Source organism: Microbacterium sp. ZW T6_19, from assembly GCF_044987465.1.
In the GTDB taxonomy this organism is placed as follows: domain Bacteria; phylum Actinomycetota; class Actinomycetes; order Actinomycetales; family Microbacteriaceae; genus Microbacterium; species Microbacterium natoriense_A.
In genome coordinates, this window is sequence record NZ_JBJDRH010000011.1 from 57,449 (window position 1) to 113,211 (window position 55,763).

The window sequence follows — 55,763 nt, forward strand, 5'->3', positions numbered from 1 at the left end:
AACTCGCCGATATCGAGGCGCTCACGGCGGAGGCCATCGCCGGTGTGCGGTCCACGGTCGCGGGCGCGCGGGCCACGACGCTCGTCGAGCAGCTCGCGTCGAGCCGCGACGCCCTGCAGGCGGGGGAGGTCGCGCTCACGATCGAAGGGACGCCAGGCGCGCTGTCTGCGGCGCAGGCGCTCACCGCGGCCTGGATCCTGCGCGAAGCCACGACGAACACGCTGCGGCACGCCAGCGCAAGCCGTGTCGAGGTGCAGATCGCGCCGGGACGATTCGCGATGATCGACGACGGCCCAGGGCCGGGGACGCGCGAAGGCAACGGAATCCGTGGCATGCGGGAACGGGCGTCGGCGTCGGGGGCGTCGTTCGTCGTCGCCCCCGGAGAGTCCGGCGGCACCCGGGTGGAGGTGACATGGTGAGCGGCAGCATCCGCCTCGTCATCGCCGACGACCAGGCCCTCGTGCGCGGAGCGCTCGGCGCACTGCTCGATCTCGAGGCCGATCTCGAGGTGGTCGGCCTCGCCGCCGACGGCGCGCAGGCGCTGCGCCTCGTGGATGAGCTCGCCCCCGATGTCTGCCTGATGGACATCCAGATGCCCGGCCTCGAGGGCGTGGAGGCGACGCGCGCTCTCCGTGCGACGAATCCGGGCACGCGGGTGCTGATCGTCACGACGTTCGCGCGGCCGGGCTATCTGCGCTCTGCGCTCGACGCGGGCGCCAGCGGGTTCATCGTCAAGGACAGCCCGGCCGAGAAGCTGGCGGATGCCGTGCGCCGCGTGCACGCGGGCATGCGCGTGCTCGACCCGGCGCTCGCCGAGGAGAGCCTGTTCGACGGGGCGAACCCGCTCAGCGAACGCGAACGGCAGGTGCTGAGGCTGGCGGCGGACGGCCGATCGGCGGCGGCGATCGCGGCCGACGTGTTCCTCTCCGCAGGCACCGTGCGAAACCATCTGTCGGCCGCGATCGGCAAGACCGGTGCAGGCAACAGGGCTCAGGCGGTACGGATCGCCCTCGACAAGGGGTGGATCTGAGCGGTTCGCACGCTCGCGGCGGATCCGATGCGATGTCGGTGACACGGCGTACCCTGTCACCCAGGCGGGAGGCTCCCGCGATGGAGGTGCGCGAGATATGACGTGGAAGATCGAACTCATCTTCGTCCCGGTGACCGATGTCGACCGGGCGAAGGATTTCTACACGAAGATCGGGTTCAACCCCGATCACGACCAGACGCCGCAGGAGGGTCTGCGGTTCGTGCAGATGACCCCTCCCGGCTCGGCGTGCTCGATCGCGTTCGGAACGGGGCTCGACATCCCGCTCGAGCCGGGGCAGCAGAAGACGATCCAGGTGGTGGTGCCGAACGCCGATGAGGCGAAGGCGCAGCTCGAGGCGGTCGGCGTGGCGACGAAGGGCGTCGAAGATCTCGGCTGGGGCCGGTTCGTGTGGTTCGACGACCCCGACGGCAACACCTGGACTCTGCAAGAGCTGCCCGATTACGCGGCGGCGAACCAGCAGTCCTGAAGCGGTCAGGGCGGGGCGCCCGTGTCAGACGATGCGCGTGGCCCCGCCCGACACCTCGATGCCGCCCGTTTTCGGAATGTCGACGACGAGTTCGCTCGGGCGTCCGACGTGGGCGCCCTGGCGGATGCGGATCGTCTGTCCTGCGAGGCCGCGCTCGCGCAGATAGGCGCCTGTCGAGGCCGCCGCCGAGCCTGTCGCAGGGTCTTCGGTGATGCGCCCGACCGGGAACAGGTTGCGGGCTTCGTACTCCGAGGGGCTCGTCGCGTGCAGCACCGTCACCGTGCCCAGCCAGCCCTGTTCGCGCATCAATGCCGCCACTTCGGCGGGTGAGAATCGGAACTGGTGGAACAGCTCGCGATCGGCGAGGAAGACGATCGGATGCCAGTTGCCCGCGAACGCCTCCTGCACGGGAAAGCGCGAGTCGACGTCGGAGTGGGCGAGGCCCAGCAGTGCGAGCAGCCGGTCGCGCACCGCGGGGTCCAGATCGCGCACCTCGGGTTCGACGCTGGTGAACGACACAGTGAAGCCCCCGGCCGCATCGGCGGAGGATCGGAGGGCGACGGCGCCGGTGTTCGTGTCGAAGACCACGGTACCCGCGCCGTCGCGCTCGGCCAGAGCGATCGCCGTGGCGACCGTGGCATGACCGCAGAATGGCACCTCTGCGGCGGGCGACCAGTACCTCACTCGAAAGTGCTGCTCGCCGTCGGCCTCGCTGCGGCCGACGACGAACGCCGTCTCCGAGTAGCCGACCTCCGCCGCGATGCGCTGCATATCCGCGTCGTCGAGGCCAGAGGCCTCCAGCACCACTCCCGCTGGATTACCGCCGTACGGCGTCGCCGCGAACGCGCTGTAGCGCAGGACTTGTGGAGCATCCGACATGACCAGGAGCCTAACGGACGGCTTCAGGAGTTCACGCGGATGATCTCCTGCTGGTACGGGGCGATGACGTCGCCCGAGATGCGCAGGTCGAGCAGCAGGAACCGACGGGTCGCGGCATTCTCCTGCGCCCACTCACCGAGCCTGTCGAGATCAGCCAGAGTGCGCACGACGACGCCTTCGGCGCCCACGGCTGCACCGAACGCGGCGAAGTCGACCTCGGGGATGCGCATCGGGCCTTCGGCGAGACCCTTCAAGCCGTACAGGTTGACCTCGGCGCCGTAGGCGGCGTCGTTCCAGATCACCGCGATGCCGCGCCCCCCGGCCGCACGCACCGCGGACTCGAGGTCGGCGATCGCCATGAGGCCGCCGCCGTCGCCGCTGGTGAGGACGATGGTCGAGTCGCGCCGCGCGAGGGCGGCACCCACGACGCTAGGCCAGCCCTGACCGATCGACTGGAATGCGGTGCCGACCATCATCATGCGGTCGGGCGCAGCGACCGGCCAGTACATGTTCGCCCACCCGATGAAGTGCCCGCCGTCCGAGACGACGACCCGATCCTCCGGCAGCAGCTCGGCGATCCTTCGAGCGGCGGAGCGCGGGTCGAGGCGCCCGTCGGCGGCGAGGTCGTCACCGGTCTCGTAGGCGCGTGACCCGGCGACGTCGACCGTCTCCCGCCACGGCGACAGATGAGGGTTTCGGGCCCCGCGCGCGTCGGCAGCCTCAGCGAGCGAGGCACTGGTCCGGGCTTCTGAGTTTGCCGAAGGGCGGCCGAGCCGTTCGACGAGCGCTTCGGCCGCGACGCGCGCGTCGGCCCGCACGTATCCGCCCACGTGCGGATGCGTCGCCGTCGGCGCGGTGTCGATCTGGAACACGCGAGAGCCGGGCGCGAACAGCTCTCCGAAGCGCATCGTGAACTGGTTGAGCGAGGCGCCGAAGACGACGGCGACGTCAGCCTCGCGGATCAGCTCCATCGCGCCGTCGGCGCCGAAGCCGCCCGTCACGCCGAGGTCGTACCGGCTGTCGGGGAAGACTCCACGACCGAGCGCCGACGAGGCGGTCAGCGCGCCGGTGAGGGCCGCGAGTTCGCCCAGCGCCGAGCCGGCATCCGCGAGCCAGGCTCCGCGGCCGGCCAGGAGGAACGGGCGGGAGGCCCCGCGCAGCGCGGCGGCGATCTCGTCGAGCATTCCCTCGGCATACTCGCCGCGAGGTGCGAGCGGAGCGGGGATCCGCGGCGAAGGAGCCGAGGGCACGACGCCCGCCTCAAGGGCGGCGACGTCGTAGGGGATCGCCAGGACGACGGGAACCCGATAGGTGAGAGCGTGCTCGATCGCGATGACGGTCGTGGCGGCGGCGTCCGTTCGCCCGACCGTGTAGGTGCGGGCGCCGACGGCCGACGCCAGCGCGATCTGGTCGACGTCCCACGGGCGGGGGCCCGATGTCGGCTCGTCACCGACCACGAGCACGAGCGGCACGTGCGCCTGCACGGCCTCGGCGAGCGCGGTGATGGTGTTCGTGAAGCCCGCGCCGTAGGTCGAGGTGCCTGCGGCGATGCGCCCGGAGGCGCGGAAGTGCGCGTCAGCGGCGACGACGGCGCCCTGTTCATGGCGGACGGCGGTGAAGACCGCATCCGTCTGCTTCTCGATCGCGTCGAGGAAGTAGGCGTTCCCGTTGCCCATCACGCCGAAGACGGCGTCGATGTGCTGGGCGAGCGTGAGGGCGACGTGTGCGGAGACGGTGGGCATGCAGAAGCCTTTCGAGACAGGGACGGAGACGGTGCGGATTCCGTATGTGTCTCGCCCGCGCGACCGTGCGAGGGGCTTCGTGCCTCTTTTTCAGGCACCGGCCTGTGTGAAGACCGGACCTCAGCATCTTACCGCGGCGGGGCTTGTCGCGGGGCTGTCGCGGGGTCGTAACACCCGCGAAACCGCGACAGGGAAGCATGCGGACATGGAGCCGCTGTTCAACGGATACACCTCACGTCGAGTCACGGGGCGATCCGGGGCGCAGCCCTGGGACGAGATGTTCCGCACGCCGACGCCGGACCAAGCGGACGTGCGCACCCCGTATCGCGACCTGTTCCCGGCGCTCGCCGGCATGGACGGCGCCGAGCTTCGGGCACGGACGGATGCTCTGGCCAGTTCGTATCTCGCCCAGGGCGTCACTTTCGACTTCGCCGGCGAGGAGCGGCCGTTCCCGCTCGACGTGGTGCCACGGGTGATCGCCGCGGATGACTGGCGGTACGTCGAGTCAGGGGTGAAGCAGCGCGTCAGGGCGCTGGAGGCGTTCCTCGCCGATGTCTACGGCCCGCAGCTCGCGGTCCTCGACGGGATCATCCCGGCATCCCTGATCAGCTCGTCCTCGCACTTCCACCGTCAGGCCGCCGGGATCGTGGGAGCGAACGGAGTGCGCATCCACGTCGCCGGGATCGACGTCATCCGCGACGAGCGCGGCGACTGGCGCGTGCTCGAGGACAACGTCCGGGTGCCGAGCGGCGTGAGCTACGTGCTCGCGAACCGCCGGGTCATGGCGCAGACGCTCCCCGAACTGTTCACGAGCCTGCGCGTGCGGCCCGTGGTCGACTACCCGGGCCGCCTGCTGCAGGCGCTGCGCGCCGCAGCCCCCGACGGCGTGGGTGATCCGAACGTCGTCGTGCTCACCCCGGGGGTGCACAACTCGGCGTACTACGAGCACACTCTGCTCGCCCGCATGATGGGGGTCGAGCTGGTCGAAGGGCGAGACCTGTTCTGCTCGGGAGGGCGGGTCTGGATGCACACGACCGCGGGCCCCACCAAGGTCGACGTGATCTACCGGCGCGTCGACGACGAATTCCTCGATCCGCAGCACTTCCGCCCCGACTCCGTCCTCGGCGCTCCGGGGCTCATGCTCGCGTCGCGCCTCGGGAACGTCACGATCGCGAACGCCGTGGGCAACGGCGTGGCCGACGACAAGCTCGTCTACACCTACGTGCCCGAACTCATCCGCTACTACCTGGGCGAGGAGCCGATCCTCCCGAACGTCGACACCTGGCGATTGGAGGAGCCGGCTGCGCTGGAGGAGGTGCTCGACCGGCTCGACGAGCTCGTGATCAAGCCCGTGGACGGCTCCGGCGGCAAGGGCCTCGTGGTCGGGCCGGACGCCTCTCGCGAGACGCTCGAGTCTCTGCGCCGTGCGCTGCTGGCCGACCCTCGCGGCTGGATCGCACAGCCGGTCGTGCAGCTGTCGACCATCCCCACGCTCGTCGAAGACGGATTCCGGCCGCGGCACGTCGACCTCCGCCCGTTCGCTGTCAACGACGGCCAGGACATCTGGGTGCTCCCCGGCGGGCTGACGAGGGTCGCGCTTCCGGAAGGTCAGCTCGTGGTGAACTCCAGCCAGGGCGGCGGCTCCAAGGACACCTGGGTACTCGACCCGTCGTTGTTCACAGGCCCGGCGAGCACGATCGCCGCGGAGGAGGCCGCGGCCGACGAGGTCTCGCTCGCCACAGGGGCGATCGCGGTCGTCGCGCCGCCTCGGGAGGACCCGCACCCGCCGTTCCTCTCGTCGCCGCAAGACGAGGATCTCGAGGCCCGTCACCACCAGCAGCAACAACAGCAGCAGCAACAGCAGCAGGGTGGTGCATCATGCTGAGCCGCATCGCCGAGGCGCTGTTCTGGATCGGTCGCTACGTCGAGCGGGCCGACGGCACAGCGCGCATCCTCGATGTGCACCTGCAGCTCCTGCTCGAAGATCCGTGGGTCGACGAGGACACCGCCTGCCGCGCGCTGCTGTCGGTGATGGGCACGACGGCGGAGTCGGACGCGGCGCTCGGACGCGACGACGTCGTGCGGCTGCTCGCGCTCGACCGTGAGCACTCCGCCTCGATCGCGCATTCGATCGCCGCCGCGCGCGAGAACGCCCGGCGCGCCAGGGAGATCATCTCGACCGATCTGTGGGAGACGCTCAACGAGTCGAACGCGCGGATGCCACGACGCATCCCCTTCGACAAGACGCACCCGTTCTTCCGATGGGTGCGCGACCGTTCGGCGCTCGCTTTCGGCGTCGTCGACTCCTCGATGAGCCGCGACGAGGCGTGGCAGTTCTTCGTGCTCGGGCGCTCGATCGAGCGGGTGGACATGACGGCACGTCTGCTCGCGACTCGTTCGCTGACCGACGCCGCCGGTCCCAGCTGGACGACCCTGCTGCGCAGTTGCGGCGCGTACGAGGCGCATCTGCGCAGCCACCGCGCCATGCCGTCTGCGGCATCCGCTGTGGAGTTCCTGCTTGTCGACCGGCTGTTCCCGCGGTCGGTGCTCTCCAGCATCCTCCAGGCCGAGGAATGCCTCCGCGGCATCGATCCCGCGAGCGCCTTCGGTGCGCCGGACCGCGCGCATCGCGTGCTGGGACGGATGCGCTCAGAGCTGGAGTACCGGCCGATCGGAGACATCGTGCACGGCCTGTCGGAGAGCATGGAAGAGGTGCAGGTGGGCATGTCGATGGCGAGCGATGCGATCAGAGAGCGGTACTTCCCGTCGATCGCGATGCCGGTGTGGATCGGAGAGGCGCTGTGAGCCGGCTGCGGGTCGTGCACCGAACGGGATTCCGGTACGAGCGGCCGGCGACGGCCTCGTACAACGAGGCGCGGATGCTGCCGCACTCCCGGGAGGGGCAGTTCGTGCTGCAGGCGGCACTCGAGATCTCACCGCCGGCGACCCAGCACTCCTATGCCGACTTCTGGGACACCAGGGTGTCGACGTTCGAGGTGCTCACACCTCACGAGCTGCTCTCGGTGACGGCGACGAGCATCGTGGACGTGCGCCCGGTGCCGCAGACCACGACCGCGATCGACTGGGACGAGCTCGCCGCGCGGATCCCGCTCTCGCTGTCACTGGCCGAATGCGTCACGCAGACACCCGCGACCGCTCCGGACGAGGAGATGCGCGAACTCGCACTGCGCATCGAGGCGGAGGGCGGCGACGTCGACGACACCGCCTTCGAGATCTGCCGCGTCGTCGGCGAGGCGATGGAGTACCGAAGCGGTGTGACGGGGGTGAATTCGACGGCCCGGGATGCCTGGCCCGCGCGATCCGGCGTCTGCCAGGACATCGCTCATGTCGCGCTCGGAGTGCTCCGGGCTGCCGGCATCCCGGCCCGCTACGTCTCGGGTTACCTGCATCCCGACCCGACGGCGGCGATCGGTCAGCCGGTCATCGGGGAGTCGCACGCGTGGGTCGAGTGGTACTCGGGGGAGTGGCGCGGATACGACCCGACGAACCTCGTCGAGATCGGTGAATCGCACGTGTACGTCGGACACGGCCGCGACTACGGAGACGTCGCGCCGCTGCGCGGCGTGTACGCCGGGCCCAGCGCGTCGGAGCTGTTCGTCGAGGTCGAGGTCACCCGCCTCGACTGATCGGCGGACCCGGGCGTTTCCGCACTCGTCGATGCAGGAGAATAGGACGATGACGGATGCATCGAACGAGCGCGAGACGCTCACGTGGGACGGCTTCGGAACGGCGACGAGAGATCTCGCGCGCAGCATCCTGAGCAGTGGCTTCGAGCCCGAGGTCGTCGTGGCGATCGCCCGGGGCGGTCTGCTGCCTGCCGGCGCGATCGCCTACGGACTCGGCGCCAAGAACTGCGGCGCGATCAATGTCGAGTTCTATACGGGCATCGGCACCGTGCTCGATGCGCCCGAGGTGCTGCCTCCTGAGCTCGACATGGCATACCTCGACGGTCGCCGGGTGCTGCTCGTCGACGATGTCGCCGACTCGGGCAAGACGCTCGCGCTGGCCGTGCAGCTGCTGAAGGACAAGGGCGCCGATGTGCGCTCGGTCACGATCTACACGAAGCCCACGACGATCATCCAGCCCGACTACGCCTGGAAGGACACGGACCTCTGGATCAACTTCCCGTGGTCGTTCCAGGGCACTGTGCGCGAAGAAGACCTGGGGCTGCCGCCGACTGCGTGACCACTGTCGCCGCATCCTGATGCGCGTGAAAAGTCGGACTTCCACCCCGACACGGCGCCTCTGCGCGCTCGCGTGCGGCGTGTCGGCAGCGAACTCCGACTTTTCGCACAGGCGCGACGGTGGGTCCGGGGCGAGTGTCAGCCGCGCAGCAGCGCGCGCAGCGACTGGATCGTGTCGGCATCGGCCGGTGTCTTGTCGGGCCGGTAGCCCTTGACACGGGCGAAGCGCAGGGCGATGCCGCCGGGGTAGCGCGGCGAGCGCTGCACGCCGTCGATCGCGATCTCGACGACCAGGGCAGGCCGCAGGAAGACAGCGGATGCGGTGCGCCGCTCCTCGTGCTCGGGGAACGTCTCGGTCTGCCAGCGCAGCAACTCGTCGGTCAGGCCCTTGAACGTCTTGCCGACCATCACGAATCCGCCCGGCTCGACGAACTCTCCGTCGGCGTCGCGCGCGCCGAGGTGGAGGTTGGAGAGCCAGCCGCGGCGGCGGCCCGATCCCCACTCGGCGCCGAGCACGACCAGGTCGAACGTGAGCACGGGCTTGACCTTCACCCAGGACTTGCCCCGGCGGCCTGCAGCGTAGGGTGAGTCGACGCCCTTGACCACGACCCCCTCGTGTCCTGCGGCGAGGGCGTCGCGGGCGAGCCGCTCTGCGGCTGTCGCGTCGTCTGTCACGATGCCGGGCATGCGCCACTCTGAGGCGAACCGATCGAGTTCGGCGAGGCGCGTGGCCAGCGGCTCGTCGAGAAGATCGCGGCCGTCGACGTGCAGCACGTCGAAGAACCACGGACGCAGCACGAGCTCGCGCGATACATCGGCGCCGAACCGCGACATCGTCTCCTGGAACGGACGCGGGCCGCCGTCTTCATCGAGCGACAGCGTCTCGCCGTCGAGGATCACATCGTGCACCGGGAGCCCGCGCACGATCTCGACGATCTCCGGCACGCGATGGGTGACGTCGGCGAGGCTGCGCGTGAAGACGTGCACGTCGTCGCCGTGGCGGTGCACCTGGATGCGGGCGCCGTCGAGCTTGTACTCGACTGATGCAGGGCCCGTGATCTCGAGCGCGGCGCTCGCCGTGGCGGCGGTCGACGCCAGCATCGGCAGCACCGGACGGCCGACGACGAGCCCTACCGCCTCGAGCTCGTCCGCGCTTCCGGTGAGGGCGATCGCCGCCGTGACGCCGAGGTCGCCGGAGAGCATGGCGGCGCGGCGCACGGAAGCGATCGGGCGGTCGGCTGCGCGTGCGATCGCGTCGAGCAGCACTCCCGCGAGAGCGCCGGTGCGCAGCTCTCCGAGCATCGCCCGCATCACGAAGTCCCACTCGGCGGCGGTCGCCCTGCCCGCGAATCCGGTCAGGATCTCTGTGCGAGCGGCCGTCGAGCCCGTTCCGGATGCCGTGGCCAGCGCCTCGAAGAACTCGTCGACGTCGGCGACTGCGAGCGTGTCGTCGTCGGCCGGCGCGACCTCGAGAGCGCTGAGTCCGCGCCAGCCCACGCCGAGGCGGCCCTGGCGCGGAGCCGCGAGCAGGATGCCGACGAGCGGCAGGATCTCGTCGCCATCCGCTCTTTTCAGCAGCTGCGCGAGAGCGTCGATCTTCGCGAGTCGTGACGGCGTGGCCGCGACCTCGTCGGCCGTGGCGACCACCTCGGAGAGCCTCATGCACGCATTGTCCCACCGGCATCCGACATCCACCCGGGCAAGAGAAGGCCGAGCAGTCCGGCCGTCAGCGCCCGCGGAACTCGGGCCGTCGCTTCTCCTGGAACGCGGCGAAGCCCTCGCGGTAGTCGGAGGTGTCGCACAGAGCGGCTTGCGCAGCGTTCTCGATCGCGACGGAGTCCCAGAGGGAGAGCCGCTCGTCGCGGATCCGCGAGATCAGCTGCTTGCTCGCCAGGAAGGCGGCGGTGGCTCCGCGAGAGGCAGCGGATGCCGCATCCACCGTCGCCGGCACGACCTCGTCGTCGGGGAGCACCCGCGAGAACAGCCCCGCCTCCACCGCCTCCGTGCCGCTCATGAGCCGGCCGGTGTAGATGAGATCGAGGGTCTTGTGGGCGCCGAGCCGGTCGAGGAAGAACGCGTGCCCGCCCGAATCGAGCGTCGCGCCCAGTGCAGCGAAGGGCGATCCGATCTTGGCCGACTCCGCGACATAGACGACGTCTGTCGCGATCAGCAGCCCCAAACCGACACCGAGGCAGGCGCCGTGCGCGACCGCGAACGTCGGGGCGGGGAACCGCGACATCCTCTGCAGCAACGGGGTCACGAGCCCGCTGAGGAAGCCGATCACATCGTCATCGCGCGGATCCACTCCCGAGATGTCGCGGCCGGCGCAGAACGCGCGCCCTTCGCCGCGCAGCACGAGGGCGCGCACGCCCGATGCCTCCGCGTCGTCGTACGCGGCTGCGAGTTCGAGCAGAGCCTGCTCATCGAGCGCGTTGAGCTTCGCGGGGGCGTTCAGGACGACGGTGGCGACATCGTCCGCGATGGCGAGATCGATCAACGGTGCTCCTCAGACGTCGTAGTCGACCACGACGCGGTCGCTGGTGGGGTGGGACTGGCAGGTGAGCACGAAGCCGCGCGCGATCTCGTCGGGTTCGAGGGCGTAGTTCTCGGTCATCGTCACGCTGCCCTCGATCACCCGCGCACGGCAGGTGCCGCAGACTCCGCCCGCGCACGCGAACGGGGCGTCGGGGCGCACCCGCAGCGCGGCGTTCAGAACCGACTCGTGGGCGCCGACGGGGCTCTGCACCGTGGATGAGACACCGTCGAGCGTGATCTCGATCCTGACGGTCTTCTCGCCCTCTCGAACCTGCACGGGGCGAGCGGTTCTGAGCGGTTCTTCGCCGGTCGTGAAGAGCTCGAAGCGGATGTGCTCTCGGGCGACGCCGAGGTCGGCGAGCACGTCTCTGCAGACATCGACGAGCGCCAGCGGCCCGCACAGGAACCACTCGTCGACGTCGTCCGGGGGGATCAGCGTGCCGAAGATCAGCCGCAGTCTGTCCTCGTCCAGCCGACCCGACAGCACCGGCGCCGCGCGCTGCTCGCGGGAGAGGACGTGGTGCAGGGTGAGGCGCGTGGGGTAGCGGTCCTTCAGGTCGGCGAGCTCTTCGAGGAACATCACGTCGAGCGTCGACCGGTTCGTGTACAGCAGCGTGAACCGCGAGGTGTCGGACCGTCGCAGCACGGTCTGGGCCAGAGCCATCAGCGGCGTGATGCCGGATCCGGCGGCGACGCCGACGATGTGACGGTGGTCGAGGTCGTCGAGCACCGACGTGAACGTGCCCTGAGGGCTCATCACGTCAATCTCGAAACCCGGGTGCAGGCCCGTCTGCGCCCAGGTCGAGAACGCGCCGCCTTCGTCGCGCTTGACCGCGACGCTGAAGCTCGTGGCTTCGCCGTCTGCGCGATGCGCGGGTGGACTGCACAGCGAGTACGAGCGCCGTACCTCGACGCCCTCGAGATCGATGCGCAGCGCGACGTGCTGCCCGGGCAGATGGTCGTACTCGTCGGCGAGCTCGGGAGGCACCGTGAACGTCACCTCGATCGAGTCCTCCGTGAGCGGGCGCACCGCGGCGACCGTGAGCGTGTGGAAGCGAGCGCGGGAACGCGGCGCGCTCCTGGTCGGTTCGGGGAGCGGAGCGGATGCCGTGACCGAGGTGAACAGAGACATCTCAGTGCACCTTGAAATGGTCGAAGGGCTCGAGGCAGGCGCGGCACTCGAACAGAGCCTTGCAGGAGGTGGAGCCGAAGCGTGAGACCTCGCGGGTGTCGAGTGAGCCGCACCGAGGACACCGAACGCTGATCGCGAGACGGATGGGGCCGTTCGAAGAGCCGAGCGCTGCGCGCCCGGAAGGAGGCGCGATCCCGTACTCCTCGAGCTTGCGCTTGCCGGCATCCGACATCCAGTCCGTAGTCCACGCGGGGGAGAGCACCAACCGCACGTCGACATCGGCCCAACCCGCGGCGGTGAGCGCCAGCACGAGGTCGTCGCGGATGGTGTCCATCGCCGGACACCCGCTGTACGTCGGCGTGATCTCGACGCGGACGCGGTCCCCGCTCACCTCGAGGGCGCGCAGCACGCCGAGATCCTCGATCGTGAGCACGGGCACCTCAGGGTCGGCGACGGATGCGGCGATCCGCCAGGCATCCTCCTGTGTGAGTCCCTGAGCCCGGCGAAGGGTCACCATGTCGCCCCCGGATGCCGTCGGGCGAGCACCTGCATCTCCGCGAGGAGATGTCCGAAGGGCGTGGCGTGCGCGCCGCGCCGGCCGCCGGCCGATGAGGCCGCGACTGCGGGGATGTCGAGCTGCGCTTCGACGAACACGGTGTTCACGACGGCGTCGAACCCGGGTCGCAGTGTCGACGGCCGCGCCGCCGCATCGCCAAGACGCTCGATCAGTTCGTCGTCGCGGAACAGCTCGTCGACGTAAGGCCAGACGTCGGTCGTCGCCCGAATGATCCGGGCACGCGATTCCTCCGTACCTCCCGCGAGGCGCAGCATCCACTGCACCGCATGGTCGCGGTGGTAGTCGACCTCTTTGAGCGCCTTCTCCGCGACGGCGGAGAAGGTTCGATCGGTGCTCATCCGCAGCGCGGAGTACAGCTCGAACATGTAGGTCGAGACGACGAACTGCCGCGCGATGGTCTGCGCGAAGTCCCCGTTGGGCTGCTCCACGATCCAGGCGCTGCGGAACTCCGGCTCGTCGCGGAAGTAGGCGAGATCATCCTCCGTGCGTCCGTCGAAGGCACCCGCGTAGCGCAGCAGCGAACGGGCATGCCCCAGCAGATCGAGTGCGATGTTGGCCAGGGCGACGTCCTCTTCCAGCTCGGGCGCACGTGATATCCAGGCGCCGAGCTGCTGCGAGAGGATGAGCGCGTCATCGCCCAGCCGGAGGGCGTACTCGGCGACGTCGGCGGATGCCGGGATCTCGCCGGTTCCGGTCAGCTCGTCGCTGAGCTGCAGCTCGTCGACGGAGACGTCTCCGTGCACGTCACTGTTCACAGGTGCGGCACCCCCTCGGACGCGGTGTAGTACACCGCGTGACGGTAGTTCTTGCCCGCGGAGCTCTCGAAGTAGGCGCCCTTGGCGTCGGGATCGCTCGTGGTGATCGCGTCGGCGGGAGCGACCCAGATCGACACGCCTTCGCCGCGGCGCGTGTACAGATCGCGTGCGTTGCGGATCGCCATCTCGGCATCCGGCGCGTGCAGCGACCCCACGTGCACATGGCTGAGTCCACGGTTCGCGCGCACGAACACCTCCCACAGCGGCCACACTTCTTTCCGGGTCCCTGAGCCTGCCGAAGGGGCCGCACCCGGTGTCGCCATCACGCCACCGCCTTGGCAGCCTGCTTGTCGGCGTACGCGGCCGCGGCCTCGCGCACCCAGGCGCCGTCTTCATGCGCGGTGCGGCGCCGCTCGAGGCGCTCGGCGTTGCAGGGGCCGTTGCCGCGGAGCACCTCGAAGAATTCGTCCCAGTCGATCTCGCCCATGTCGTACCGTCCCGTCTCCTCGTTCCACCGCAGCTCGGGATCGGGAAGGGTCACGCCGAGGATCTCGGCCTGCGGCACGAGCATGCCGACGAAGCGCTGGCGCAGCTCATCGTTCGAGAATCGCTTGATCTTCCACTTCATCGACTGGGCGGAGTTCGGGGACTGGTCGTCGGGAGGGCCGAACATCGCGAGGCTCGGCCAGTACCAGCGGTTCACGGCATCCTGAGCCATCTGGCGCTGTTCGTCGGTGCCTTGCATGAGAGTGAGCAGGATCTCGAAACCCTGCCGCTGGTGGAACGACTCCTCCTTGCAGACGCGCACCATCGCCCGGCCGTAGGGGCCGTAGGAGGCGCGGCACAGCGGCACCTGGTTGCAGATCGCTGCGCCATCGACGAGCCAGCCGATCGCGCCCATGTCGGCCCATGTCGGGGTCGGATAGTTGAAGATCGAGGAGTACTTGGCACGACCGGTGATGAGCTGCTCCATCATCTCGTCGCGAGTGATGCCCAGAGTCTGCGCGGCGGAGTAGAGGTACAAGCCGTGACCGGCTTCGTCCTGCACCTTCGCCATCAGGATCGCTTTGCGCTTGAGGCTCGGAGCTCGGGTGATCCAGTTGCCCTCCGGCTGCATGCCGATGATCTCCGAGTGCGCGTGCTGGCTGATCTGGCGGATGAGCGTCTTGCGGTACGCGTCGGGCATCCAGTCACGCGGCTCGATCCGCTGCTCGTTCGCGACGAGCTCGTCGAACAGGCGCTCCTCTTCGCTGAGCTCGCCATCCACGAGAGACAGGTCTGCGGGGCTCGTCATCGTCGACTCCTCAACTCTCGATCTGTTTACTGACCGATCGTTAGGTAATTCTGACACGAGGGCTCGCGCCGTGCAAGGGCGGGAGGTCAGCGCGAGCGAGAGATCAGCTCGAGGAGCGCTCGACCGTAGGCCTCCGAAGGGTCGGGATGCTCGTACCGCAGCGTCTCGCCGGCGATCTCGACCACGACCTCGAACGCGTCGTCGAGACGGCTGAGGCGGCGGAACGTGCCCCGCAGGAGTTCGCGGAGCTGATCCTCTCGCGGCAGCCACACGGCATCGGCCAGAGTCACCGCGTCGAGCGCCCACTCGGTGGTGCCGTTGAAGGCGAGGTCGGTGCCGCTGGGCGTCTGGCGCGCCTCGATTGTCATCTCGCTGACCGTGAACACGTCGGCCTCGGCTTCGAGTTCGACGTCGTCGGGGAGGTCGAGCTGGAAACGGTCGCCCTCGGCGGGATGCCAGGCCAGCCCGGCGTCGCGAAGGGCGACGGCGAGTTCACGGGTGATCATGCGTCCACGCTAGACGACGGGCGACGTCATCGCCGTCGGAGCGTAGGGCGTTCGTCCCGATGTCGTCGGGGTGAGGCAGAGTGGGGGAATGACTTCCCAGCTTTCCCTCGACACCCGCGACGCAGCGCTCGCCGCGCTGCGCGAACTCGTCGGGCGCCCGGATGCCGTCTTCCACGACGGGCAGTACGAGGCGATCGAGGCTCTGGTCGAGCAGCGCCGACGCGCGCTCGTCGTGCAGCGGACGGGTTGGGGCAAGTCGGCGGTGTACTTCGTCGCGACACTGCTGTTGCGAAAGCAGGGCGCGGGCCCCACGGTGCTGGTCTCGCCTCTGCTCGCGCTGATGCGTGATCAGATCGCTGCCGCCGAACGGGCGGGCGTGCGCGCGGTCGCGATCAACTCGACCAACGCTCACGAGTGGTCAGACGTGCTCGCACAGCTCGACCGCGACGAGGTCGACGTGCTGCTGGTGTCGCCCGAGCGCCTCAACAACCCGTCGTTCCGCGAGGAGCAGCTGCCTGCGCTCGTGCGCCGCATCGGCATGCTCGTCGTCGACGAGGCGCACTGCATCAGCGACTGGGGTCATGACTTCCGCCCCGACTACCGGCGACTGCGCGACCTCATCGGGCAGATGCCCGCCGACGTCCCGGTGCTCGCAACGACCGCCACGGCGAACAGCCGCGTCGTCGCCGACGTGGCCGAGCAGCTCGGCGCGGCATCCGACGCCGACGTTCTCACGATCCGCGGCCCTCTCGCCCGCACGTCACTCCGGCTCGGTGTCCTCCGCTTGCCGGATTCGGCGAGCCGGCTCGCCTGGCTGCTCAGCCATCTCGATGACCTCCCGGGCTCGGGCATCATCTACACGCTCACCGTCGCAGCAGCGGTCGACACCGCGCGCCTGCTGCGCGAACGCGGACATGAGGTGCGCGCATACACGGGTCAGACCGATGCCGACGAGCGCGAAGAGTCGGAGGGCATGCTCAAGCGCAACGAGGTCAAGGCGCTCGTCGCGACCAGCGCTCTCGGCATGGGCTTCGACAAACCAGACCTCGGGTTCGTGCTGCATCTCGGGGCACCGTCATCGCCCGTCGCCTACTACCAGCAGGTGGGTCGTGCGGGGCGCGCGAGCGAGAGCGCCGACGTGCTGCTGCTGCCCGGCGTGGAAGACCGCGACATCTGGCACTACTTCGCGACCGCATCAATGCCGGATCGGGAGCGCGCGGAGCGCGTGATCGCCGCGCTCGGCGACCGCCCGGTGTCGACGCCGGCGCTCGAGGCGATGGTCGACATCCGCCGCACACCGCTCGAACTGCTGCTCAAGGTGCTCGACGTCGACGGTGCGGTCCGCCGAGTGCAGGGCGGCTGGGTCGCCACCGGCGAGCCGTGGATCTACGACGCCGAGCGCTACGAGCGCATCGCGGCCGAGCGCGTCGCCGAGCAGCAGAGCATGCTCGATTACGAGACGACCCGTGGATGCCGCATGGAGTTCTTGCAGCGCTCCCTCGACGACGACACGGCTGTGCCCTGCGGGCGATGCGACAACTGCGCCGGAGCCTGGTTCCCGCGCGACATCGACGAGACCTCGACCGTGAGCGCCGCTGAGTCGCTCGACCGTGTGGGCGTGCCGATCGAGCCTCGGCGCGCCTGGCCGACCGGCGCCGACCGCCTGGGTGCGCCGGTGAAGGGGCGCATCGCCGTGGACGAGCAGGCGACCGAGGGCCGCGCACTCGCACGGCTCACCGATCTCGGCTGGGGCGGCACGCTGCGCGAACTGTTCGGCGCGGGGGCGGCGGATGCCCGGGTGTCGCCTCAGCTTCTGGCCGGTTGCGTCCGGGTGCTCGCCGGTTGGGGGTGGGAGCGCAGGCCGGTCGCCGTCGTCGCGGTGCCGTCCCGCTCGCGGCCGCTGCTCGTCGATTCGCTCGCCCGCGGCATCGCAGAGATCGGCCGGCTGCCCTACCTCGGCGAGCTCGGACTCGTGGGCGGCGGGCCGACCGGGCAGCCCGGCGGCAACAGTGCTTTCCGCGTCGCGGGCCTGTGGGAGAGATTCACGGCCGAGGGCCTCGAGGTCCCGGCGGGCCCGGTGCTGCTGGTCGACGACCAGGCCGACAGCCGCTGGACTCTGACGATCGCAGCCCGCACGCTCAGGCGGGCTGGCGCCACCGACGTGCTGCCGTTCGTGCTCGCCTTCAGAGGGTGAGCCGCAGCATCCGCTCCTGAGCTTTCGCGGCCTGAATGAACTTCGGATTGGCCGTGGAACGGGCGGCGCCGTCATCCGTCCTGGGCGTCGCTTTGTCGGGAGCGACGCGTGAGGTCGCGGCGAGTCGTGCTCGAGACTCCCGACCGACCGGAGAACTCCCGACAAAGTGAACGGCGACCGCGACACGAGGCGACGGTCACCGCGCGACCGGCATTCCCTCAGCGCAGGTCGTACACCTGCTTGTACTTGCCCTCGCTGCGCGGCAGCGCGCCCGGTTCCTCGACCTGCACGTCGACGCTGGTGCCGATGTGCATCTTGATGCGTTGCTGGAGCACGGCCGCGGCAGCTTCGCACTCCTCGGCGCTCAACTGCGGGTGGCGCTCGATGCGCACCGTGAGCGTGTCGAGCCGGGCGACGTGGCGCAGCTCGAGCACGAAATGCGGTGTGAGCGTCTCGATGCCCATCACGAGCTCTTCGATCTGGGTGGGGAACAGGTTCACCCCGCGCAGGATGATCATGTCGTCGTTGCGTCCGGTGATCTTCTCGATCCGTCGCACGGCGGGGTACGTCGTGCCGGGAAGGAGCCGGGTGAGGTCGCGGGTTCGATAGCGGATGACAGGAAACGCCTCCTTCGTCAGCGAGGTGAACACGAGCTCGCCCAGTTCGCCGTCCGATACCGCCTCGCCCGTGTCGCCGTCGATGGTCTCCGGCAGGAAGTGGTCCTCCCAGATGTGCGGGCCGTCTTTCGTCAGCACGCTCTCGCTCGCGACGCCCGGGCCCATGACTTCGCTGAGGCCGTAGATGTCCACGGCGTCGAGGTTCAGGCGCCGCTCGATCTCCCGGCGCATCTCGTTCGTCCAGGGCTCTGCGCCGAGGACGGCGATCTTCAGCGATGTGGCGGCCGGATCCAGGCCCGCCTCTTCCAGGGCGTCTGCGATCGTGAGCAAGTAGCTGGGGGTGCACAGGATCGCGTCGGGCTGGAAGTCGTTGATCAGCTGCGCCTGGCGGGCCGTCTGTCCACCGGAGACGGGGATGACGGTGGCGCCGAGCCGCTCGATGCCGGCGTGCGCGCCGAGCCCGCCGGTGAAGAGGCCGTAGCCGTAGGCGTTGTGCACCTTCATGCCGGCGCGGATGCCGGCCGCATGCAGCGAGCGGGCGACCAGGTCGCCCCAGCGGTCGAGGTCGCCTGCGGTGTAGCCCACGACGGTCGGCCGTCCTGTGGTTCCGGACGAGGCGTGGATGCGGCGCACATCCGCCATGGGCACTGCGAACATGCCGAAGGGGTACGTCTCACGCAGGTCGGCCTTGGTCGTGAACGGCAGCCGGCTCACATCGTCGAGGGTGCGGATGTCGTCAGGATGCACGCCGTGCTCGTCGAACTTGCGGCGGTACAGCGGCACATTCTCGTAGGCGTGGTGCACGGTCCACTGCAGGCGCTGCAGCTGAAGCTCGGCGAGCGTCTCACGGGAGTGCAGCTCGAGCTCGGTTCCGATGTCCAGGCGCTCACCGATCATCGTCGACTCCTTCGTCGGGGGTTCACTCGGACTGCGGACGATTCGTGACGATTGAACGGCCGCGGAACTCTGCGACGGGGTCGCCGGTCTCGTCGGACACCGTGACGTCGTAGAGTCCGGTGCGCCCGCTCACGACGCGGCGAACCGCGGTGGCCGTCAGCGTCTGGCCTGCGCGCGTCGACTTCAGGAACGTGATGTCGGCGCCGGCCGCGACCGTCACCCGTTCGTCTTCGTTGCAGGCGATCGCGAACGCCGTGTCGGCGAGGGCGAACACGAGCCCGCCGTGCGTGATCGCGAACCCGTTCAACATGTCCTCCCGCACGGTCATCGACACGATCGCGCGCCCCGGTTCGTCGACTTCGACGACCATGCCGAGCATGGCCGAGGCGCTGTCACGCTGCATCATCGGCCTCACGACTTGCTCACCAGCGTCAGCACGTCGTACGTCGCGACGGTCTCGTCCTTCTGGTTGCGGATGACGGCATCCCATCGCACTTCGCCGTACTCGTCGGTCTCGCGAGGCGTGATCTGCTTGGCCGTGAGCTCGACGCGGATATCGTCGCCGGGGGAGACGGGAGTGAGGAATCGCAGATGCTCGAGTCCGTAGTTCGCGAGCACAGGTCCGGGCGCAGGGTCGACGAACAGGCCCGCTGCCCACGAGACGAGCAGATAGCCGTGCGCCACCCGCCCGGGGAAGAACGGGTTCGCCGCCGCGGCCTCCTCGTCCATGTGTGCATAGAACGTGTCGCCCGTGAAGTGCGCGAACGTCTCGATGTCGTCCAGCGTCACCTCGCGGGAGCCGGAGGCGATCTGATCGCCCACACGCAACTCGGCGAGGGACTTGCGGAACGGATGCCGGTCGCCGCTGCTCGTCGCAGCGCCGGCGTGCCAGACACCGGTGAGCGCTGTCAGCATCTCGGGTGAACCTTGCACGGCGGTGCGCTGCATGTGATGGTGCACGGCACGGATGCCGCCCAGCTCCTCGCCGCCGCCGGCGCGGCCGGGCCCGCCGTGCACGAGGTTCGGCAACGGCGAACCGTGGCCGGTCGAGGAGCGGGCGTCATCGCGGTCGAGCAGCAGCATTCGTCCGTTGAACGGCGCGATGCGCCCGGCGAGTTCGACCGCCTGTGCCGGGTCGTGCGTCGCGATGCTCGTGACGAGAGATCCGCCGCCGCGCGCGACCAGTGCCGCCGCCTCGGCCGTGGTGTCGTAGGTGAGCAGGGAGGACACGGGGCCGAAGGCCTCGACGGAGTGCACGGCATCCGTCTGCGGGTCGGCGAACCGCAGCAGCACGGGAGACACGAAGGCGCCGTTGGACGCGGGTCCGGTACTGCCATCCACGAGGCGCACCTCGGGGGTGTCCGTCGAGCCGACGACGATCTCGCCTCCGGCCTCCTGCAGCTCCCTGATCCGACGGAGCACCTCGTCGCGCTGGGCCAGAGACGCGAGCGGACCCATCGTCACGCCCTCGGCCCGTGGATCGCCCAGTACGGTCTTCTCGGCGATCCGAGCCCGTACGGCGGCGATCACGGCATCCGCCGACGCCGTGGGTACGATCGCACGTCGGATCGCCGTGCACTTCTGCCCGGCCTTGGTGGTCATCTCCGTGACGAGCTGACGCACGTAGGCATCGAACTCCGGTGTGCCTTCGGCCGCGTCCGTGCCCAGCACCGAGGCGTTGATCGAGTCGGTCTCGGCGGTGAAACGGACGCCGCCCGTCTGCACCGCGGGATGGGCCTTCAGCGACTCGGCGGTCGAGGCGCTGCCCGTGAAGCCCACCAGGTCTCCGAGGCGCAGGTTCTCGAAGAGCCCGGGCACGCTGCCGCTCACGAGCTGCAGCGAACCATCGGGAAGCAGCCCCGACTCGATCAGGATGCGCACCATCGCCTCGGCGAGGTAGCCCGTGGGCGTGGCGGGCTTCACCAACGTGGGCATGCCGGCGAGGAACGCGGGAGCGAACTTCTCGAGAGACCCCCACACGGGGAAGTTGAAGGCGTTGATCTGCACCGCGACGCCGGGGAGGGTCGTGTAGATGTGGCGGCCGAGGAAGGATCCGTCCTTCGACAGCGGCTCGACAGGACCGTCGATGTGCACCGTGCCGTTCGGCAGCTCGCGCCGCCCCTTGCCCGAGTACGAGAACAGCACGCCGATGCCGCCGTCGATGTCGACCCAGGAGTCGGTCTTCGTGGCGCCGGTGCGCGCGGAGAGCGCGTACAACTCGTCCTTGCGCTCGGTCAGCGCGAGCGCGAACTGCTTGAGCAGCACCGCGCGCTGGTGAAACGTCAGAGCCGCGAGCGCTGCGTGCCCGGTGGCCCTCGCGTAGTCGAGGGCGCCGGCGAGATCGAGCCCCTCGGTGGAGACACGGGTGATCACCTCGCCTGTCGAGGAATCCCGCACGTCGGTTGCGCGGTCGGGGGACGACGGCGTCCACCACTCGCCCCGGATGTAGCTCGGCAGGTAGTCGGTCATCTCTCCTCGTTCCATTCGTAGAATCCCTGACCGCTCTTGCGGCCCAGCTTGCCCTCGGCGACCATCCGGCGCAGCAGCTCAGGCGGGGCGAAGCGCTCGCCGAAGGCGCGCTCGAGCTCCTCGGCGATCCCGAGCCGCACGTCGAGACCGACGATGTCGGTCGTGCGCAGCGGACCGGTCGGATGCCTGTAGCCGAGCGTCATCGCAGCGTCGATGTCCGCGGCGGAGGCGACGCCGTCCTCCAGCATCCTGATCGCCTCGAGGCCGAGCATGACGCCGAGGCGCGATGAGGCGAAGCCGGGAGAGTCGCGGACGACGATGGGCGTCTTGCCGAGGGCGCTGACCCAGACACGGGCGCTGTCGATCACGTCTGGCGATGTCGCCGAGCCCTGGACGATCTCGACCAGTGCCGACGCGGGCACCGGGTTGAAGAAGTGCAGCCCGAGGAATCGCTCGGGGCGCAGGCGCCGCGAGGCGAGGTCGTCGATCGAGATCGAGGAGGTGTTGCTCGCCAGAATCGCGTACGCGGGCATGGCGGCTTCGGCGCGAGAGAGAGCGGTCTCCTTGAGCGTGCGTTCCTCGGGCACCGCCTCGATCACGAGATCGCACTCACCGAAAGCGGTGGCGTCGGTGCCCGTGTCGAGGCGGGAGCGGAGCTCGGTCTCGTTGAGACCTCCGTCGCGCTCGACGGACCGGCGGATGCTGTCGCCGACGCGGTGGGCCGCGGCAGCCGCGCTCTCGTCATCGCGTTCGACGACGCTCACGCGGGACCCGGCCAGCAGGAAGGCGTGCGCGATGCCCGCACCCATGCGCCCGCCGCCGAGCACCCCGACCTGCGCGGGAGCCATCGGCTCGCGGCGTTTCGTCTCGCTCAACGACCCGTGGATTTCCTCAGTTCCGGTCGTTGAGCGAGGAGCGGAGCGACGAGACGAAACGCTCGTCTCCTGCGTCGAGGTCGGCTCGCTCTCACTTCGCCCGGTCATCGATTCGCCTTTCGTTCGAGGAAGGCGGTCATCCGGCGATGTTTCTCCGGCGACTCGAACAGCTCGGCCTGCAGCTCGAACTCGATGGCCGGATGCTGTGCGCGAGGGGTGCGCAGGGCGCGCTTGGTGTGCTGCGTGGCGAGCGGGTCGTTCGCGGCGATCCGGTCCGCGATCGCATGAGCCGCGCTCATCAGATCCTCCGCCGGATGCACGGCCGACACGAGTCCCCATTGCACGGCCTCTTCGGCATCCAGCATCCGCCCGGTCAGGAGCATCTCGCTCGCTCGTGCCGCTCCGACGATCTCGGGCAGCCGCCAGGCAGCCCCGGCGGCGGCCATGATGCCGAGGCCCGTCTCGGGGTTGCCGATCTGCAGAGCCGGTGTGGCGATGCGGATGTCGGCGGCATAGGCGAGCTCGCCGCCGCCGCCGAGAGCGTAGCCGTCGATCGCAGCGACGACCGGCATCGGGAGCTCGCTGACCCGGATGAACGCCGTGGCGTTGATGCCCCGCCGTGCATCCTCCGCCGTACGGTCTCGCAGCTGCGCGATGTCGGCTCCCGCGGCGAACACGCCGCCCGATCCCGTGAGGATCAGGGTGCGAGGGTGGGATTCGAGAGAGGAGCACAGGGCGTGCAGCGCGTCGATGGTGTCCTGATCGATCGCGTTGCGCTTCTCAGGGCGGTCGAGCGTCGCGACGACGCGGTCGGTATGCTCCTCGATGCGCAGGGTCATCACACGCGCTCCACGATCATCGCGGTGCCCTGGCCCACGCCCACGCACATCGTGGCGAGACCGTAGCGGACGCCCTCTCGTTCCATCCGCCCGAGCAGGGTGACGACCAGTCGCGACCCGCTCGACCCCAGCGGGTGGCCGAGTGCGATCGCCCCGCCGTCGGCGTTCACGATCGCGGGATCGAGGCCGAGTCGGCGGATGCATGCGAGGGACTGCGATGCGAAGGCTTCGTTCAGCTCCACCGCGCCGAGATCGGCGACCGTGAGTCCGGCCTTCTGCAGGGCCTTCTCCGTGGCGGGTACGGGGCCCAGTCCCATGATCTCCGGCGCGAGTGCGGCCGTCGCCGATGCGACGATCCGCGCACGCGGGCGCAGCCCGTGTCGCTCCACGGCATCCGGGCTCGCGACCGCGATCGCCGACGCCCCGTCGTTCAGCGAGCTCGAGTTGCCCGCCGTGACCACGGCGCCGCCGCCGACCACTGGCCGCAGCCCCTCCAGAGCCTTGAGAGACGTGTCGCGGCGCGGCCCTTCGTCGACCTCGACGGAGCCGCGGGGGGTCTCGACGGCGACGATCTCGGCGGCGAATCGCCCGGCGTCGATCGCCGTGACAGCGCGCCGGTGGCTCGCCAGCGCGAAGGCGTCGGCATCCGCTCTGCTGATCCCGTCGACGCGCGCCACCTCTTCTGCGGTCTCCGGCATCGAGAATGTGGCCTTCTCGCGCGCCGCCAGTCGGGGGTTCGTGAACCTCCAGCCGATGGAGGTGTCGAAGGCGTCTCCGGGTTTCGCCCAGGCGCGCGCGGGCTTGGCCTGCACCCAGGGCGCCCTCGTCATCGACTCGACGCCTCCCGCGATGATCGCGTCGGCGTCGCCCGCGCGGATCGCCTGAGCCGCGATCGTGATCGCGGACATGCCCGACGCGCACAGCCGGTTGACCGTCATCCCGGGGACCGTGTCGGGCAGACCCGCCAGAAGCACGGCCATGCGGGCGACGTTGCGGTTGTCCTCGCCGGCCTGATTCGCCGCTCCGAGGATGACCTCGTCGAGCGCGTCGACCGGCAGCCCCGCCCGTGCCATGGCTTCTCCGACGACGAGCGCCGCGAGATCGTCGGGGCGGACGCCCGCGAGTGCTCCGCCGTACCGGCCGATCGGCGTGCGCACACCGCCGACGAGATAGGCCTCGGACATCGTCATCCTCTCGATCGTCGACGCTGGCGTATTTCCAGACCGATCGTTCAGGAATACGATCTCAGATCGTCTCGGGAATGGCAACTCCTCGGCGGTGCCAGACTGGACGACATGTCACAGACCGAACTCGGGGCGCCGACGCCCAAGCGGGGACGCCCCGGATACGACCGTGAGCAGGTGCTCGCGGTCGCGGTCAAGGTCTTCAACGAGCACGGCTACGACGCGACCAGCGTGGCGGATCTTACTGCGGCGCTCGGGCTCACCAAGTCGGCCCTGTACCATCACTTCGACTCCAAAGCCGCGATCCTCGAACTCGCTCTGAACGACGCTCTCGACGGTCTCGAGCAGGTGGTCGACGACGCCGAGGCGCGGCATCCGCTCGCCTCCGATCGGCTGCGCGCGATCGTGCGCGGGGCCGTGCACGTTCTCATCGCGAAGCTGCCCTCGGTCACGCTGCTGCTGCGCGTACGCGGCAACAGCGAGGTCGAGACCACCGCGCTGCGGCGTCGCCGCGACTTCGACCAGCGGGTGACCGCGATCCTCGCCGAGGCGCAGAGCGAGGGGCTGATCCGCGACGACGTCGATGCGGCCGTCGCGACGAGGCTGATCTTCGGCATGATCAACTCGGTCGTCGAGTGGTACCGCCCTGGTGGACCGGTCGACCCGGACGAACTCGGCGAGGACATCCTGCGCGTGACCCTCGACGGGCTGCAATCGCGCTGATCGCGGCTCTCTGGGAGGGTCCCGGTGATCGCCATGGGCGTCGGGCGGCGCTTGCTGTCGGATCGGGAGCGTTTCCGGCGCGGGGTGCCACCTCGGTGGGGGAGGGCTGCGGATGCTGCTGCGGGTTCAGTCCTCCGCAGGTGCGACCCGCGGCGGCCAGACGGCCGCGCCCAGTTCGCGCGAGATGTTGCGCGCGGTCTCGCGCAGCGCACCGAGGACGTCGTCGGATGCCGGCGCCTGAGACGTCGGCAGCACGACAGCAAGAGCGGCCACGATGTCGCCGCGAGCGTCCGCGACGGGGGCGGCGACCGACGATTCGCCCAGGACGGCTTCGTCGGTCTCGCTCGCGCTGCCGCGCTCGGTGATGGCGGGGAACTCGAGCGTGAGGCGGGCGACGTCGGTGATCGTGTCGCCGGTGAGGCTGCGCAGAGGGCGTTCGAAGACGGTCTGCTGGAAACCGACGTCGTAGGCGAGCAGCACCTTTCCCATCGCCGAGGCGTGCGCGGGGATGGCGACCCCGGTCTCGAGCATCTGCTGGCTGTCGTCGGGGCGGAGACTGTGATGGATCACGAGCACGTCGGCGAAGTGCGGCGCACCCAGGCGCACCGACAGGCCGGTGCGCCTGGCGAGATCCTGCGTCCAGCGCATCGCCCGCGCCCGCACGTCGAGCGTGTCGAGGTACACGTTGCTCAGTCGCAGCAGGGTAGGGCCGAGCATGTACCGCTGCCCCCCGCGCTCCTTCGCGACGAGTCCATGCTCGCGCAGGGACTTCACGATGCCGTGCACCGTCGACGGCGGAAGATCCAGCGCCAGAGCCAGATCGGTGATGCCCAGATGACGGGCTCCTTGCAGCAGTTCGAGCACCTTCGCGGCACGGTCGATGGCCTGGATCATGCGCGGTCCCTCCTGCCCGGATCGTCGTCGAGCCGGGCTCCTCGATCGGGGGTTGACAACCCGATCGAGTCCGAGCATATTCGACATTGACGAAAAGCTTTCGAATTCTCACCGAATTCGACGTGGCCGAGATCAAGGGAGATCGAACGATGAAAAAACTCATCAACAACCCGGCAGACGTGCTCATCGAATCGCTCAGAGGAGTCGCTGCGGCGCACCCCGAGCTGTCGGTCGATCTGGAGACCAGCGTCATCACTCGAGCCGAACCGAAAGCCCAGGGCAAGGTCGCCGTCGTCTCGGGCGGAGGATCGGGACACGAGCCGCTGCACGGCGGATACGTCGGCCTCGGGATGCTCGACGCGGCCGTCGCCGGTGAGGTGTTCACCTCGCCGACGCCTGATCGCGTGCAGGCGGCGACGAAGGCCGTGGATCGCGGGGCCGGCGTGCTGCACATCGTGAAGAACTACACGGGAGACGTGCTTAATTTCGAGATGGCGGCCGAACTCGCCGAGATGGAGGGCATCGAGGTGGGCACGGTCGTCGTGGACGACGACGTCGCCGTGCAAGACTCGCTCTACACCGCCGGCCGTCGCGGCGTGGGCCTCACTGTGCTGCTCGAGAAGATCGTCGGCGCCGCCGCGGAGGAGGGGCAGGATCTCGCCTCAGTCACCGCCCTCGCTCAGCGAGTGAATGGGCAGGGCAGATCGATGGGCATGGCGTTGACGAGCTGCACGGTCCCCGCGGCGGGGAAGCCCACCTTCGACCTCCCTGAGGACCAGATGGAGATCGGCATCGGCATCCACGGCGAGCCCGGTCGCCATCGCGAACCGCTCGCCCCGGCGTCCGAGATCGCTCGTCAACTCGTCGAGCCGATCCTCGCCGACCTCGATTTCGCAGGCCCCGCGATCGTGATGGTGAACGGCATGGGCGCGACCCCGCAGATCGAGTTGTACCTGATGTACGCCGAGGTCGCCGCCTTGCTGGAAGCGGCGGGCGTGCAGATCGTGCGCAACCTGGTCGGCAACTACATCACCTCTCTCGACATGGCCGGATGCTCGGTCACGGTCCTGAAGGCGGACGACGAGATCCTGCGCCTGTGGGACGCACCGGTCGTCACCCCGGGCCTGCGGTGGGGCGCCTGATGGGAGCGGTGGAGACGACCACTCTGCAGGACTGGATCTCGCGATTCGGCGCTGCGATCGCAGAGAAGCGCGAGTGGCTCACCGAACTCGATTCGGCCATCGGCGACGCTGACCACGGAGCGAACATGGCGCGCGGCATGACAGCGGTGAGCGAGAAGCTCGGCGCGGGGGCGCCAACGGGCATCGACGATCTGCTGAAGACCGTGGGAATGACGTTGGTCAGCTCGGTCGGTGGCGCGAGCGGACCGCTGTACGGGACCTTCTTCCTGCGCATGGGCATGAGCGCGGGTGCCGTGACCTCCCTTGACGGACCTGCGCTCGCCGCGGCGCTGCGAGCGGGGCTCGAGGGGATCGTCGCCCGGGGCAAGCCCGAAGCGAGGGACAAGACCATGTTCGATGCGATGGCACCCGCGGTCGACGCGCTCGACGAGACGTTGGCCTCGGGCGCCTCGGTGGTCGAGGGCGCTCGGGCTGCGGCCGACGCAGCCGCAGCCGGCCGAGACGCGACCCTGCCGCTCGTCGCGCGCAAGGGGCGGGCGAGCTATCTGGGTGAGCGCAGCGCGGGTCACCTCGACCCCGGCGCGGCGTCGACGGCGATCCTGTTCGCGACGCTGGCCGACGCGATCGCGGGCGCATCCTGATGATCGGCATCGTCGCCGTCTCTCACAGCGCTCGGCTCGGGGAGGCGGCGCTCGAACTCGCCCTGCAGATGGTGCCGGGCGGAGGAGTGCAGGTGCGCGTGGCGGCGGGGGCGGGAACGGATGCCGACGGTGCGCCGATTCTGGGCACGGATGCGGCAGCGGTCGCCGCGGCGATCGACGAACTGGCGGCGGACTGCGACGGCGTGCTCGTGCTGATGGATCTGGGTTCCGCCGTGATGAGCGCCGAGATGGCGCTCGAGTTCCGGATGAGCGACGTCCCGGTGCGGCTCGTGCCGGCGCCGTTCGTCGAAGGGCTTCTCGCCGCGGTCGTGTCTGCGGCGGCAGGGGGAACTCTCGACGCCGTCGCCGAGGAGGCCACGGCCGCGCTCGCCGCGAAGACCGGGCAGCTCGGAGAGCCGGAGCCGGGCGCACCTACCTGGTCGTTGAGGGAGGAGCGCAGCGACGTCCCCTCCCGGTCGTTGAGCGAGGAGCGCAGCGACGAGACGAAACGCGGTGACACGACGTCGAACTCGTCTTCACCGCGTTTCGTCTCGCTGCGCTCGCTCAACGACCCGCAAGGGGCAGGGCGCACGTTCCGCACAGTGACGGTGCGCAATCCGCTCGGCATCCACGCTCGGCCCGCAGCCCTGATCGCGGAGGCATCCGCCGGTGCGGACGTCCGCTTGCGCAAGCTGCCGGACGGGCCGGAGGCCTCGGCCGCGAGCCTTTCCCGCTTGCTGGTCCTGGGCGCGCGGCAGGGCGACGACATCGAACTCTCCGCATCCGGCGACGATGCCGAGCAGGTGGTGACACGCCTGGCGGCGCTGTTCCACGACGGATTCGGCGAGGGCACCGCTCCGGTGGCGCCGAGGCGTCAGGCGGAGCCCGCCGATGAGCGCGTGCCCGTCGCGGCCGGCGCCGTGCTGCGCGGCCGCGGTGTGAGCGCGGGCGCAGCCGCGGCATCCGTGGTGCATCTGGCCCTGCCGCTGCCGGAGCCGCCCTCCGACATCGTGATCGCGCCGGCCGACCGCGAGTCCGAGGTCTCAGCCATCGAATGGGCGGCCGTGGCCGTCGCCGACGAACTGCGCTCGCGCACCGCCGGTGCGTCGGGGGAAGCCCGCGACATCCTCGACGCCTCCCGCCTGCTGGCCTCCGACCCGGAGCTCGTCTCCGAGGCATCGGCTCTCGTGCGCACGAACGGGCGCAGCGCGGCACGCGCTGTGTGGGAGACCGCCGCCGTGCACGAGAAGAATCTGGCGGCGCTCGGGGGACGCATGGCCGAGCGCGCGGCCGACATCCGCGACGTGCGCGACAGGATCATCGCCGAGATCCTCGAGGTCGAGATGCCTGGCGTGCCCGATCGCGACGAGCCCTTCGTGCTCGTCGCGTCCGATCTCGCCCCGGCAGACACCGCCGCCCTCGAAGGCGGATGCTGCGTGGCTCTCGTCACCGAGCAGGGCGGACCCACCTCGCACACGGCGATCATCGCGCGGTCCCTCGGGCTCCCCGCCGTGGTCGGAGTGATCGGCGCGACCGGCATCGCGGTCGGCGCGACCGTGCTGGTCGACGGAGACCGCGGGACGGTCGAGGTCGACCCTTCCCCGTCGAAGATCCATGCGGCGAAGGCTGCAGGCATCGTGGTGCCGTTCGACGGCACAGGGAGCCTGGCCGACGGCACCGAGCTGCCCCTGTTCGCGAACGTCGGCGGTGCCGCGGATGCGGTCGCCGCTGCAGTCGCCGGTGCCGAGGGCGTAGGCCTGTTCCGCACCGAATTCTGCTTCCTCGACCGAGCCGAGGCTCCGACCGTCGACGAACAGGTCGCCGCCTACCGCGGAGTGCTCGCGGCATTCCCCGACCGTCGCGTCGTCGTGCGCACACTCGACGCCGGTAGCGACAAGCCGCTGCCCTTCGCGAACTCCGAGCACGAGGACAACCCGGCCCTCGGGGTGCGCGGGCTGCGCGTCGCACGGAGATCGCCGGCACTGCTCGACGATCAGCTGCGGGCGCTCGCGCTCGCCGCGGAGCAGGAGGATGCTCTGGTCGACGTGATGGCGCCGATGGTCGCGACCGTCGACGAGGCCCGCGACTTCGCGAGCAGGGCCCGCGCGGCAGGGTTGTCGCGCGTCGGGATCATGATCGAGACGCCGGCCGCGGCGCTGCTCGCCGCGGAGCTGTTCGAGATCGTCGACTTCGTGAGCCTGGGAACCAACGACCTCGCTCAGTACACGCTCGCGGCCGACCGGCTGCTGAGCGAGCTGGGCGACCTCAACGACCCGTGGCAACCGGCCGTGCTGCGCTTGATCGGTGCCGTGGGCGAGGCGGGCCGACAGGTCGGCCGATCGGTCGGCGTGTGCGGCGAAGCGGGCGGCGATCCGGCGCTGGCGCCCGTTCTCGTGGGGCTCGGCGTCACGAGTCTGTCCATGACGCCACGGGCGCTCGGGCGGGTCGCAGCTGCCTTGGCGCAGAACACCTCGGATCAGTGCCGTGAGGCTGCCGCGGCGGTGCTCCTCGCGGCGACCGCCGACGAGGCGCGGGCCGCGGCATCCGCTGTTCTCGGCCGCTGAAGGCGGCGGATCCACCGGCATCCGGAAGACGAGGCTCGCCTCCTGCCGGCGCAGATCCTTCGCACTCGGACATCTGCGGCGCGCTCCTCGACAAGTGCGGATGAAGGGGGCATCCGACAATGAGATGAGGTCGACGACCCGGCCTGCGCCCCGCTCGAAGGAGAGTCCTGATGTCCGATTCCGCCGCATCCGCAGCCGCCGTGCTGCTCGACCGCATCCAGGCGCCCGAGGGTTCGGGGCGGGAGATCCCGGATGCCGCGACTCGCGAGATCATCGGCCGTGCGCCCGTCGATTCGGTCGCCGAGCTCGACGAGGCGATCGCCCGTGCCAAGGCGGCTCAGCCTGCATGGGAGGGCTCGGGTCACGAGAAGCGCATCGAGCTGCTGCTCGCGGCTGCTGACGCGATCGATGCGAACGCCGAGGCCCTTGCGTACATCCTCTCGCGCGAGCAGGGCAAGCCGCTGAACGGTCCGAACGCCCGTTTCGAACTCGGCGCCTGCTCGGCCTGGCTGCGCACGAATGCGGCGATCGCGCTCGAGTCGCAGGTGCTCGTCGACGACGAGAACCTGCACGCCGAGCTCGTCTACAAGGCGGCCGGCGTCGTGGGCGCGATCGGACCGTGGAATTGGCCCCTCATGATCACGATCTGGCAGATCGGCCCATCGCTGCGCATGGGCAACACGGTCGTCGCCAAGCCGAGCGAGTACACGCCGCTCAGCGTGCTCGCGATGCTCTCGGTCATGAACGAGGTGCTGCCGCCCGATGTCCTCATCGGCATCTCGGGCGACCGTGAAGTCGGCGCCCGCCTGGCCTCGCACCCCGACGTCGACAAGATCATGTTCACCGGCTCGACGGCGACCGGTCGCCGCATCATCGAGAGCTCGGCGGGCAACCTCGCCCGCCTCACCCTGGAACTGGGCGGCAACGACGCGGGCATCGTGCTGCCGGGGACGGATGCCGCCGCGATCGCACAGGATCTGTTCTGGGGCGCGTTCATCAACACCGGCCAGACGTGCGCCGCGATGAAGCGGCTCTACGTGCACGACTCGGTGTACGACGACGTCGTGAACGCGCTCGGCGAGATCGCGGCATCCGTTCCGATGGGCAACGGACTCGACGAGGACAACGTCCTCGGGCCGCTGCAGAACAAGGCGCAGTTCGACATCGTGATCCGCCTGGTCGAGGACGCCAAGGCGCGGGGAGCCCGCGTCGTCACCGGGGGCGAGAGCGCTCCCGAACTGGGCGAGCTGTTCTACCGCCCGACGATCGTCGCCGACATCTCCAACGACGCGGATCTCGTGCAGGAGGAGCAGTTCGGTCCTGCCCTGCCCGTGATCCGGTACTCCGATGTGGACGAGGCGTTTGAGTGGGCGAACGGCGTCGACGTCGGTCTCGGGGCCTCGGTCTGGTCGAGCGACCCCGACGCTGCACGGGAGGCCGCGACCCGCATGCAGTCGGGAACCGTCTGGATCAACTCGCACGGCGGACTGCACCCGATGGTGCCGTTCGGTGGTGTGAAGAGCTCGGGCTACGGTCTCGAGTTCGGCGTCGAGGGCCTCAAGTCCGTGTCTGTCACGCAGGTCGTGTCCGGCCCTGGCCGGAAGGGCTGAGCCGTGCGCTCTGCGATCGTCGTAGGAGCGGGCACTTCGGGCGCGATCGTCGCGCGGCGTCTGGTGGATGCCGGTGTGGTCGTCACCCTGATCGAAGCGGGAGGCTATGACACGAACCCGGCGATCCACGACCCCTCGCGTGCGGGGGAGCTGTGGCACTCCGCGGAGGACTGGGATTTCTTCACCGTTCCCCAGGAACATTCTGCGGGGCGCCGCCTGCATCTGCCGCGCGGAAAGGTCACCGGCGGATCGCACGCGCTGAACGCCATGATCTGGGTGCGGGGTGCAGCATCCGACTACGACGGCTGGGAGCGCGACGGCGCCACAGGCTGGGGCTGGTCCGAGGTCGAGCCGGTCTTCGACGCGATCGAGAACGACCTGCTTCCGGTCACGGACGATTACCCGCTGTCACCGGTCCAGGCGTCGATCATCGATGCTGCCGTGCAGGAGGGACTGCTGCGCAACGCGAACTACAACGGCGGCACCCTCGACGGCGTCTCACAGGAGCAGGTCACGATGCGCGACGGCCGCAGGGTGAACACCTGGATGGCCTATGCGCAGCCGGTGGCCGACAGGCTCACGATCGTCACGGGCCGCGAGGTGCACTCCGTGATCGTGGAGGAAGGACGAGCGCGGGGAGTCCGGTTCGAGGACGGCGACGAGCTGCGGGCCGACGAGGTCATCCTCTCGGCGGGTGCTCTCGGCTCCCCGGTGATCCTGCTGCGCTCGGGGATCGGCCCGGCGGACGAGCTGACGGCGCTGGGGATCGCTGTGGTGCAGGATTCGCCCCAGGTCGGCAAGAACCTGCACGACCACCTGCTCTCACCGGTGATCTTCACGACGCAGCGCCCGGTGGGTCCGCCGCAACCGGGGGTGTCGGTCACGCAGACGCACCTGTTCTGGCGCAGTCGTGCCGGACTCACCGAGCCCGACACGCAGCCGCTGCACTTCTCGGTGCCGATGTGGGGTGAGCTCGAACCGCGTGGGGACGACGGTTTCACGCTCATGGCCGGTCTCGTCACGCCGCACAGCCGGGGGTCGCTGACCCTGTCGGGGCCCGGCGTGGCGGACCTGCCGCTGATCGACCTGGCCGCGCTCGCCGACCACCGGGATCTCGCTGCGCTCGCCGCATCCGTGCGCCAATGCCGCCGCATCGGCGCACGACCGGCGCTGGCGGAGGAATGGGGCGCGAGCGAGGTGTACCCCGGCCCCGAGGTGGCCGACTCCGACGTGGAGGACTGGGTTCGCCGCACCGCGATCACCTACCACCACCAGGTCGGCACCTGCCGGATGGGAACCGACCCCGGGGCGGTCGTCGATCCGCAGCTCCGCGTGCGCGGCATCGAGGGGCTTCGTGTGATTGACGCCTCGGTGATGCCGACCGTGCCGACCGGCAACACCAACGCCCCGGCCGCGATGATCGCCGAGCGCGGCGCGAGGTTCCTGCTGGGGGAGTGACCTCACCCCGCGTCTCTCACCCCGCGTCTCTCCCGATACCCCCACTTACTGCCGAGACCCCCACATATTCGCGTCAACAGGTGGGGGTCTCGGCAACAAGTGGGGGGTTCGATGTGCCGCGCGGAGAGGGCCGCGCGAGGATGTGGGCACGGTGGCAGGGTCTACGGAGGGCGGATGCCGAAGGCGCGAAGTCGCGCGCTGAGGATGTCAGGAGTTCGGATGTGCGAAGACTCCCAGCGGCCGAAGCCCCACCCGGTGACGCCGCGCACGGCATCCTCCCGTCGCTTCTCCGCCATCACGATATCCTCGATCGCGGCGCCGCCGGTCATGGTCGGATTGGAGTACTTGCCCCTGCCGTCGAACTCTCCGAAGCATCGTGATCGCTCGAATGCGAAGTCCAGCCAATAGGACTCGCCGTCCGGGCCGATGATGTGCTCCTGCAGCCCCACAGACCGGAAACCGAGTCGGTGCAGCTGCAGGCGGCTCACGCTCTCGCCGGGGAGCTGCGCCCTGCCGTCCGCGAACGAGATCACCTCCCTCGCCTGGCGGATGCCACGAGTGGAGACGGCGTGAGCGCGCCCGGAGAGCACATCGCGCCAGGTTCCGGCGAGCGCGGCATCCTGGTGATGCCCGTCGATGACGGCGACGCGACGGAGGGCCGCATCGGCCGCGGCGACCGCCGCCTCTCGGTGCATCGTCGCGGTGATGTCGAGAACCGTGCGGTCGAGCGATGTGCAACGGATGCCGTCGATGGCCGTGATGTCCTCGGCGGGCACAGTGACGTCGTGCCAGTGGATGCCCATGCGATTGCGCGTGTGACGTCGTCCGTCGATGGCCGCGTGGACCTGTCGCGGCACCGTGCGGTACAACGGGAGACCATGCAGCACAGCCGCGGAAACCCCGATGAGCAACGGGCCCGGCGGTGCGGAGTTCATCTCCACGGCGACGACCTCGAGAAGGTGTCGTCCCTCGCTCCACAGGTCGTTCCAATCGTGTACGTGCACGTAGCGGCCTCGACGCACTCGGCGCAGCTCACCGGAGTCCACGCGCGCACTCAACTCACGATCCGTCAGACCGGTCGCGCGCAGCTCATCGCGAGAGAGGAGCAGACCGCGTGCGGCGGGGACGGTGAGCGTGCGCATCAGCACATCATTCGGCATCCGACCGGTCGCCGGTGTCCGTCAGCCGCATCCTGTGGATGCTTTCCGCTACCGACTCATCTGTGCAGGAGCAGTGCGCTCGCCCGTTGCATCGCCGACACCCCCACTTGTTGCCGATACCCCCACGTACTTGCGTGAATAGGTGGGGGTCTCGGCAACAGGTGGGGGTCTCGACAGAGACGGAGGGGGAGGGGGAGGGGGAGGGGCGGGAACCTCAACCCGAGTACACCTCGCGTCCGGCGAACCACGTCGACAGCACACGCGCGTCGATGATGCGGTCGGCGGGGCCCGCGACGGCATCCCGGTCCAGCACGACGAAGTCGGCGGACTTGCCCACCGTGATCGATGCGGTCTCGGTGTCCAGGCCCATGGCCCGAGCGGCGTTGATCGTGAACACCGCGAGCGCCTCCTCCGCGGTGATCGCCTGCTCGAGCCACAGGGTCCCCGGCGCGCGCCCGAGAGGGTCGGCGCGGGTCACGAGTCCCTGCATCCCCTCGAGCGGGTTCGGGGACTCGCTCACCGGCCAGTCGGATCCGCCGGCGACGAGCCCACCCGCGTCGATGATCGAGCGGTTGGGCTGCGAGTGCTCTGCTCGGTCGCCGAGCACGGCGGCGAGAGCATCAGGGATGACGCCCGGGTACCAGATGAACGGCGAGATGTCGGCGCTCACACGGAGGTCGGCCAGGCGACGGATGTCTTCGTCGGCGAGGAACTGTCCGTGCGCGATCTGGAAGGGAGCGTCCGCGAAGCCCTCAGAGCGGAGGCGCTCGATCACATCGAGCAGCAGCCGCGCCGATCCGTCGCCCGTGGCGTGCACCTTGGCGCCGAGACCGCGCTCGGCCACCCGCCTGAGCCAGTCGTAGAGCTCGTCGAAGGACATCGTCGTGGTGCCGTGGAAGTGCGCGCCGTGCGCATCGTCCGGAAGATACGCGTCGATGAACAGCGCGGTCCGAGCCGGGGGCACGCCGTCGAGGAAGATCTTCACGAAATCCGGACGGTGATGCGTGGTTCGGAACTCCTCGCCGCGGTCGATCAGCGCGTCGCCGATCGTGTCGAATCCGAAGATCTCGTCGTTGATCGTGAGGCTCGAGACCACCCAGGCGTTCAGCTCGCCGGCCTCATCGAGCGTCTTCAGGGCGCCGAGGATCTCGAGCGATGCCGCAGCATCCTGGAACGCCGTGACGCCGAAGCCGTTCAGCAGCTCCACGCCGCGCCGCGACGCCTGCCGATGCTGCTCGGTGGACAAACCGCCGGCGCGGGCGTGCGCCTGCGCGACCAGGACTCCGGCGGCCTCGAGGAGCACGCCGGTCGGCTCGCCGTCGACGGCGTCGAGCAGAGTCACGCCATCGGCCGGGATCGTCTCCTTCGCGATGCCCGCGAGTCGCAGCGCCTCGCTGTTCGCCCAGCGGTTGTGATGGCTGTCGTCCGAGAGCATGACCGGGCGTCCGCCGGCCGCCTCGTCCAGCCGCCGTCGCACCGCTGAGCTGTTCAGCTCGTCCATGAGCGTGCTGGCCCAGGACCCGCCGGTGACCCAGGCGCCCTCGGGGAGCGTCGCTGCGCGATCCCGCACGAGATCCAAGATCTCGTCCAGACCGAGAGACGTTCCGAAGGAGAGCTCGAACAGATCGGTCACCCCGGCGACCGCGTGGTGGTTGTGCACATCGACGAATCCGGGATACACGGCGGCACCGTCGAGATCGCGCACCTCGGTGCGCCGCCCGCGGAACGCCTCGATCTCCGACGCCGTGCCGACGGCGAGAATCCGGCCATCGCCGACCGCGATCGCCTCGGCGAGAGGGTTCTCGAGGTCGACCGTGCGGACGGTCGCGCCTGTGAGGATGAGGTCGGCGATGGTCGTCATGTTCAGCGCTCCAGGGCGCGTGCCGGATCGTACTCGACGGGGTGGACGGTGTTCGACAGCAGGCGTCCGTGGGCGCCGAAGGTGAAGTGCGTCGGGGCGGTGCCCGACTCGTCCCAGCCGAACAGCACGCCGTGCGAGCGGATCGCCTTCTGATCGCGGTGGTCGGCGATCGTCACCGAACCGCAGGGAATGACCTTCTCGCGCCAGGTGAAGACGTAGATGCCGGGGCGGACCTTCCACACGGTGTTCGCGTCGGTGTCGGCGAGCCCCTGCTCGGGGCCGGCGAGACACTGCCAGGTGTACCAGTGCGGCGACAGGTAGACGTGCTCGTACGCGTGGGTGCTGGAGTACACCCACAGCACGCGGCGGCCGATGAGCTCCTCGGTCGGGGCCGGCGCTTCGCCGCGCGTCTCGATGCCCTCGATCAACCCGGGAACGAAGACCATCTGCACGGCGGTCTTACCGGGAGAGGCCTGCCCGAGGATCGAGATGACCGAGAGCGCGTGGCCGCTGGCGAGGTCGAGGATCAGGGTGACGGCCTCGTTCGGCAGGTACTTGTGGTGGAACTGCGCGTAGAACAGGTCGTCGGCGACCTCGATCACCTCGCAGTCGTCTGTGTCCTCTGCCGGGGCGGTCTCGTCACCGGTTCCGGGTTCGTACTTCCAGCTGACGGTTCCGCGGCCGAACGTGTGCGTGACTCGGGTGCCGCGATCATCGACCACGGTGAACGTGCGGCCGTCGAGCGCGTCGCTGAGCTCGGCCTTGCTGGCGTCGAAGCCCGGTGCGAGGCCGTCGAGCGGCAGCCAGGTGGAGGTGTCGGACAGGTTGACTACATCAGCCATGAGGGTTCCTTCGTGGGTGGGGGTCGGATGCTGTGCGGTTCGGAAGATGGGGCGAGGACGCTCAGCGCGTGCTGAACTTCTCGAGGTCGGTGGCGAGGCCGTCGTACACGGCCGGCCGAGACTTCTTCAGGTAGACGCCGTACACGATGCCGCCGATCACGGCGAGCACCAGAAGCAGCGGCATGAGGCGGATGGCGAGCTCCTGCGAGCCGGCGACGATGTCGAAGTTCACGACCGCGAGGATCGAGATCGCCGCGATGCCGAGGAAACCGATTCCGGGGGCGATGAAGGTGCTCCACCACCTCGGGTCGCCCTTGCGGCGGAAGTACACGACGATCGAGATCGCGGCGAGGCCCTGCAGGATCAGGACGCTCAGGGTTCCGAATCCGAGCATCGCCGGCACCAGCGTGACGATCGGATCGGCTCCCGCGATCGCGAAGATGATCGCGACGACGGCGGCGAACGACGCCTGCACGATGCCGGCGAGCTGCGGGGCTCCGCTCGCGCGGGTGCGGGCGAGAGCCTGGGGCAGAATCCGGGCGCGGCCGAGCGAGTACAGGTAGCGGCTCGCCGAGTTGTGGAAGGCGAGCATCGCGGCGAACAGGCTCACCAGCAGCAGGATCATCATGACCGTCGTGAGGGGCCCACCGAGGTACTGCTGCGACAGCGTGAAGATGAGGTCGCCGGTGGGCAGATGCTCCAGGGCCGTGGCCTGCGCCTGGGCGACGCCGGTCGCACTGACGACGGCCCACGTCGTGACACCGAGGATGACGCCGATCGCGATGATCGCGGTGTAGGTGGCACGCGGGATCGTGCGCAGCGGCTGCTTGGCTTCTTCGCTGAACAGCGCGGTGGCCTCGAACCCCAGGAAGCCGGTCGCGGCGAGGAGCATGCCGATCGGCAGCGATCCCGAGAACACGGACTCCGGGCTGAACGCGGCCACGTCGTAGCCGGTCTGCACCAGCACCGACACATCGAAGACGACGAGCATCAACGTCTCGAGCACGAGGCACACGCCGAGCACCTTCGACGAGAAGTCGACGCCGATGCGTGCCAGCACGAAGCAGACGACGATCGACGCGAGTCCCCAGATCAGCCAGTGCACGTCGAGTCCGGTGAGGTCGCGGATGATCGTCTGCATGAAGAAGCCGCTCGTGCCGATCGTGCCGACGACGAAGAAGTTGTAGCCGAGGGTCGCGATGAGTCCCGCGATGAGACCGCCGGTGCGGCCGAGGCCCTTCACCACGAAGGCGTAGAAGCCGCCGGCGTTCACCAGTTGCTTCGACATCTGCGCGTAGCCGATCGCGAAGAGCAGGAGGATCCCCGCGACGAGGAAGAAGGACATCGGAGTGCCGCCGCCGTTGCCGAGTGCGACAGCCAGTGAGGCGACGACGACGATGCCGGTCAGCGGTGCGACGGCCGCCAGCACGAGGAAGACGATCCCGGCGACGCCCAGGGCACCGGGACGAAGAGCGGTGTGCTCGGTGGGCGGTGCAATCGAATCAGCCACGGCGACTCCTTTGTTCGGTGACGGCCGTGGGTTCGGAGAGCCTGCGCACGGCATCGACGACGAGGGGATCGTCGATAGAGCGAGTCTGCTCCGACGGCACTCGTCGCGCTTGACGCTGAGCGAAGGACGATGGTGCCAGGGTGCACAGCAGCGTCGCGGAGATAGGGGCGAGTGGATGCCGGGTAGCAGGATGACGGCATGGATCTGCAGCTGCGCGGTACGAGCGCCCTCGTCACGGGCGCCGGGAGCGGCATCGGTCGCGCTGTGGCGTCGGCGCTCGCCGCGGAAGGCGTGCGGGTCATGCTCCTCGACCGCGACGAGAGCGCCGTGCGCGATGCTGCCCGCTCGTGCCCGGATTCGATCGTCCTCGTCGCCGACGTCACCGACGAGGAGCAGACGTCCTCAGCACTCGCTTCTCTGGAGCGCCTGGATGCCGTGGTCTGCTGCGCCGGGATATCCGGTCCCGTCGGCTCGGGCATAGAGGAGATCTCGCTCGGGGAATGGAACGCGGTCTTCGCCGTCAACGTCACGGGTCCCTTCCTCGTGCTGCGCCACGCGCTTCCTGCTCTGAGAGCGGCCGGCGCGGCATCCGTCGTCCTGGTATCCAGCGACTCCGCCTTCGTCGCCTCGCCGGGGATGGCGCCGTACTGCGCCTCGAAGGCGGCGCTCGTGCAGTTCGCGCGAGCCCTCTCCGTCGATCTCGCAGGCACCGGCATCCGGGTGAATACCGTCGCACCTTCGGTGGTCGACACTCCGATGAGCCGAGGCGATCTCGGCGACGCCGCGTTCGACGCGGCGGATTTCCCCGTGCAGACGGCAGACGAGGTGGCCGCCCACGTGGCCTATCTGGTGTCGCCGCGCAGTCGCGCGGTCAACGGAACCACCCTTCTCAGCGACTTCGGGTACACCGCCCGGTCGGGATTTCCCGCTTAGCGCGCACGCGCCGAACAGACAGGAGCAGCACATGGGACTCGCAGTGGGATCGACGGTCTCGGGACGCGTCGTCGTCATCACCGGAGGGGGCACCGGCATCGGCGCCGCGATCGCCGAGCGGTATGCGGCCGAAGGCGCACACGTCGTCGTGGTGGGTCGCCGACCGGAGCCGCTAGAACGGGTCGCGAAGGCGGTCGGGGCGAGGACGATCGTGGCGGATGCGGCGGACACAGCCTCTGCGAAGGCCGCCGTCGCCGAGGTTCTCGCGGCGTTCGGGCGCCTCGACGTGCTGGTCGCGAACGCCGGAGGCCACGGGTTCTCGCCCGTCGGCGAGACGGATGACGCGGGGTGGGAAGCAGCGATCCGCGCCAACCTCACCACCGCCTTCATCATGGCGCGTGAGGCGCTGCCGGCGCTCTTGGAGTCGAAGGGGCAGATCGTGATCGTGTCGTCTCTCGCGGGACTCTTCGCGGGTCCGTCGGTCGCCGGCTACACCGTGGGCAAGCACGCTCTGATCGGCCTCACCCGCACCCTCGCCCGCGACTACGGCAAGCACGGCGTGCGCGTAAACGCCGTCTGCCCCGGGTGGGTGCAGACGCCGATGGCCGACGAGGAGATGGACGAGTTCGCCTCGCACGCGGGTCTCGCCTCCCGCGAAGAGGCGTATGCGGCGGTCACCGCCGATGTGCCGCTGCGACGACCGGCGCGCCCGGCCGAGATCGCCTCGGTCGTGCGGTTCCTGGGCTCGGGGGAGTCGTCGTACATCACCGGCTCCGTGATCGTCGCCGACGGCGGCTCGCACGTCGTGGACGTTCCGACCATCGCGTTCGATCACGCCGGGATGTAGCGCCGGACGCGTGACCGAACCCGCATCCGGGACGGTCCGGATGCGGGTTCGGTCACGCGTCGGGCGGATTCGGCGGAGGCATGGCCGCCGGATGTGTGACTGGAGCGCAGAGGCGGTCACGGTTCAGGCGGCTTCCGCTGGGCTGAGTCGCCAGACGTGTGACTGGGGTGCGGAACTGGCCGCTGCCGGGGTGCCTTCGGCCGGGCCGCGAGATGTCCGCGACCAATGCCAGGGCGCTTGCGGCGGGCTCAGCCGACCGTGAGCTCGAACCCGTCGGCGGTCGCGACGACGGCCACCTGAGTGAGGTCGTCGACGTGGTGTTCGGGAGAGTGTGCGACTGCGTGCGCACCGACGCCGATCACACGCATGCCCGCAGCGTGGGCGGCCTGGATGCCGGCACCCGAGTCCTCGAAGACGATGCAGTCGGCCGGGTCGACGCCGAGCGTCTTCGCACCCAGCAGGAACCCTTCGGGGTCGGGCTTCGAGCGCGTCACGTTCTCGGCGGTCACCGCGGTCGTCGGCACGACGAGATCCGCGGCGCCCATGCGGGCATTCATCAGCCGCAGGTCGGCCGACGTCACGATCGCGTGTGGGTGGGGCCGGAGTGCCTCGAGCAGCACGTCTGCTCCGGCGATCGCGACGACGCCGTCGACGTCCTCCGCCTCGTTCGCGAGCATCGAGGCGTTCTCGGCGATGTTGATGGCGTGATCGCGCTCGGGCAGCATGATCGCCATGCTCTGGTGACCCTGGCGCCCGTGGATGACGCTGAGCACGTGCGCGGGATCGAGTCCGTGCGGCTCTGCCCACGCCAGCCAGATGCGCTCGACGGCGGCCGTCGAATCGACGAGGGTCCCGTCCATGTCGAGGAGGACGGCGCGGGCGTGGACGGTCTCGGTCATGCTCTCAGGCTAGCGTCCCGGGCTGAGCGCCCCTGCGGAGCTTCCCGTGCGAGAATCGTCGCCCCGAGAGCTGCGCAGGACGGCGATCCCCGTGACATGAACGGATCCTGATCCGCTCAGCCGCCGAGATACGCGCGGTGCAGCAGCTCGGGATCGGACTTGAGCTGCTCCGACGTCCCCTGGAACGAGACCTGACCGCCGGCGACGACAACGGCCTCGCGGGCGAGGTTCAGCGCGAGCTGGGTGAACTGCTCGACCAGCAGCACGCCGACGCCCGACTCGGCGATGGACTTCACGATCGGCATGAGCCGCATGAAGACCACGGGGGCAAGGCCCAGCGACATCTCGTCGATCAGCAGCACACGCGGTTTCGCCGCGAAGGCCCGTGCGAGCACGACCATCTGCTGCTCACCGCCCGACAGCAGCGCTGTCGGCGAGTCGATCCGCTTCTCGAGTTCGGGGAACTGCTCGAGCGCGGCGTCCAGCTCAGCCGGAGTCCGCGCGGTGAGCGAGATGTTCTCGCGCACCGTCAGCGATGGGAACACCGCCCGGCCCTGCTCGATGTGCACGATCCCGCGGCGGGCACGGGCGACGCGCGAGAGCTTGTCGATGGCCTCGCCGTCGAGGGCGAGCGTGCCGGCGGAGTGCGGAGTCACCCCCGACACGGACTCGATCAGACTGGTCTTGCCCGCGCCGTTCGGCCCGACGAGCGCGAGCACCTCTCCGCCGCGCACGGTGAGCGACACGTCGGAGATCACCGGCCCAGCTCCACGGCTGACGGTCACGCCGTCCAGGACGAGTTCACTCATGACAGCAGCTCCGTCTCTCCCATGTACGCCTTCACGACGTCGGGGTTCGCCAGCACCTCGGCCTGCGGGCCGCTCGCCAGCACTCGACCGAAGTCGAGCACGGTGAGCATCGGGCATACCGAGCGCACGAGATCGAGGTCGTGCTCGATGATGATCAGTGCGACGCCGTAGCGCCCGGGGAGCTCCCGCAGCCGTGCCGCGAGTGCCAGATGCTCCTCGTGCGACAGGCCGGCTGCCGGCTCGTCGAGGATGAGCAGTCGGGGGCGCGCGATCACGTTCGCCGCGACTTCGACCAGCCTCCGGGTGCCGACGTCGACGCTCGACAGGCGAGCCTTGGCCGGCGGGCAGCCGAAGAACTCCAGGACCTCGTCGATGTCGGATGCCGCGAGCCGCCGCCGCGCCACGAAGCGCACGTAGGCTCCGACGGTGAGCGCCGGCGGCACACGATCCTGCTGGAACGTGCGCCGAAGACCCAGGCGGGCGCGCCTCGTGGGGGAGAGGCCGGCGAGGTCGCGACCGCCCAGAAGCACGCGGCCGCCGTGCTTCGGCAGGAATCCGCCGATCGCGTCGACGAACGTCGACTTGCCGGCCCCGTTCGGCCCGATGAGGCCCATGATCGACGCGCTCGGCACCTGGAACGACACATCATCGAGGGCCTTCAGCGCCCCGAACTGCACCGTGAGCCCTTCGACGGTGAGCACGGGCGCGCCGTCGAGAGCGGCCTCGTCGACGGTCGCCGTGGTCGTGGTGGTGATGACCGCTGCATCGGCTTCGGCATCCGGAGGCAACGCCGTCAGCGCCGCGCCCGCGGTCCTGCGGTCCGCGCGGCGCCAGATCAGATCGCGGACGGTCTGTCCCAGGTTCGTGCCGCTGGTCAGAGCCTGCACGCCGAGCACGCCGAAGACGACGAAGCCCCAGTTCTGGTCGATGCCCCACCGCTTGAGGAGCTCCGGCACGAGCACCCAGAGGATGCCGCCGAGGATCGCCATGTCGATGAGGTGCGCGCCCGACATGATCGCCAGGACATAGAGCGCGAGCGACTGCAGCGGAGTGAAGCTCGAGGCGAAGGGCAGTTGCACCTGGCCCGCGAGGAGACCACCGGCGATCCCGCCGAGGGCCGCTGACACGGCGAACGCCGTGAGCTTCGCGACCTGCACGCTCTGTCCTGCCGCCGCGGTGCCGCGCTCGGAGAAGGCGACGGCCTTCCACGACGAGCCCCAGCGCCCTCGCTGGAGGAAGAACACGCCGAGACCGCAGACGGCGAGCACGACGACGGAGAGGAAGAAGAACTGCCGGTCGTTCGAGAACAGCTCCGGGCGCTCGATCGAGGTGCCGTCGACAGAACCGGGGAACTGGATCTGCACGAGCGTGACGTCGGCTGCGGCGGCGAATCCCAGGGTGACGACCGCGAGATTCACTCCGCGCAGGCGCAGCGCCGGCAGCCCGACGATGATGCCCACGAGACCGGCGGCTATGCCTCCGAGCACAAGCCAGACGACGAACCCGCCCGGCGCCTGCATCACGTTCAACAGCGAGACGATCCACGAGCCGACGGCCGCGAAGGTGAGCTGGCACAGGGCGATCATCCCGGCCGAGCCGGTGACGATCCCGAGTCCGAGGATGGCGATGGCCGCGACGACCGCGCTGATCGCCAGGAAGACGAAATAGCCGGGCAGGGCGGCGCTGAGGATCGCGCCGATGCCGACGGCGGCTGCCGCGACGGCGAACGGCCAGGTGGACTTGAACCAGGAGCGGTCAGCGAGCGGCATCCCACACCTCCTTGCGCTGGGTCCACAGCAGCAGGACCACGATGAACAGGAACGGGAGGAAGTTGCGCACCAGGGCGACCTCGTCGAGCTGCGCGACCAGGCCGCCGAGCACGCCCAGCACGATGCCGCCGACGACGGCGAGGTCGAGCCGGCGGAAGCCGCCGAGCAGCGCGGCGGCAGCGGCGGGCACGATGAGCATCGAGAGTCCGGTGGCGTCGCTGGACTGCGTCGGCGCGACGATGATGATCGCGATGGCGCTGATGACTCCGGTGACGAACCACACCGAGATCGACAGCGGACGGGAGCGGATGCCGAGCAGCTCCGCCGTGGTCGGACGCTCGGACAGCGCCCTCAGCTGCGTGCCCACCCTCGTGCGGCGGAGGACGACGCGAACGACCACCGCGGCCACGACCGCCATCAGCACCGTGGCGACGGTCACCTGGCTGACGACGACGCCGCCGAACGAGAATGCCGGTCCCGCGATGATCGGCGTGAACGGCTGCGGCTTGTTGCCGAACAGGATGAACGACAGCGAGATCAGCAGGAGCAGAGGTCCGACGGTCATCGCCGAGCGGGTCGTCGTGGACGCCTCCGAGAGCCAGGTCGCAGCGATCCATCCGATCGCCGCCGACAGGAGCCCGGCGACGAGGATCCCGATGATCGAGCCGAGCCAGATCGGCAGGCCCAGTCTGCTCACGAACCACACGGCCGTGAACGCGCCGAACATCCCCGTGGCGGCCTGAGCGAAGTTGACGACCCGCACGAGGCGGCTCATCAGCGTCAGGCACACGCCGAGGACGGCGTAGAGTCCGCCGGCGGCGAGTCCGGCTATGGCGCCTTGCAGCATGAGGCGTCCTTTCTGATCTGAGGGGAGGAGACCCCCGGTCGTTGAGCGAGGCACCCGGTCGTTGAGCGAGCGAAGCGAGACGAAACGCAGTGACCGACGTTCGGCGCCGGGTGAGGCGTTTCGTCTCGGTCGCTCCGCTCCCTCGCTCAACGACCGGGAGCGAAGAGCGACTATTCGCCGATGCGCAGCCAGTCTTCGGAGACCTTCTCCCAAGCGTTCGTGCCGGATTTCAAGATGATCGGCCAGCCGGCGGTGTTCTGCGTGCCGAACGCGTAGGGCGTTCCCACCATCGGGTTGTCGATCGGGTCCATGCCCTGCAGCGCCTTCGTCACGCTCTCGCGGGTGATGTCGCCCTTGATGGACTTCAGCACCTCGATGAAGTACGTCGCGGCGAGGTAGCCGCCCTGGCTGAACGACGTGAGCGGGATGTCGTTCTTCTCCATCAGCGCCCGCCAGTCCTTGTTGATGTCGTTGTCGTCGGTGAACGGATAGAACTCGGCAGGCACGTAGATGCCGGCGCCCGCGTTGTCGACCGCCTTCGCGAAGTTCTCGCTGTAGACGCTGGTGAGGTAGAGCCAGGTCACGTCGTCCCAACCCTGTGCGTTGGCGGCCTTGACCTGACCGATCGCGTCGGGCTCGACGGGGTTGATCGCGAGAGCCTTGCAGCCCTGCTCACGCGCCTTCACGATGTACGGCGTGTAGTCGGATGCTCCGTAGGGCACGGTGTCGTCGACGTACTTCGGCTTCTTGCCGGTGATCTCGGTCCACTTGTCGATCGCGGCCTGGTAGGTCGGCCGGGTGGAGCCGGCGATCTCGAGAAGCACGCAGATGTCGTCGAGGCCGAGGACCTCAGATCCGTACTGCAGCGTCAGGGTCATGTCGTTGAACGGTCCGACGTTCGCAGGCGAGATGTTCTCGCTGTCGAAGCATCCCGTGTCCACGCCGATGCCGGGAATGGAGAGGATGCTCTCCTGCTCGTAGTATTTGGCGTTGATCTCGCACTCGATGAGGCTGGCCGAGCCCACGAGCGCGACCGCTCCGTCGCTGCCGACCAGCTCTCGGGCCGACGCCGTCGCCGTGGCGGGATCGCCCTTGTCGTCGAGCGCCTTGTAGTCGATCTTCTGTCCGTTCAGACCACCTTCTTCGTTGAAGGCGTCGAACACGGCTGCCGCCGCCTGCGACGCCTCCGGGAATGTCGCCGGGCCGCTGATCGTGTTAACGGATCCGACGACGATCGAACCGCCCCCGCTGCCGGATCCACCGTCATCGGCGCAGCCGGACAGGATGAGGGCTGCCACGGCGAAAAGGGCCGCGGTGCCTGCTACTCGCTTGTTCATGTGCGTTGTTGCCTCTCGGTTCTCGGGTGTTGCTGTGTGTCGTTCAGTCGCGCAGTGCGCGATTGACCAGCTCGGTGTCGGTGAACTGCTCGAACGCGGCGACCCGCCCGTCGGTCAGCCGCCAGACGTGCGCGACGCGCGCGGCGAAGAAGCGCCCCGTCCGGATGTAGGTGCCGGAGTACGTGCCGATGCCGACGACGACGTCTCCGCCGTCGATGACCTCGTCGATCGCGAGCGTGTAGTCGTCCCACTCCTCCTGGATGCGCTGGAACACGTTGGCGGCGACGGCATCCGGTCCGACGTAGGTGCCTGCGTACGGGAATCCCGCAGCCTCCGTCCACTGCACATCGTCGGCCAGCGGCGCCAGCATCCCCTCGAGGTCTCCCCGGTCGCTGGCGGCGTAGTGGGCGAGGATGATGTCTGCGTTCCTCATGTGATCTCCTTCTGTTCCTTCTGGGTCCCTGAGCCTGTGGAAGGGGTCACACCGGCTGGGCGTCGGGGTAGGAGACGGAGCCGAGCGGGTAGATGTGGCCTCCCGCGCGGGAGTGCTCGGCGTCGCCGTCGCCGTTGAGGCCGAGGAAGATCCCCGTGGTCATGAGCTGATAGCCGAGGTCGTGCAGCCAGACGCTGGCGACAGCGATGCGGAACTCGCGGAAGCAGAAGAGGTACAGGCCGTCGGCGAACTTCCACACGGTCGACAGGTCCATGTCGCCGTGACCGCGCTGCACTCCCTCCAGGCACTGCCACGCGTAGCGAAGGCTGGAGACGTAGACGTGCTCGTAGAGATGGTGCGGGCTGTAGCGGTACACGTTGCGCTTGCCGATGAGATCGCGGCTCGGCCCCGGAACCTCGCCCGTCGCCGGACCACGGTCGGTGGTCGCGGCCCAGAAGTCCTGACCGACCTGCGGAACGCCCTCCACCGCCTCGGCGGCGATACGGGAGCGGACCACGGTCGCGCGGTGGGTCGTGGTCGAGTAGGCGACGGTGATCGATTCGCGTTCACGGCTCTCGAGAGGGATGTTTACGAACACGACGTCATCTCGCACGGCGACCGCATCGTAGGGGTCGGTTCCGGCCGCCTCGAATCCGGTCCAGGTGACGGCCACGGAATCGAAGGAGAGCGCGAGGATCGAGCCGTCGTCGAGTGTCAGCGTGAGAGCCGTGCCGGCGAGGGTCGTGTTCGGCAGGCGGAACGCGTCGATTCCGGCGGCGAACTCGTCGTAGGTGCGCCACTCATCGAGCGCCGGGTCGGTGGAGGTGTCGGCCATGGGTGTCCTGACGTCGCACGCGGCGGAGCGTCGTCGCTCCGGGCACCGCGGCTTCGCGATGCGCTTGCCTCATGCTCGATCCGAGAGGGGCATCCGCTCAAGGCGTGCGCGACCATCGCGCGCCGAGAGTCAAACGGCGTGCCCTCCGGGGCAAGTCGGCTGGAGAGCAAAGTCCCCGCGCGTGCCACCATCGACGCTGCGCGCCACCGTCGAGTGGACGTCGGGATCGTGGTGGCGTGTCCGGATCCGGGTGGCGGAGCGGAAGCCGGGGGCGTCAGTGCGCGGTGCGGTACTCGCTGGGGGATACGCCGAAGGTGGTCTTGAACGCGCGGCTGAAGTGCGCGGCATCCACGAAGCCCCACCGTGCGGCGATCGCGGCGACCGGGCGATCGGCCAGCATCGGGTCGAGCAGGTCGCGGCGGCACTGCTCGAGGCGGCGTGTGCGGATCCACGTGGACACCGTGACGCCCTGCTCCTGGAACAGGCCGTGCAGATGGCGGGTCGAGATGTAGTGCGCCGACGCGATCGACGCGGGGCCGAGGTCAGTCGACGCGAGATTGCGCTCGATGTAGGAGCGGATGCGCTGCACCAGGGCGCGATGAGGGTCGGCGGACACCTCATCGAGTCCGAGCTCGCGGGTGAAGACCGTCGAGACCAGATCGAGGGCGCTGTGGGCGAGGCGCGCCCCGGTCGTGCCTGCGAGCTGATCGAGGTTGCCGGCCAGTTGCGTCAGGTAGGGAACCACCATGCTCCCCAGCCCCTCCTGCCCTGAGATCCGTACGGCGGTGAGCTGGCCGATCATCTCAGGAGGCAGGCTGATCAGGTGCTTCGGGAACATCACGACCATGGTGCGGAAGTCCTCGTCGAACACCAGGGAATACGGGCGATCGGTGTCGTACACCGCGAGATCGCCCGGGCGCAGCACCGCCTCGCGGTCGTCCTGGATGAGCATGCCGGTTCCGGCGAGCATCAGGCTCACCTTGAAGAACGAGCGGTCGCCTCGGGCGATGAGCTCGGGCGTGCGCTCGACGACGTGGGAGGTCGCGCGCAGGTCGGTGACGTGGACCTCGTCGACGGATGCTGCGCGGATCATGCCGCGGAAATGGTCGGGTCCGCTGCTGGACACCTGGAGGGGGACGAACGACTCCGACACCGCGGCGCGGAAATCGCTGATGTTGCGCGCGATGAGAGTCGACACCGATTCGGCGGAGGCCATGGGTGCACCGTTCATGAAAGATCACCTCGGGTGGTGGAACGACGACGTTGTATACGATCCGTTCCGTGATGCTATCACCGACCGTGCCACGCCGGCACGACTTCTAGGATGTGGAGCGGAGGTGCGCATGAAGACGGTCGGCGACAGGGTCATGCAGGTGCTGCGCCAGCTGCGCGGACCCGACACATCGGACTCGGTGTTCGAGGCGACGGCCCTGATCGTGGGGGCGGTGTTCCTCGTTCTCGGCTTCGCGATCGCCTTCCCTGTGTTCTTCGGGCACGAGCTCACGATCAGCGGCACGGGATCGATCGGCAGCTTCGCCTCCTACGGCGGTGCGATCACGGCGGTGCTCGCGTTCGTCCTCGGGCGCCTCGCCGTGCGCCCGGAGGAGATCCGTGAGGACGCCGTGCGCGACGGGTTCAGCGTGCCGGGTGACCGGCTGCGCTGGTACGACCTCGCCGCGATCGCCTTCGCGCACGCGGCGATCGCCTATCTTGGCTGGCTCGGCGTCGCTGAGCTTCTCGAGCGCAGCTTCATCGGGGCGCCGGTCTTCCCTTTTCCCGGGGCGATCCTCGTGAGCGTCGCTTTCGCGCTCACGGCGTACGTGGCCTTCCTCAGCGCGGTCGCTCTCACCCCGATGGTGCTCTCCCTCGTGCTCGCGGTGTTCCTCGTGGTCGGCGCCTTCGCCGCGATGCTCGCCTCGAGCGATCCCGACTGGTGGCGCAACAACCTGTCCGCGCTCGGCATGAGCACGAACAGCGCGTCGATCGCCTTCAACGCCACACTGGTCATCGCGGGAGTGATGATCACCACGATCTCCCGCTACGCCACCGCGGGGCTCCCCGTCGACGAAGACGGGGCCCGTCGCGGACGCTTCATCGTGCGCGGAGGCCTCATCCTGATGGGCGTCTTCCTGGCGTGCGTCGGAGTCTTCCCCGTCGACGAGTTCTTCCTGGTGCACAACACCGTGGCGACCGGGATGACCGTGGTGTTCGCCATCGTCGTGGTGGGGTTGCCGTGGTTCCTGAGGTCGATACCCCGCGTGTTCGTCCTGTTCGGCTGGGCGTACGTTCTCGTGATCGTCATGCTCGGCGTCTTCTTCGCCGTGGGGTACTACAACCTCACCGCGGTCGAGCTGATCGCAGCAGTGCTGATCTTCAGCTGGATCATCGTGTTCCTCCGCACAGCGGGCTCGGTGACCGGGGGCTCCCGAGGCGACCCGGCCTCGGCCCGAACGGATCGGGCGCGGGCCGGGTCGCCCGATCTGCTCGCAGGCTGAACTCAGCCCCGACGCGCTCTGAGCGTGAACAGGGCCGTCAGGAGTCCTGCCGCGGCGATCGCGGCCGCGCCGAGGAAGGCCGCGCTGTAGCCATCTGCCGCGCTGGTGCTCGCACCTGCGCTCACCGCGGTGAGGACGGCCAGTCCGACGGCCGAGCCGATCTGATAGCTCGTGTTCACCAGGCCCGATGCGACGCCGGCTTCGTCGGGCGGTGCGCTGGCGATCGCCGTGCTCAGAGACGGGACGAAGGCGAGTGCCATGCCGGAAGCGGCGACCAGCGAGGCCGGCAGCACGTGCAGGACGTACACGCCGTCCTCCGGCGCGAAGGCCAACCACGCCACACCGGCGCCGAGCAGGGCGAATCCGGACACGACCATGGTGCGCGTCGTCAGCGTCGATGCGAGACGCGGGGAGACGAGAGTCATCCCGATCACGATCAGAACGGTCATCGGCACCAGTGCGGCACCGGCGGCGAAGGCCGAGGCGCCCAGGGACTTCTGCAGATACAGATTCAGGAAGAACCACATCGGAATCCACGCGGCTCCCAGCAGCAGCTGGGCGATGTTGGCGCCGGCGAGGTTGGGCAGACGCAACATCCCCAGGCGAAGCAACGGCTGCGCCGCACGAGTCTGTCGCGCGACGAAGAGGCCGAGCAGCAGCAGTCCTGCTGCCAGTGCGCCGATCGCCTCGACGCTGACCCAGCCGGCTTCGGGGGCGCGGACGATGCCGTACACCGTGAGTGCCAGACCCGCGGTGCCCGTGAACGCGCCGGTCAGGTCGACGCGTCCGGAGCTGCGGGCCCCGGCGGGGAACGCCATCGGCGTGAGAGCGAGGATCACGACCGCGATCGGCACAGTGACGTAGAACACCCATGGCCAGCCGATGTACTCGGTGAGAACACCGCCGAGGAAGACTCCCGCGGTTCCGCCGATCGGTGCGGCCGCGCCATAGACGGCGAAGGCGCGGGGAAGCTGGGGCGTTCCACCGAACAGCGCCATCAGGAGGGACAGCGCGGCGGGAGCGATCAGCGCCGCGCCCGCTCCCTGTACAGCCCGGGCGGCGATCTCGACCCAGGCATCACCGGCGGCGCCGGCGGCCAGGGAGCCGAGGATCAGAACGGCCCATCCGATCGTGAAGACGCGTCGTGCCCCGAGGAGATCGGAGAGTCGGCCGCCGAGCAGCAGCAGGCCGCCGAACGCCACGACGTAGGCGTTGAACACCCACGACAGGCTCTCGGACGTGAAGCCGACATCTCGGGCGATGTCGCTCAGAGCGACGCCGATGATCGAGGTGTCCATGATGACGACGAACTGGGCGGCTGCGATGAGCACCAGCCCCAATCCACGGTGCGGTGCGTGCCGGAGCGTGTCGGCTCCAGCGCTCTGAGTCGTTGACACAGGAAATCCTCTCCATCGTGGACGCCGACGGCCGGCGTCCCTCGAAGAGGTGAAGCTAATACCCCCAGGGGGTATTCCCGAATGCGGGAATGATCTCGATCGGCGCCGTCGGAATCACTCCACGCGCAGCGGCCGAGTGGCGTCGGCGGTGCGCTGCAGCGCATGCACGGAGTGTGCGTGCCGACGCTGGGCGACTCCGATGAAGAGCGCGTCGACGAGGGCGAGCTGAGCGATCCGGCTGACCATGGCGCCGGCGCGGAAGCGTGACTCCCTGGCATGCGTGAGCAGGATGTGTTCGGCTTCTCGGGCGATGGGGGAGTCGGCCGCTCCCGCGATGGCGATCGTCGCGGTGCCGGTGGCTCGAGCCGTCTGCAGGAAGCGCAGGGTCTCGAGCGCGGTGCCCGAGTGGGAGAAGCCGATCGCCACCGACCTCGTCGCCGTGAGGGCGGCGGCGGCGCTCGCCTCGTGAGCGTCCGAGAGCACGATCGCGGATCGTCCGATGCGCAGCAGCTTGTGGCCGAGATCGTCGGCGGCGAGACGGCTCGCGCCGATCCCGAACAGCAGCAGCCGTTCGGAGGCGTCGATCGCGTCGATCGCGGATTCGAGCACGTCGTAGTCGAGGTTGCCGATCGTCTCCTCGATCGCGAGCAGCTCGAGTGCGGCGATCTTCGATGTCGCCTCGCGCAGGGAGTCGCCCGCGGAGATCTCGGAGCCGAATCCGCGCGGCTCCTTGAACTGCACGGACTCGCGCCCGAGCTCGGTGGCGAGCGAGACGCGCAGCGCCGCGTATCCGCCGGCCCCGATCGCCCGGCAGAACCGCACGACGGAAGCCACGGACGTGTCGCACGCCGCTGCCAGTTCGTTGATCGTGCAGTCGACGACGATCGAAGGGTTGTCCCTCACGGTGCGGGCGATGCGCGCCAGAGTCGGCGGCAGGGTCTCGACGGCTGTCGCGATGGTGGTCTGGATGCTCATGCCTGTCTTCCGTCTTGATTCGTGTCTGAACAATTGTTTCATGCAATACACGATTCACGTAGAGTATTTTCATGACCTCGTCCGTTCCTTCCGCGGCCATCGATCTCGGCAAGACGCGCTGCCGCCTTCTGCTGACCGACGGCGACGAGAGAATCCGAATCGACGGTGACGGCGCTCCAGGGCTCGCCTCCTCGCAGGGCGTCGACGCCGCCGTCGCGGCGATCGACGCATTGCTCAGGCATGTCGACGCGACTCTTGCGCATCTGGGCGTCGGCGCCGCGGGGGCGTGGGTCGCGCCAGAAGAGGCGGGCATGCTCGCTCGCCGTCTGGCCGCACGCACGGGCGCCTCCGTCGTCGTCGCCTCTGACGTCGTGACCGCGCACCTCGGCGCGCTGGGCGGGGAGGCGGGGACTCTGCTGATCGCCGGAACGGGGGCTGCGGCGCTCGGCGTCGACGCCGGCGGCGCGCGCCTCGTCGACGGGTGGGGGCCCGATCTCGGCGACTTCGGCAGCGGCTCGTGGCTCGGTCGCGAGATGCTGCGTGCGGTCGTCCGCGCAGACGTCGGTCTCGGCCCCGAGACCGCGCTGACGCGCGTCGTCACGGAACGTGTGGGCGCGGCATCCGTCATCCCCTCGTGGATCGCCCGCGACGAGCCTCTCGCACGCCGCCTCGCCACTCTGGCGCCGTCTGTGCTCGATGCCGCGGAAGACGGTGACGTCGTCGCCCGCGGCATCGCCGATGAGGCCGTGCGGCTGTTGACGGCGTCGGCCGCGGCCGCCTCGTCTTCCGTCGCGGTGGCTGTGCACGGCGGCCTCATGGATCACCCCTGGTTCCGCGCGAAGCTCGGCGCATCGCTCGTGACAGCGGGACGGACCGTCGTGCCCGCGGCGGGCGACGCCCTCGACGGCGCGCTCCTGCTCTCCCGCCGCACTGATCTTCCCCACGAAAGGTTCGCGCACCGTGCCGAATGACGATCTCCGCCTGACCGAACTGCTCGACGAGCTCTCGCGCCTCAGCACCGAGGATTCGACGACCGAACGCGGAGATCTCGATCTGCTCGAAACCGTCGACCTCGTGCGCGCGATGAATGCCGAGGACCGCGGGGTGCCCGACGCCGTGGCCGCCCGGGCCGCCGAGATCGCCGCCGCGGTCGACGGCATCACCGCCCGGTTCCGCCGAGGGGGCCGCCTCATCTACATCGGCGCCGGCACCGCCGGTCGGGTGGGCGTGCTCGATGCGAGTGAGTGCCCGCCGACCTTCGGCACCGACCCCTCGATGGTGGTGGGGCTCATCGCCGGAGGTGAGACGGCGATCCGGTCCGCAGTCGAGAACGCGGAGGATGACGCGGACGCCGCCGAGAGGTCGTTGCGCGACCTCGACCTCGCTGAACGCGACGTGGTCGTCGGGATCTCCGCGTCGGGTCGCACCCCGTACGTCGTGGGCGGCCTGCGCTACGCGCGCCGTACCGGCGCGCTCACCGTCGCCATCGCCTCGAACGATCACTCGGCGATCGGTGCAGAGGCCGAGGTCGCGATCGAGGTGACCACGGGCCCCGAGTTCATCTCGGGCTCCACTCGGCTGAAGTCCGGGACAGCGCAGAAGCTCGTCGTGAACATGCTCACGACGCTGTCGATGATCAAGCTGGGCAAGACGTACCGCGGTGTCATGGTCGACCTGGTCGCGACAAACGAGAAGCTGCGGGCGCGGTCGATCCGCACCGTGTCTCAGCTCGCGGGCGTCGGCACAGAGGAGGCGTCGGACGCTCTCGCCGCAGCCGACGGCTCGGTCAAGCTCGCGCTGCTGATGCTCGCCACCGGAGCGGATGCGGACGCGGCGGCATCCGCACTGGCCGCCGCCGATGGCATCCTGCGTGAGGCGATAGCCTCGCTCGCCTGACGACTCAGTGCCCGCAGGTGCAGGCGGCGCCCCCGCCGCAGCATCCGCCATCCGCTTCGCCGTGCGCCTGGGACGACTCCGGCACGTCCATCGCCGGGTTCTGATCGAGGAAGCCGTAGGGCTTGAGCCAGAAGCCTGCGTAGTCGACGGGCATGATCGGCCAGTCCTCGGGGCGAGGGAAGTGCGTGAGGCCGAACGTGTGCCAGAGCACGATGTCCTCCCCGTCCAGCGACCGGTCACCGGACGCGTACTCGGGCAGGCCCGCACCTCCCTGATGCGCGTTCGGGTAGCGTCCGGCCGGCCAGATCTGCCCCGGCTCGTGCTGGGTCGCCCACAGGTGCCTGGTCGCGAACGCGGCTCTAGCGGCCACGGATGACGCCGGATCCGCCATCAGGAGCGCGGTGGGCTCAGGAATCAGGTGATACGCGGTGGGCCGTCCGACCGCGTTCGTGCGCGATGCGCTCTGCACCTCCCACACCCGGGCGACCGAGGTGTCGGCGTCTCGCTGCGCCTGCTTCTCAGTGGTCAGCGGCGTCTCCGACCAACTGAAGGCGTTGCCGAAGGGGTTCTCCGGACCCATCGGCACGCGCTGCGCGTCGATCTCGACCAGACGGTTGTCTTCGCCGTCGATCGCGACGTCGAGGCGCGCGCTGAACAGGTGCTGGTGCACCGGGGCGAACACGCCGGGGGCGAGCTCGGTGGCGTGTCTCTGAGGCACGCCCGGCTCACCCGCCCCGACGAACACGATGCCCGTGGCCTTCGCCACGACCTCGATGGATCCGTCGAGGTAGAAGTGCCAGTAGAAGCCGTAGTCGTAGTTGCCGATCGTCGAGAAGTACGAGACGACGAAGCGGCGCGAGCGGCGCACATCCGAGCGGCCATCGAGGTTCGTGTGCTTCCAGAGGATGCCGTAGTCCTCCTCGTGCATGCAGACGACGTTCGGGATGCGCACGGGATGTCCGTGGTCGTCGGCGACGTAGCCGTCGAGGTAGCGGATCACACCGAGGCAGTCGCAGCCGAGCTCGAGGTGGTTGGCGTTCTTGCCGAGAAGGTACTCGCCGGCGTCGAAGTAGCTGATCCAGAAGCGACCAGGGGCGGTGTCGCCGTAAGGCACGACCATCTCGGGTACGCTGGCGCGGCTGAGCACCGAGCGGCCGTCGAAGGTCACGTCATGGAGCACGAGGCCCTCGCGCGCGTTGAAGCTCACCCGCATCGCCCAGTTCTCCCACTCGACCAGCGAACCGCTCACCGCGAAGCTCGGTCCTTCGGGCTGGCTGATCTCGATGGGCTTGAGGGTGGTGCGCGCCTCACCCTGCACCTCGGGATAGTAGTTGCCGTGACCGGCGGGAACGGGGACGTCGCCCACATCCTCGACGCGGATGACGCTGTTCGAGGTGAGATCGATGTGCACGATCAGGCCTTCGACGGGGTGAGCCCAGGGCGAGTCGTCCTCGTCGTATCGTAGGAAGGTCAGCGAGCGGATGACGCGGCGCCCGACCTCGTCGGCGCGGCCCGTGTAGCCCGGCGCGAGCGGGCCGCAGAATGCGAGGTCGATGTGATCGGCGAGACCGCGGCGCGTCATCGCGGCCTGCCACTCCGGCGACGCCTTCGCGATGACTTCGGCGCGCTCGTACTCCTCGAAGAGGTACTGCGGCTGCCCGTACGGCGG

51 protein-coding genes and 1 pseudogene (2 of these 52 running past the window's edge) are annotated in these 55,763 nt (G+C 69.3%); 20 read left to right on the forward strand and 32 right to left on the reverse strand.

The features are described 5' to 3' along the window. The 3 genes from ACI3KT_RS15640 to ACI3KT_RS15650 form a co-directional block, all read left to right on the forward strand. On the forward strand, positions 1–419 hold the 3' end of the coding sequence (locus tag ACI3KT_RS15640) for a sensor histidine kinase (RefSeq protein ID WP_404905461.1). The gene continues 739 nt to the left of window position 1, outside the view; the window shows 419 of its 1,158 coding nt (coding positions 740–1,158); the start codon falls outside the window, past its left edge; it ends in the stop codon at positions 417–419. Next, entirely contained in the window at positions 413–1,030 is a 618-nt protein-coding gene (locus ACI3KT_RS15645) for a response regulator transcription factor (RefSeq protein WP_307295384.1), read from the forward strand. Before ACI3KT_RS15640 ends, ACI3KT_RS15645 begins: the two co-directional genes overlap by 7 nt. A 97-nt stretch (positions 1,031–1,127) precedes the next feature. Beyond that, positions 1,128–1,517 carry a VOC family protein gene (locus ACI3KT_RS15650; RefSeq protein WP_292906466.1) on the forward strand — a complete coding sequence of 130 codons (390 nt, stop codon included), beginning with the start codon at positions 1,128–1,130 and terminating at the stop codon, positions 1,515–1,517. Positions 1,518–1,541: 24 nt separating this feature from the next. Here ACI3KT_RS15650 and ACI3KT_RS15655 read toward each other — a convergent pair whose 3' ends face one another. Both ACI3KT_RS15655 and ACI3KT_RS15660 read right to left on the reverse strand, forming a co-directional pair. Continuing rightward, positions 1,542–2,396 (reverse strand): PhzF family phenazine biosynthesis protein, encoded by an 855-nt coding sequence (locus ACI3KT_RS15655; RefSeq protein ID WP_404905463.1) that lies wholly within the window; start codon positions 2,394–2,396, stop codon positions 1,542–1,544. Between the two features lie 23 nt (positions 2,397–2,419). Then, positions 2,420–4,138, reverse strand: coding sequence for a thiamine pyrophosphate-binding protein (locus tag ACI3KT_RS15660; RefSeq protein ID WP_404905465.1), 1,719 nt, complete (start codon positions 4,136–4,138; stop codon positions 2,420–2,422). Positions 4,139–4,343: 205 nt separating this feature from the next. Between ACI3KT_RS15660 and ACI3KT_RS15665 the strand changes: the two genes are divergently transcribed. The 4 genes from ACI3KT_RS15665 to ACI3KT_RS15680 are packed head-to-tail and all read left to right on the forward strand — an operon-like array spanning position 4,344 to position 8,344. Next, positions 4,344–6,023 carry a circularly permuted type 2 ATP-grasp protein gene (locus tag ACI3KT_RS15665; RefSeq protein ID WP_404905467.1) on the forward strand — a complete coding sequence of 560 codons (1,680 nt, stop codon included), beginning with the start codon at positions 4,344–4,346 and terminating at the stop codon, positions 6,021–6,023. Beyond that, entirely contained in the window at positions 6,017–6,943 is a 927-nt protein-coding gene (locus tag ACI3KT_RS15670) for an alpha-E domain-containing protein (RefSeq protein WP_292906474.1), read from the forward strand. The genes ACI3KT_RS15665 and ACI3KT_RS15670 overlap by 7 nt, the downstream gene beginning before the upstream one ends. Then, complete coding sequence (locus tag ACI3KT_RS15675; RefSeq protein WP_292906475.1) at positions 6,940–7,785, forward strand: transglutaminase family protein; 846 nt, start codon at positions 6,940–6,942, stop codon at positions 7,783–7,785. Before ACI3KT_RS15670 ends, ACI3KT_RS15675 begins: the two co-directional genes overlap by 4 nt. 49 nt (positions 7,786–7,834) lie before the next feature. Then, positions 7,835–8,344 carry a phosphoribosyltransferase gene (locus ACI3KT_RS15680; protein WP_045258041.1) on the forward strand — a complete coding sequence of 170 codons (510 nt, stop codon included), beginning with the start codon at positions 7,835–7,837 and terminating at the stop codon, positions 8,342–8,344. A 137-nt stretch (positions 8,345–8,481) separates the two neighbouring features. Here ACI3KT_RS15680 and ACI3KT_RS15685 read toward each other — a convergent pair whose 3' ends face one another. From ACI3KT_RS15685 to ACI3KT_RS15720, 8 genes are all read right to left on the reverse strand, one after another. After that, positions 8,482–10,005 carry an ATP-dependent DNA ligase gene (locus ACI3KT_RS15685; RefSeq protein ID WP_404905469.1) on the reverse strand — a complete coding sequence of 508 codons (1,524 nt, stop codon included), beginning with the start codon at positions 10,003–10,005 and terminating at the stop codon, positions 8,482–8,484. Between the two features lie 64 nt (positions 10,006–10,069). After that, positions 10,070–10,840: an enoyl-CoA hydratase/isomerase family protein gene (locus tag ACI3KT_RS15690; protein ID WP_404905471.1), complete on the reverse strand. Its 771-nt coding sequence runs from the start codon at positions 10,838–10,840 to the stop codon at positions 10,070–10,072. A 9-nt stretch (positions 10,841–10,849) separates the two neighbouring features. Beyond that, a complete protein-coding gene (paaE, locus tag ACI3KT_RS15695; protein ID WP_404905473.1) occupies positions 10,850–12,010 on the reverse strand; it encodes a 1,2-phenylacetyl-CoA epoxidase subunit PaaE in 1,161 nt (386 codons plus the stop codon). Position 12,011: 1 nt separating this feature from the next. Further along, positions 12,012–12,527, reverse strand: coding sequence for a 1,2-phenylacetyl-CoA epoxidase subunit PaaD (gene paaD / locus ACI3KT_RS15700; protein WP_404905475.1), 516 nt, complete (start codon positions 12,525–12,527; stop codon positions 12,012–12,014). Next, complete coding sequence (gene paaC, locus ACI3KT_RS15705) at positions 12,521–13,342, reverse strand: 1,2-phenylacetyl-CoA epoxidase subunit PaaC (RefSeq protein ID WP_292906483.1); 822 nt, start codon at positions 13,340–13,342, stop codon at positions 12,521–12,523. Before paaC ends, paaD begins: the two co-directional genes overlap by 7 nt. Continuing rightward, complete coding sequence (gene paaB, locus ACI3KT_RS15710) at positions 13,339–13,665, reverse strand: 1,2-phenylacetyl-CoA epoxidase subunit PaaB (RefSeq protein ID WP_292906485.1); 327 nt, start codon at positions 13,663–13,665, stop codon at positions 13,339–13,341. The genes paaC and paaB overlap by 4 nt, the downstream gene beginning before the upstream one ends. Then, a complete protein-coding gene (paaA, locus tag ACI3KT_RS15715; protein ID WP_404905477.1) occupies positions 13,665–14,636 on the reverse strand; it encodes a 1,2-phenylacetyl-CoA epoxidase subunit PaaA in 972 nt (323 codons plus the stop codon). The genes paaB and paaA overlap by 1 nt, the downstream gene beginning before the upstream one ends. 86 nt (positions 14,637–14,722) lie before the next feature. Further along, on the reverse strand, positions 14,723–15,142 hold the full coding sequence (locus ACI3KT_RS15720; protein ID WP_404905480.1) for a pilus assembly protein CpaE: 420 nt from the start codon (positions 15,140–15,142) through the stop codon (positions 14,723–14,725). Positions 15,143–15,230: 88 nt separating this feature from the next. On the opposite strand from ACI3KT_RS15720, the gene ACI3KT_RS15725 reads away from it, so the two are divergent. Beyond that, entirely contained in the window at positions 15,231–17,336 is a 2,106-nt protein-coding gene (locus ACI3KT_RS15725) for a RecQ family ATP-dependent DNA helicase (protein ID WP_404905482.1), read from the forward strand. A 218-nt stretch (positions 17,337–17,554) separates the two neighbouring features. Here the strand turns inward: ACI3KT_RS15725 and paaK are convergent, their stop codons facing one another. The 6 genes from paaK to ACI3KT_RS15755 all read right to left on the reverse strand — a co-directional run bounded on the left by paaK (position 17,555) and on the right by ACI3KT_RS15755 (position 24,217). Continuing rightward, complete coding sequence (paaK, locus tag ACI3KT_RS15730) at positions 17,555–18,850, reverse strand: phenylacetate--CoA ligase PaaK (protein WP_404905484.1); 1,296 nt, start codon at positions 18,848–18,850, stop codon at positions 17,555–17,557. Positions 18,851–18,872: 22 nt separating this feature from the next. Further along, a complete protein-coding gene (gene paaI, locus ACI3KT_RS15735) occupies positions 18,873–19,256 on the reverse strand; it encodes a hydroxyphenylacetyl-CoA thioesterase PaaI (protein WP_404905486.1) in 384 nt (127 codons plus the stop codon). Between the two features lie 5 nt (positions 19,257–19,261). After that, the gene (paaZ, locus tag ACI3KT_RS15740) at positions 19,262–21,319 is read right to left on the reverse strand and encodes a phenylacetic acid degradation bifunctional protein PaaZ (protein WP_404905488.1); all 2,058 of its coding nucleotides are present in this window, start codon (positions 21,317–21,319) and stop codon (positions 19,262–19,264) included. Then, positions 21,316–22,167, reverse strand: coding sequence for a 3-hydroxyacyl-CoA dehydrogenase family protein (locus ACI3KT_RS15745; protein ID WP_404905533.1), 852 nt, complete (start codon positions 22,165–22,167; stop codon positions 21,316–21,318). The genes paaZ and ACI3KT_RS15745 overlap by 4 nt, the downstream gene beginning before the upstream one ends. A gap of 131 nt (positions 22,168–22,298) precedes the next feature. After that, complete coding sequence (locus ACI3KT_RS15750) at positions 22,299–23,033, reverse strand: enoyl-CoA hydratase/isomerase family protein (RefSeq protein ID WP_404905490.1); 735 nt, start codon at positions 23,031–23,033, stop codon at positions 22,299–22,301. Next, positions 23,033–24,217 (reverse strand): thiolase family protein, encoded by a 1,185-nt coding sequence (locus ACI3KT_RS15755; RefSeq protein WP_404905534.1) that lies wholly within the window; start codon positions 24,215–24,217, stop codon positions 23,033–23,035. The genes ACI3KT_RS15750 and ACI3KT_RS15755 overlap by 1 nt, the downstream gene beginning before the upstream one ends. 111 nt (positions 24,218–24,328) lie before the next feature. Here ACI3KT_RS15755 and ACI3KT_RS15760 point away from each other — a divergent pair, with 111 nt between their 5' ends. Continuing rightward, on the forward strand, positions 24,329–24,940 hold the full coding sequence (locus tag ACI3KT_RS15760; RefSeq protein WP_404905492.1) for a TetR/AcrR family transcriptional regulator: 612 nt from the start codon (positions 24,329–24,331) through the stop codon (positions 24,938–24,940). Between the two features lie 126 nt (positions 24,941–25,066). Here the strand turns inward: ACI3KT_RS15760 and ACI3KT_RS15765 are convergent, their stop codons facing one another. Next, complete coding sequence (locus ACI3KT_RS15765; protein WP_292906501.1) at positions 25,067–25,834, reverse strand: IclR family transcriptional regulator; 768 nt, start codon at positions 25,832–25,834, stop codon at positions 25,067–25,069. A gap of 149 nt (positions 25,835–25,983) precedes the next feature. Between ACI3KT_RS15765 and dhaK the strand changes: the two genes are divergently transcribed. From dhaK to ACI3KT_RS15795, 6 genes and pseudogenes are all read left to right on the forward strand, one after another. Further along, positions 25,984–26,976, forward strand: a complete 993-nt coding sequence (gene dhaK, locus ACI3KT_RS15770) for a dihydroxyacetone kinase subunit DhaK (RefSeq protein ID WP_307295465.1) — start codon at positions 25,984–25,986, stop codon at positions 26,974–26,976. Continuing rightward, a complete protein-coding gene (gene dhaL, locus ACI3KT_RS15775; RefSeq protein WP_404905494.1) occupies positions 26,976–27,617 on the forward strand; it encodes a dihydroxyacetone kinase subunit DhaL in 642 nt (213 codons plus the stop codon). The genes dhaK and dhaL overlap by 1 nt, the downstream gene beginning before the upstream one ends. Beyond that, positions 27,617–28,438 (forward strand): annotated as a pseudogene (locus ACI3KT_RS15780) (HPr family phosphocarrier protein); the annotation flags it as partial. The gene dhaL and the pseudogene ACI3KT_RS15780, both read left to right, overlap by 1 nt. Before the next feature lie 99 nt (positions 28,439–28,537). Beyond that, the gene (ptsP, locus tag ACI3KT_RS15785; protein ID WP_404905535.1) at positions 28,538–30,181 is read left to right on the forward strand and encodes a phosphoenolpyruvate--protein phosphotransferase; all 1,644 of its coding nucleotides are present in this window, start codon (positions 28,538–28,540) and stop codon (positions 30,179–30,181) included. 170 nt (positions 30,182–30,351) lie between these two features. After that, positions 30,352–31,791, forward strand: coding sequence for an aldehyde dehydrogenase family protein (locus ACI3KT_RS15790; protein ID WP_404905496.1), 1,440 nt, complete (start codon positions 30,352–30,354; stop codon positions 31,789–31,791). Between the two features lie 3 nt (positions 31,792–31,794). Beyond that, positions 31,795–33,249: a GMC family oxidoreductase gene (locus ACI3KT_RS15795; RefSeq protein ID WP_404905498.1), complete on the forward strand. Its 1,455-nt coding sequence runs from the start codon at positions 31,795–31,797 to the stop codon at positions 33,247–33,249. A 161-nt stretch (positions 33,250–33,410) separates the two neighbouring features. Here the strand turns inward: ACI3KT_RS15795 and ACI3KT_RS15800 are convergent, their stop codons facing one another. From ACI3KT_RS15800 to ACI3KT_RS15815, 4 genes are all read right to left on the reverse strand, one after another. Continuing rightward, the gene (locus tag ACI3KT_RS15800) at positions 33,411–34,391 is read right to left on the reverse strand and encodes a hypothetical protein (RefSeq protein WP_404905500.1); all 981 of its coding nucleotides are present in this window, start codon (positions 34,389–34,391) and stop codon (positions 33,411–33,413) included. 232 nt (positions 34,392–34,623) lie between these two features. Next, positions 34,624–36,270 (reverse strand): amidohydrolase, encoded by a 1,647-nt coding sequence (locus ACI3KT_RS15805; RefSeq protein WP_404905502.1) that lies wholly within the window; start codon positions 36,268–36,270, stop codon positions 34,624–34,626. Between the two features lie 2 nt (positions 36,271–36,272). Next, complete coding sequence (locus tag ACI3KT_RS15810; RefSeq protein ID WP_292906515.1) at positions 36,273–37,112, reverse strand: molybdenum cofactor biosynthesis F family protein; 840 nt, start codon at positions 37,110–37,112, stop codon at positions 36,273–36,275. Between the two features lie 61 nt (positions 37,113–37,173). Continuing rightward, complete coding sequence (locus ACI3KT_RS15815) at positions 37,174–38,622, reverse strand: APC family permease (protein WP_404905504.1); 1,449 nt, start codon at positions 38,620–38,622, stop codon at positions 37,174–37,176. 198 nt (positions 38,623–38,820) lie between these two features. Between ACI3KT_RS15815 and ACI3KT_RS15820 the strand changes: the two genes are divergently transcribed. Together ACI3KT_RS15820 and ACI3KT_RS15825 are read left to right on the forward strand one after the other, a co-directional pair. Further along, positions 38,821–39,555, forward strand: a complete 735-nt coding sequence (locus tag ACI3KT_RS15820; protein ID WP_404905506.1) for an SDR family NAD(P)-dependent oxidoreductase — start codon at positions 38,821–38,823, stop codon at positions 39,553–39,555. Positions 39,556–39,586: 31 nt separating this feature from the next. Next, positions 39,587–40,402 carry an SDR family NAD(P)-dependent oxidoreductase gene (locus tag ACI3KT_RS15825; protein ID WP_404905508.1) on the forward strand — a complete coding sequence of 272 codons (816 nt, stop codon included), beginning with the start codon at positions 39,587–39,589 and terminating at the stop codon, positions 40,400–40,402. 248 nt (positions 40,403–40,650) lie between these two features. Here ACI3KT_RS15825 and ACI3KT_RS15830 read toward each other — a convergent pair whose 3' ends face one another. The 8 genes from ACI3KT_RS15830 to ACI3KT_RS15865 all read right to left on the reverse strand — a co-directional run bounded on the left by ACI3KT_RS15830 (position 40,651) and on the right by ACI3KT_RS15865 (position 48,562). After that, positions 40,651–41,301, reverse strand: coding sequence for an HAD-IA family hydrolase (locus tag ACI3KT_RS15830; protein ID WP_307295480.1), 651 nt, complete (start codon positions 41,299–41,301; stop codon positions 40,651–40,653). Positions 41,302–41,417: 116 nt separating this feature from the next. Next, on the reverse strand, positions 41,418–42,110 hold the full coding sequence (locus ACI3KT_RS15835) for an ABC transporter ATP-binding protein (RefSeq protein ID WP_404905510.1): 693 nt from the start codon (positions 42,108–42,110) through the stop codon (positions 41,418–41,420). Beyond that, on the reverse strand, positions 42,107–43,879 hold the full coding sequence (locus ACI3KT_RS15840) for an ABC transporter permease subunit (RefSeq protein ID WP_404905512.1): 1,773 nt from the start codon (positions 43,877–43,879) through the stop codon (positions 42,107–42,109). The genes ACI3KT_RS15835 and ACI3KT_RS15840 overlap by 4 nt, the downstream gene beginning before the upstream one ends. After that, positions 43,866–44,726, reverse strand: coding sequence for an ABC transporter permease subunit (locus ACI3KT_RS15845; RefSeq protein WP_292906529.1), 861 nt, complete (start codon positions 44,724–44,726; stop codon positions 43,866–43,868). Before ACI3KT_RS15845 ends, ACI3KT_RS15840 begins: the two co-directional genes overlap by 14 nt. A 170-nt stretch (positions 44,727–44,896) precedes the next feature. After that, on the reverse strand, positions 44,897–46,063 hold the full coding sequence (locus ACI3KT_RS15850; protein WP_307295483.1) for an ABC transporter substrate-binding protein: 1,167 nt from the start codon (positions 46,061–46,063) through the stop codon (positions 44,897–44,899). 43 nt (positions 46,064–46,106) lie between these two features. Then, positions 46,107–46,496 (reverse strand): nuclear transport factor 2 family protein, encoded by a 390-nt coding sequence (locus ACI3KT_RS15855; RefSeq protein ID WP_292906533.1) that lies wholly within the window; start codon positions 46,494–46,496, stop codon positions 46,107–46,109. 46 nt (positions 46,497–46,542) lie between these two features. Then, positions 46,543–47,331, reverse strand: a complete 789-nt coding sequence (locus ACI3KT_RS15860; protein WP_404905514.1) for a MoaF C-terminal domain-containing protein — start codon at positions 47,329–47,331, stop codon at positions 46,543–46,545. A gap of 274 nt (positions 47,332–47,605) precedes the next feature. Beyond that, positions 47,606–48,562 carry a helix-turn-helix domain-containing protein gene (locus ACI3KT_RS15865; RefSeq protein ID WP_404905516.1) on the reverse strand — a complete coding sequence of 319 codons (957 nt, stop codon included), beginning with the start codon at positions 48,560–48,562 and terminating at the stop codon, positions 47,606–47,608. A gap of 112 nt (positions 48,563–48,674) precedes the next feature. On the opposite strand from ACI3KT_RS15865, the gene ACI3KT_RS15870 reads away from it, so the two are divergent. Further along, positions 48,675–49,826 (forward strand): DUF998 domain-containing protein, encoded by a 1,152-nt coding sequence (locus tag ACI3KT_RS15870; protein ID WP_404905518.1) that lies wholly within the window; start codon positions 48,675–48,677, stop codon positions 49,824–49,826. A 2-nt stretch (positions 49,827–49,828) separates the two neighbouring features. Here ACI3KT_RS15870 and ACI3KT_RS15875 read toward each other — a convergent pair whose 3' ends face one another. After that, positions 49,829–51,223, reverse strand: coding sequence for an MFS transporter (locus ACI3KT_RS15875; RefSeq protein WP_404905520.1), 1,395 nt, complete (start codon positions 51,221–51,223; stop codon positions 49,829–49,831). Between the two features lie 114 nt (positions 51,224–51,337). Next, positions 51,338–52,198, reverse strand: coding sequence for a MurR/RpiR family transcriptional regulator (locus ACI3KT_RS15880; protein WP_404905522.1), 861 nt, complete (start codon positions 52,196–52,198; stop codon positions 51,338–51,340). A gap of 71 nt (positions 52,199–52,269) precedes the next feature. Between ACI3KT_RS15880 and ACI3KT_RS15885 the strand changes: the two genes are divergently transcribed. Further along, positions 52,270–53,169, forward strand: coding sequence for an N-acetylglucosamine kinase (locus ACI3KT_RS15885; RefSeq protein WP_404905523.1), 900 nt, complete (start codon positions 52,270–52,272; stop codon positions 53,167–53,169). Continuing rightward, positions 53,159–54,094 carry an N-acetylmuramic acid 6-phosphate etherase gene (gene murQ, locus ACI3KT_RS15890; protein WP_404905524.1) on the forward strand — a complete coding sequence of 312 codons (936 nt, stop codon included), beginning with the start codon at positions 53,159–53,161 and terminating at the stop codon, positions 54,092–54,094. Before ACI3KT_RS15885 ends, murQ begins: the two co-directional genes overlap by 11 nt. 4 nt (positions 54,095–54,098) lie before the next feature. On the opposite strand, the gene ACI3KT_RS15895 is transcribed toward murQ, so the two are convergent. Further along, positions 54,099–55,763, reverse strand: partial view of a primary-amine oxidase gene (locus ACI3KT_RS15895; RefSeq protein ID WP_404905525.1) — the 3' portion only. It continues 312 nt past the right edge of the window; 1,665 of the gene's 1,977 nt are visible here — the last part of the coding sequence; the start codon falls outside the window, past its right edge; the stop codon is at positions 54,099–54,101.

What these genes read in the sequence shown, in the direction of transcription:
- ACI3KT_RS15645 (WP_307295384.1), top strand. Translation starts at nt 413, where the DNA reads ATGGTGAGCGGCAGCATCCGCCTCGTCATCGCCGACGACCAGGCCCTC.
- ACI3KT_RS15650 (WP_292906466.1), top strand. Translation starts at nt 1,128, where the DNA reads ATGACGTGGAAGATCGAACTCATCTTCGTCCCGGTGACCGATGTCGAC.
- ACI3KT_RS15655 (WP_404905463.1), bottom strand. Translation starts at nt 2,396, where the DNA reads ATGTCGGATGCTCCACAAGTCCTGCGCTACAGCGCGTTCGCGGCGACG.
- ACI3KT_RS15660 (WP_404905465.1), bottom strand. Translation starts at nt 4,138, where the DNA reads ATGCCCACCGTCTCCGCACACGTCGCCCTCACGCTCGCCCAGCACATC.
- ACI3KT_RS15665 (WP_404905467.1), top strand. Translation starts at nt 4,344, where the DNA reads ATGGAGCCGCTGTTCAACGGATACACCTCACGTCGAGTCACGGGGCGA.
- ACI3KT_RS15670 (WP_292906474.1), top strand. Translation starts at nt 6,017, where the DNA reads ATGCTGAGCCGCATCGCCGAGGCGCTGTTCTGGATCGGTCGCTACGTC.
- ACI3KT_RS15680 (WP_045258041.1), top strand. Translation starts at nt 7,835, where the DNA reads ATGACGGATGCATCGAACGAGCGCGAGACGCTCACGTGGGACGGCTTC.
- ACI3KT_RS15685 (WP_404905469.1), bottom strand. Translation starts at nt 10,005, where the DNA reads ATGAGGCTCTCCGAGGTGGTCGCCACGGCCGACGAGGTCGCGGCCACG.
- paaE (WP_404905473.1), bottom strand. Translation starts at nt 12,010, where the DNA reads ATGTCTCTGTTCACCTCGGTCACGGCATCCGCTCCGCTCCCCGAACCG.
- paaD (WP_404905475.1), bottom strand. Translation starts at nt 12,527, where the DNA reads ATGGTGACCCTTCGCCGGGCTCAGGGACTCACACAGGAGGATGCCTGG.
- paaB (WP_292906485.1), bottom strand. Translation starts at nt 13,665, where the DNA reads ATGGCGACACCGGGTGCGGCCCCTTCGGCAGGCTCAGGGACCCGGAAA.
- paaA (WP_404905477.1), bottom strand. Translation starts at nt 14,636, where the DNA reads ATGACGAGCCCCGCAGACCTGTCTCTCGTGGATGGCGAGCTCAGCGAA.
- ACI3KT_RS15720 (WP_404905480.1), bottom strand. Translation starts at nt 15,142, where the DNA reads ATGATCACCCGTGAACTCGCCGTCGCCCTTCGCGACGCCGGGCTGGCC.
- ACI3KT_RS15725 (WP_404905482.1), top strand. Translation starts at nt 15,231, where the DNA reads ATGACTTCCCAGCTTTCCCTCGACACCCGCGACGCAGCGCTCGCCGCG.
- paaK (WP_404905484.1), bottom strand. Translation starts at nt 18,850, where the DNA reads ATGATCGGTGAGCGCCTGGACATCGGAACCGAGCTCGAGCTGCACTCC.
- paaI (WP_404905486.1), bottom strand. Translation starts at nt 19,256, where the DNA reads ATGATGCAGCGTGACAGCGCCTCGGCCATGCTCGGCATGGTCGTCGAA.
- paaZ (WP_404905488.1), bottom strand. Translation starts at nt 21,319, where the DNA reads ATGACCGACTACCTGCCGAGCTACATCCGGGGCGAGTGGTGGACGCCG.
- ACI3KT_RS15745 (WP_404905533.1), bottom strand. Translation starts at nt 22,167, where the DNA reads ATGGCTCCCGCGCAGGTCGGGGTGCTCGGCGGCGGGCGCATGGGTGCG.
- ACI3KT_RS15750 (WP_404905490.1), bottom strand. Translation starts at nt 23,033, where the DNA reads ATGACCCTGCGCATCGAGGAGCATACCGACCGCGTCGTCGCGACGCTC.
- ACI3KT_RS15755 (WP_404905534.1), bottom strand. Translation starts at nt 24,217, where the DNA reads ATGTCCGAGGCCTATCTCGTCGGCGGTGTGCGCACGCCGATCGGCCGG.
- ACI3KT_RS15760 (WP_404905492.1), top strand. Translation starts at nt 24,329, where the DNA reads ATGTCACAGACCGAACTCGGGGCGCCGACGCCCAAGCGGGGACGCCCC.
- ACI3KT_RS15765 (WP_292906501.1), bottom strand. Translation starts at nt 25,834, where the DNA reads ATGATCCAGGCCATCGACCGTGCCGCGAAGGTGCTCGAACTGCTGCAA.
- dhaK (WP_307295465.1), top strand. Translation starts at nt 25,984, where the DNA reads ATGAAAAAACTCATCAACAACCCGGCAGACGTGCTCATCGAATCGCTC.
- dhaL (WP_404905494.1), top strand. Translation starts at nt 26,976, where the DNA reads ATGGGAGCGGTGGAGACGACCACTCTGCAGGACTGGATCTCGCGATTC.
- ACI3KT_RS15790 (WP_404905496.1), top strand. Translation starts at nt 30,352, where the DNA reads ATGTCCGATTCCGCCGCATCCGCAGCCGCCGTGCTGCTCGACCGCATC.
- ACI3KT_RS15800 (WP_404905500.1), bottom strand. Translation starts at nt 34,391, where the DNA reads ATGCGCACGCTCACCGTCCCCGCCGCACGCGGTCTGCTCCTCTCTCGC.
- ACI3KT_RS15805 (WP_404905502.1), bottom strand. Translation starts at nt 36,270, where the DNA reads ATGACGACCATCGCCGACCTCATCCTCACAGGCGCGACCGTCCGCACG.
- ACI3KT_RS15810 (WP_292906515.1), bottom strand. Translation starts at nt 37,112, where the DNA reads ATGGCTGATGTAGTCAACCTGTCCGACACCTCCACCTGGCTGCCGCTC.
- ACI3KT_RS15820 (WP_404905506.1), top strand. Translation starts at nt 38,821, where the DNA reads ATGGATCTGCAGCTGCGCGGTACGAGCGCCCTCGTCACGGGCGCCGGG.
- ACI3KT_RS15825 (WP_404905508.1), top strand. Translation starts at nt 39,587, where the DNA reads ATGGGACTCGCAGTGGGATCGACGGTCTCGGGACGCGTCGTCGTCATC.
- ACI3KT_RS15830 (WP_307295480.1), bottom strand. Translation starts at nt 41,301, where the DNA reads ATGACCGAGACCGTCCACGCCCGCGCCGTCCTCCTCGACATGGACGGG.
- ACI3KT_RS15835 (WP_404905510.1), bottom strand. Translation starts at nt 42,110, where the DNA reads ATGAGTGAACTCGTCCTGGACGGCGTGACCGTCAGCCGTGGAGCTGGG.
- ACI3KT_RS15840 (WP_404905512.1), bottom strand. Translation starts at nt 43,879, where the DNA reads ATGCCGCTCGCTGACCGCTCCTGGTTCAAGTCCACCTGGCCGTTCGCC.
- ACI3KT_RS15845 (WP_292906529.1), bottom strand. Translation starts at nt 44,726, where the DNA reads ATGCTGCAAGGCGCCATAGCCGGACTCGCCGCCGGCGGACTCTACGCC.
- ACI3KT_RS15850 (WP_307295483.1), bottom strand. Translation starts at nt 46,063, where the DNA reads ATGAACAAGCGAGTAGCAGGCACCGCGGCCCTTTTCGCCGTGGCAGCC.
- ACI3KT_RS15855 (WP_292906533.1), bottom strand. Translation starts at nt 46,496, where the DNA reads ATGAGGAACGCAGACATCATCCTCGCCCACTACGCCGCCAGCGACCGG.
- ACI3KT_RS15860 (WP_404905514.1), bottom strand. Translation starts at nt 47,331, where the DNA reads ATGGCCGACACCTCCACCGACCCGGCGCTCGATGAGTGGCGCACCTAC.
- ACI3KT_RS15865 (WP_404905516.1), bottom strand. Translation starts at nt 48,562, where the DNA reads ATGAACGGTGCACCCATGGCCTCCGCCGAATCGGTGTCGACTCTCATC.
- ACI3KT_RS15870 (WP_404905518.1), top strand. Translation starts at nt 48,675, where the DNA reads ATGAAGACGGTCGGCGACAGGGTCATGCAGGTGCTGCGCCAGCTGCGC.
- ACI3KT_RS15880 (WP_404905522.1), bottom strand. Translation starts at nt 52,198, where the DNA reads ATGAGCATCCAGACCACCATCGCGACAGCCGTCGAGACCCTGCCGCCG.
- ACI3KT_RS15885 (WP_404905523.1), top strand. Translation starts at nt 52,270, where the DNA reads ATGACCTCGTCCGTTCCTTCCGCGGCCATCGATCTCGGCAAGACGCGC.